Source organism: Rhizobium oryzicola (assembly GCF_030504645.1).
In the GTDB taxonomy this organism is placed as follows: Bacteria; Pseudomonadota; Alphaproteobacteria; order Rhizobiales; family Rhizobiaceae; genus Neorhizobium; species Neorhizobium oryzicola.
The window spans coordinates 1291865-1348677 of sequence record NZ_JAUKWQ010000001.1 but is presented as its reverse complement, the minus strand read 5'-3'; the positions used below and the strand labels follow the sequence as shown (position 1 = coordinate 1348677).

The window sequence follows — 56813 nt, the reverse complement described above, 5'->3', positions numbered from 1 at the left end:
GCTGACCATCATCAGCCTTCAGGTGGCAGATGCCTACCAGATCCCCTCGCTACGCGCCGCTGCCCGCAGCAGCCGAAGCGTGTTGACGGCGTGGTCGTTCGGTTTTGCCGCGATGATTTTCCAGCTCGTGCTCGTCCAACCGCATCTCGGCCTGTGGGCCTCTCTCGGCTGGTATCTGTTCGGTGGCGGTATGCTGCTGCTTGTCCGGCAGTTCATTGCCTTTGGTATCCGCAACTGGGCACGCGACGGCACCATGGAGCGCCGCGCGGTGATCGTCGGCGGCGGTGCGCCCGCCAAGGAACTGGTGCGCGCACTGGAAGGACAATCCGACAACGACATCCGCATTTGCGGCATCTTCGATGACCGCGGCAGCGCGCGCTCGCCAGATGTCGTGGCCGGCTACCCGAAGCTCGGCACCTTTGCCGAACTGGTCGAATTTGCACGGCTCGCCCGCATCGATATGCTCATCATCGCTTTGCCGGCGAGCGCTGAACAACGCATCCTCCAGCTCTTGAAGAAGCTTTGGGTGCTGCCGGTCGATATCCGTCTCGCCGCCCACTCCACACGGCTGCGCTTTCGCCCACGCGCCTATTCCCATGTCGGCGCCGTGCCGATGCTCGACATCTTCGACAAGCCGATCCGCGACTGGGATTCCGTGGCCAAGCGCATCTTCGATATCGTCTTCTCGGTGCTGGCACTGGCCGTCTTCTGGCCAGTGATGATTGCCGCTGCGATTGCGGTGAAGGCCACCTCGAAAGGTCCGGTGCTCTTCGTGCAGAAGCGGCACGGCTTCAACAACGAGATCATCAACGTCCTGAAATTCCGCTCGATGTATACCGAGCAGAGCGATCCCACGGCCAAGAAGGCGGTGACCAAGAACGACCCGCGCGTGACCCCTGTGGGTCGATTCCTGCGCAAATCCTCGCTGGATGAGCTGCCGCAGCTTTTCAACGTCTTGAAGGGCGATCTCTCACTGGTGGGCCCCCGCCCCCACGCAGTCCACGCGCAGACTGGCGAACGCAAATATGTCGATGTGGTCGAGAGCTATTTTGCGCGCCATCGCGTCAAACCCGGCGTCACCGGCTGGGCACAGATCAACGGCCTGCGCGGCGAGTTGGACAGCGATGAGAAGATCCGCAAACGCACGGCCTATGACCTCGACTATATAGAGAACTGGTCGCTGCTGCTCGATCTCAAAATCCTCTTCCTGACGCCGATACGCCTGCTGAACACGGAGAACGCCTATTGAGCGCCGTCGTCCAGATCGGCTCGCGACAGGTCAACACGCACCTGGCGGCGCTGCGCCTCATCGGTTCGGGGCTGGTTGCGTTCGGCGTTTTCCTCTCAGGCTTCGTCCCTGCGGAACCGGCCCCCTATGAACTGTTCATGGCAGGCCAGGTGGCAATCTGGTTTCTGCTCGGCCTGAAGATCTCGCGCAGCGTTGCTCCGATCCTGATCCTTTTTCTGCTGTTCAATACCGGCGGGCTGTTCTCGATGACGGTCATGAAGGACATCACCGGTGCGCCGATGTACTTCGCCGTCTCCACCTTTCTCGCCCTGACATCGGTCTTCTATGCCGCCATCATCGAAGACGATCAAAGGCGCTTGTCGCTGATCTTCAAGGCCTGGGCTTTTGCGGCTGTCCTCACCTCGATCCTCGGCATTCTCGGCTATTTCCACGCCTTTCCGGGCGCGCAGGTCTTCACACGCTACGACCGCGCCATGGGCGCTTTCCAGGACCCGAACGTCTTCGGCCCATACCTCGTAGCACCGACGCTTTACCTGATGTACCGGCTGTTGAGCGCGCCGCTCACCCGTGCGTGGCTCTATGCGCCGGGCATCATGATCCTCACTCTCGGGGTCTTCCTGTCCTTCTCGCGTGCTGCCTGGGGCTTGTTTGCTTTCTGCGTTTTCGCACTGATCGTCGTGATGCTGTTGAAGGAGCGCACGGCCGCCTTCCGGATGAAGATCTTCACGCTCTCCATTGCCGCACTGGTCCTGCTGATCATCGCGATCGGCGGCGCTTTGCAGTCGAAAAAGGTGGATGACCTCTTCCTGAATCGCGCCAAGCTCGTGCAATCCTATGACGGGGCGAGACTTGGCCGTTTCGAGCGACACAAGATCGGCTTCCTGATGGCGATGGAACGCCCGCTCGGGCTTGGCCCCATGGTGCTGGGCAAGATGTTCGGCGAGGACGAGCACAATATGTGGCTGAAATCGCTGACCACTTATGGATGGCTCGGCTTTGTTTGCTACCTCACCCTGCTATGGACGACGGTAGCACTGGGCTTTCGCCACCTGCTACGGGAAAGGCCATGGCAGCCCTACCTCATGATCGCGTGGATCGTCCTCATCGGCCATGCCGGCATCGGCAACGTCATCGACCTCGATCACTGGCGGCACATGTATTTGCTCTACGGCATTCTGTGGGGCTGTTTCGCCCTCGAGCAGCGCTACCAGATGAAACTGCGCCGGACCCAAGTGCTCCCCTCTTGATATCGCGGCAGCTTGTTCCAGATCATTCTGCATGATTACGACAGAACAACTGCGTGCCGCCCGGGCCGCCCTGAACCTCTCCATTGATGATGTCGCAACACGCTGCGGCGTCGCGGCCGATGTCATTGTTTCCGCCGAACAAGGACCATCCGGCACAGGTGGCAGCACAATCGAAAGGCTGCGAGCCTTTTACGAGTCGCTCGGCGTCACCTTTCTGGCAGCCGGACAGGATGGCTCAGGCCTTGGCGCCGGCATCCGCTTGCGAACGAGCAGCCATGACGAGGGGCTGAGACCACAGGACCTGACGTCGGAAGACGTCGACTGACGGATTTGCACTTAAAGGATTGCTTACCACCCCTCAATAGGCACGGTGGATTATGTGCGCATATCCTCATATTCTCTGAAGCAGAGGAGAATCATCGGGAGGACAATCTCACACGGGGTTGCAAGCGCGCGGCGACTGATCGCCGTTGCATGCCGCACAGTTGGGAGGCTTTGCGGGATATTACGATCACAGAACATGAGTGGCGAAGGCTTATGAGATTGCTCTCATGGGCACGATAAAATTTGCTCTTAATAAACTATATCAAAGCAGGATTTCCTGGGAACCATAAGGCGGGCACAGCATTCATCTGCGGATAAGCCAACGGGGACATTGATGAGCGAATATCTTGATGCACAGCAGCTGGAAGAAGCAAAAATCAGGAAAGTGTGGAGCGTTTCGGATTTTGTCCGCCGCTATCGACTGGATCCGATTGAGGAAAATCGCCTGACGAAACTGCTGGGACCCTTTGCCTCCGAGCAGGAACTGCTCATGAACGCACGACGTTCTCCGCAATTCCGCTAGCTTGTTCACCCCCCTCCACTTTTGGGCTTGCGCCTTGCACGGCAAGTCAGTATGGAGGGAACGCTTCTTACGAAGCAGGTCGGGGCGTAGCGCAGCCCGGTAGCGCACTTGACTGGGGGTCAAGGGGTCGCTGGTTCAAGTCCAGTCGCCCCGACCATTTATCCCCTTGAAGTCTCAGTCAAAAATCGAAAACCCCAAAATTTGCGGCAAGCCGAGCGGCATAAGTGGCGCCGCTGTACGTCCGTTTTCACATTTGACATTTCCTACGGATTGCGGAGCCTGCCAATCTTCGTACGCCGAGCCTCCAGGCTCTCAATCCGAACGCTGATCGGCTTTTGCGCCCAGTGCTCTTGTTGTTTTACGCAGGCACTATAGTTCTGTAATCCCAGCCTCCAAACTCCGTGGGTACAGAAGCAGCAGGTGCTTATTGCGATGCTATTGCAACTGGATGGAACAGGCCGGATCAGGCACGTCACGCTCAGAGGTTCCGACATACTTTTCCGACAGCACTGAAAGTGTAGTGCCAGTATCGCCGGAGGCGTCTGGCTCAATCCGGATCCATTGGTTGTTTAAGGCGATCGGCTCGGCACATCCGCGCACCTTGGTTGGCTTGCAGTTGAGAAAATTCGATCACACAATCAAAAACACAGCGCATCAATATAAAATTAGATATTTCCAGTCTTATATTAAGCAACTCAGGCGATATTCAATCTATAGTTTCATTATAAAATCCATGCAATCTGAAGTTACGCACAGAACAGGCGATATTGCCAAATTGTAATACTTCGCAAAGATTCACATGCAAAATATGGCCTGCCAATAATTAGATCTTTATTCGATTTTTATTTGCATACTAGAAACCTGTGAACGCTAACATTTGCACAGATCAATTATCACGCAGGAATGTTGGGGTTTATATGAGACACATTCATATTGCCGGTAAAGTAGTCTGTATCATGGCCATGTTCGGGCTCTTCAGCCTGTGTGTTGCCATCTATTCCGGATATCAGATCAAGAGTATTGACGGCGGCTATCGCGGCTTGCTCGCAAGAGAAGCCGATGCCGCGATCTTCCTTTCGCGCTCCACACGCTTCATCCAGGGCGCGCGCGCCGCAATCGGCGATCTTCTGATGGCCGTCGATCCGCAGGTCAATGATGCTGCCAAAAGGGAACTCGATGACGCTCGAAAGCAGTTCTCTTCTTATATGGATCTTGCTATTGCGGCGCTGCCGGAACGCAGCGATGTACCGCAGTTGAAGGCGACCGCCTTGCAATCGATCGACACGACGTGCCGGCCAAGCATCGATGCAGGCTATGCGGCAAATGATGCCCCTGCGATCCTCGCAGCTCAGCAGATGTACCTGAAGGACTGCAAGCCAGCGCTTGATTCGATTGCCCCTCGTCTTTCCAAACTTGTTCAGGAGATGAATGAGGCCAACAAAAATCGTCAGGGCGTTCTGGCAGCGGTGTCACACACCACTGTTCTGATGACGGTTGGTGCCGTGATTATTGGCTCCATCCTCGTTACCCTGTTCGGCTTTGCTCTGACGAAAAGCTGGATTGTCGCTCCGATCCGCAAGCTATCAGCCACGATGGGACACATTGCCGACGGCAAGCTCGAAATCTCCGTCGAGGGAGCCGATCGCCGCGATGAAGTGGGCACGATGGCCAAGGCCGTCGAGGTATTCAAAAACAACGGACTGAGGGCACGTGCCCTGGAGGAAGAAGCCGAGAGCAACCGCAGCATGACGGAGGCAGAGCGAGCCCGCGTCGCAGCGGTCGATTCCAAGCGTGCAGCGGATATGGCTGAAGCGACATCCGGACTGGCAGAAGGTCTGAAGCAACTTGCCGATGGCAATCTCGGCGTTCAGTTGACGCGCCCCTTCGCCTCCGACTTCGAAGGCTTGCGAAACGACTTCAACCTGGCTGTCGCTCAGTTGCGGGATACCTTGTCATCCGTCGCCGAGGCCACCCGAATGATCGATGGCGGTTCGCGCGAACTTTCCTCTAGCGCAAACGATCTTTCCAAGCGCACGGAACAGCAGGCCGCAGCACTGGAAGAAACTGCTGCTGCCCTGGACGAGATTACAGTCAACGTCACCAATGCTGCCAAGCGGACGGAGGAGGCGAGAGCTGTTGCTATCGAAGCGAACCAGTCTGCGCAGAAGTCGGAAACCGTTGTTGCCAGTGCCGTCAATGCCATGGAACGGATCGAAGCTTCCTCCAGCCAGATCTCCAACATCATCGGCGTCATCGACGAGATCGCCTTCCAGACAAACCTTCTCGCCCTGAACGCCGGCGTCGAAGCCGCACGCGCTGGCGAAGCCGGCAAGGGCTTTGCCGTTGTTGCCCAGGAAGTGCGCGAGCTTGCCCAGCGCTCAGCCCAGGCAGCCAAGGAAATCAAGGATCTCATCCGGGCATCGGCCGACGAGGTGGAAAGCGGCGTGAAGCTGGTGACCGCCACCGGTGAGGCTCTCAAGATGATTGGCGGCTATGTGATCGCCATCAATGGCCAGCTGGATGCGATCGCCACTTCGGCCCGCGAACAGTCGGTCGGCCTCTCCGAGGTCAACACGGCTGTCAACCAGATGGACCAGACGACCCAGCAGAACGCCGCCATGGTGGAAGAAGCAACCGCCGCCAGCACAACACTCGCCGGTGAAGCAGACAAGCTTCGCCAGCTGGTGGGGCGTTTCCAGTTGAACACATCGCAAGGCAGCAGCAGCTTTGCCGGTGCGTCGGCTTCGATGCCCGGCCAAGCGACGATGCTCTCTGCTCCCCCCTCACCTGCCCGCAAGCTTGTGAACAAAGTGGCGCAGGCAATGAGCGGCGGCAGCCGTGGGGGACGCGACAACTGGGAAGAGTTTTAAGATCCAGTTCATTGTCGCGCTAAAACAGGGGCCGGTGGAGCGATCTGCCGGCCTTTTCTCGTGAGGTTGGAACACAAACACCGATCGATGGTTCCGCGTTCATCAGCCTTCGGAGAAGACAGGTCATGGCAGATACCGTGAATCACGAGGACAAATCCGATAATCCCGACGAGGTTCCTGCCGGCATGCCCGCCTCAGGCGAAAATGCCTGCCGTCACTGCGGCGGTAGCGGCAAGATCGGCACGGACCCATGCCCGGAATGCAACGGAACCGGCATCGTTGTGACCCCGATCGGCGGTGCGGGATAACCGCGCTCGACTATCGCACCTGATCGAGCAGACGCTTGCATTCCAAGAGATCAAAAAGCGCCTCCTGCAGAAGCGCGCGGTCTTCCTTGCCGACCGAGCTTTTGCCGATCGAAATCTCAGGCGTGTCGTCATCCGACCCGCCGCCGAAACCAAAGAAGCGACCGCTGGGCTTTGCCTTGGGCCGCCCGACGATCTGATCCTCGTCAGATACTCCGACCTTCGGTTCCAATGTTTTTTCGCTGTTGGCAGCGACAATCGCTTCCATGGTCGCCACGTCGCCAGATGCGACAGCTGACACGAATCGGTTGCCGTTGGTTTTCAGAAGCTTCTGAACGCCCTTGATTGTATAGCCATGATCGTAAAGCAGATGCCGGATGCCCTTCAGCAGGTCCACGTCCTCGGGGCGATAGTATCGGCGGCCGCCGCCACGCTTCATCGGCTTGATCTGCGGAAAACGGGTTTCCCAGAAGCGCAGGACGTGCTGGGGAAGATCGAGATCGTCAGCGACTTCGCTGATCGTGCGGAATGCATCCGGGCTTTTCTCCACGGCACCTCTCCCTCGAAACGGCTGCGGCAACAGGCAGAATCAATGCGATTCCGCCTGTACGATTTCAGCCGTTTGCGCGGCTCTATTCAAGTGACTTGAGAAAGCGTGAACAGGAGAAACCTGTCAGGCTGCAGGGCTTGCCGGCTTTTGCTTGGCCTTGCGCAGCAGATGCGATTTGAGGATGCGCTGCTTCAGCACGTTGGACGCCTTGAAGGTCATGACCTTGCGGGGAGAGATCGGAACCTCCTCGCCGGTCTTCGGATTGCGACCTATGCGCTCATTCTTGGCACGCACCTGAAATGTGGCAAATGAGGAGAGCTTGACCGTTTCACCGCGAACAATCGCGTTGCAGATCTCGTCGATCACGGTTTCCACCAACTCAGCCGATTCCGTTCTCGAAAGCCCGACTTTGCGGAAAACCGATTCCGCCAAATCTGCACGTGTCACCGTCTTGCCGCCCATGACCCCGTCCGTCTTAAGTTATATTTATCAATGCTGTCGAACACTAAGTCCCTTGCCGTTCAGGGTCAAGCGCCTCGCGGCACCTGATTACCAGCGCAAGAGAACCGCGCCCCAGGTGAAGCCGCCGCCCATGGCTTCCAGCATCACCAGATCGCCCTGCTTGATGCGTCCGTCACCCGCTGCAACCGAGAGTGCAAGCGGGATCGAAGCAGCAGACGTATTGCCGTGCAAATCCACCGTCACCACAACTTTATCGATGTTGATGCCGAGTTTCTTGGCGGATCCGTCGATGATGCGGCGGTTGGCCTGATGCGGCACCAGCCAATCGAGATCATCCGCCGTGGTTCCCGTGGCCTCGAACGCAGCCTCGATGACGTCGGTGATCATGCCGACGGCATGCTTGAAAACTTCACGGCCTTCCATGCGCAGATGGCCGACAGTGCCCGTCGAGGAAGGTCCGCCGTCCACGTAGAGCTTGTCCTTGTGCGCGCCGTCCGAACGCAGATGCGACGTCAGCACGCCACGATCCGCGACGGTGCCCTCGCCTTCCGCTGCTTCCAGAACCAGCGCGCCGGCGCCGTCACCGAACAGCACGCAGGTTGTGCGGTCGGTCCAGTCCAGAATGCGGGAGAAGGTTTCCGCGCCGATCACCAGCGCACGTTTGGCCAGACCCGCACGCAGATGGGCGTCAGCCGTTGCCATGGCATAGACAAAGCCGGTGCAGACCGCCTGCACGTCGAAAGCATAACCATGTGTCATGCCGAGGCGGTGCTGGATGTTCACCGCCGTCGCCGGGAAGGTATTGTCGGGCGTCGAGGTCGCAACGATGACGAGGTCGATGTCGGCGGGCGTCAGACCGGCGCGCTCCAGAGCAGCGCGCGCTGCCTGCTCACCCAGCGAAGCGGTTGTTTCCCCCTCGCCTGCGATATAGCGCTGACGGATGCCGGTGCGCTGCACGATCCACTCGTCAGAGGTCTCGACAAGGCTTTCCATTTCCTTGTTCGTGACCACCCGCTTGGGCAGCGCCGCCCCGAAACCGCGTACTACTGAACGGATCATTCTGTTTCCAAACCCTGTGCTCACGCCGCTTCTTCTGGGCCTGCAGGTGGCAGGCGGCGTGCGTGGTATGCTTTCAAATCCTGCTCGATCTTCTCGTTCAGCGCATTGCGCACCATGTCGTAGCCAACATCGATGGCTGCCGCATAGCCCTCGGCATCCGTGCCGCCATGGCTCTTGATGACGATGCCGTTCAGACCGAGGAACACGCCGCCATTGACCTTGCGCGGGTCCATCTTCTCCCGCAGCATGTCAAAGGCGCCCTTGGCAAAGAGATAGCCGATCTTGGCCATCAACGTGCGCGACATGGCAGAGCGAAGAAGTTCGGCCATCTGCTTGGCCGTGCCTTCGGCAGTCTTCAGCGCGATATTGCCGGTGAAGCCTTCGGTCACCACGACATCAACGACGCCGCGCCCGATATCATCACCCTCGACGAAGCCGTGATAGGAAATCGTCGGCAGGTTCGATTCGCGGATCAGCCGCCCGGCCTCGCGCACCTCTTCCTGCCCCTTCACCTCTTCAACGCCAACGTTCAGAAGGCCGACCGTCGGACGGTCGATCTCGAACAACGAGCGGGCCATGGCACCGCCCATCAGCGCAAAATCCATCAGCTGCTGCGCATCGGCTCCGATGGTGGCACCGATATCGAGAACAATGCTTTCGCCTCGCAGCGTCGGCCAGATGCCGGCAATGGCAGGCCGCTCGATATTGGCCATGGTGCGCAGACAGAATTTCGCCATCGCCATCAGCGCACCGGTATTACCAGCGGAAACGGCGACATCGGCCTCATTCGTCTTCACCGCCTCAATGGCGCGCCACATGCTGGAGACGTATCGGCCGCGGCGGAGCGCGGCACTCGGCTTTTCATCCATTCCGACCGCCACTTCGCAGTCGTGAAAAACCGATTTTGCCTGAAGCTTCGGGTATTTCGCCAGCAGCGGCTCACACACGCTCTTCTGGCCGAACAGTAGAAAAGTTACGTCCGGGTGCCGCTCGAGAGCGAGTGCTGCGCCAGGAATGACGACGGCGGGACCGAAATCGCCACCCATGGCATCGAGAGAAATCCTGATCACGCGTTCCTGGTCCTTCTGTCCCGCACTCGGCGAAATCGCGGCCAAAATACTGGTTCTGCCGCCGCATACAATGCATTACTGACCAATTGCAAATTCTATTCCTTGCTTTTCCAGTCCTTCAGGACGGCAAAGGGGTTGGGCTTACCTTTTTCCGGCGTATCATCCGTTTCGATATGATCGGCAAATTCGACGCCAGCCTTGCGAGGATAGGGATCGATAGACAAGGCCGCAAACTCAGCCACTACGGCACCCGCATCAACGCTGTCGCCGGTGAATGTTTCGGGCAGATCAGGACCGTCCGGATCAAGAACCATTTCGGCGGTTTCGCCCTGCATGGAAAGCCGCGCCAACTTCGACCCTTCAGGCACGAAGATCTGCTCGAAGCTTTCTTCGATCTCCGATTCGATCGGATCGAGCGTGACCACGCAGGCCTGCACGATCTTTGCCTTCAGAGTGCCCTTCAGGCGGATACCATCCTTCTTCCAGCGGGCGATCTGCATATCGGACACCAGCGATTCGACGGAAACAACCTTCCAGAGCTCAGCAAGCCCTGCCCGCTCCCTCTCGTCTGCCTCCACATGCACGGTGACGGCGTTGGCCGAAACATGACCAACCTTGACCATATAGGAAAATGGCGGCTTCTCGCCGCGTTCATCAATCGTCTTCACTGGGTCCTCGCTTCGCCGGGGTGCGGCATCTGCAGGGTGCCGCGCGCGATGTCGTCTTCCGGCACCTCAGCCAATGCGGCCTCGGCTTCGATCATCCAGCGCGCCAGGCCCGTCATATCGGGGGCCTCCGTCGCGCCGGGGTGAATATTTCGTTGGAGCGCCTCGGCCAGCATTGCGTTGTCGGCCGTATCCAGCGCCTTGCCATAGGATTCGACGCGGCCATAAAACATGCCGGCCAATTTCTTCATGCGCTTCGGCACACTCTGATCGCCGACGCCCAGTTCGCGGATGGAATGATCGACATCCTCGAAAAAAGCATCGATGATTTCCTGCGCAAGCTCCTGGCCGCTGACACCGGATCTTGCCGTGCGGCGGAAAAACAGGATCATGACGGCCGAGATCATTTCGAACCGCCCCATCACCGTATCCGGCACGCCAAGATCGCTATAGAAAAACGGAACACGAGCAGCCGAGGTCAGCGCAGCATACTGCCGTTCGACAATCACCCTGTTTCGATTTTTCTTTCCGAATAGTCCGAAGATCATGAATGAGCGCACATCTAGGGTCAAAGCGCGCCAATCCGGACGCCACCTTGTTGCATGGAAACGAAAGCTGGTTTACCGAAGCAGGCACGAATTGCAATGCCGTTCCGGCGTCGAGGGTAAAAGCCCGAAGACAAATGCGGGAATTGACATGTTGCACCGGCAAGTATTCGCGGAATAGCCACAATGCTATCGCAGCAGGGGCAAAGCCGGGTGGCGGGATGGAACACATGAGGACAGGGTGTTGAAAACGCGCGTGTTTGGGTCTGAATTGAATTTGGCTTCAAAGGCTGCAGTCGCGCTGGTCGTGGGTTGCCTTGGTTTGACAGGCTGCACCAGCATGGGGCAGACGATCTATAACGGCTATGTCCTCGACAAGGACTCCCTCGACCTCATTCCGGAAGGATCGAGCCGCGAGCAGGTTCTGCTCAGCATGGGCACGCCTTCGACCACGGCCACTTTCGATGGCGAAGTCTTCTACTACATTTCGCAGAAGCGCCAGCGCCCCGTTGCGTTCATGAAGCCCAAGCTGGTCGAGCAGACGATCGTTGCGGTCTACTTCAACAAAGAAGGCGTTGTCACGCGGCGTGCGCAGTACACCCTCCAGGATGGCAAGGTGTTTGACATGGTCACCCGCACGACGCCGACAGGCGGCCGCGACCTGACCTTCCTGCAGCAGCTCCTTTCCGGTGGCACCGGCGCCAATAGCGGTGGTGCGGCAACCATGCGCAGCATGCTGGGCGGCAACGGCAACAAGGGCTTCTAAGCCCTTAACAACGACCGAGCTTGCCAGAACGAATCAGCCCGCGACGCCATCAGGCATCGCGGGCTTTGTTTTGTGCTCAATGTGCCAGGATCGCCAGCAACAGCAGGGCCACGATATTGGTGATCTTGATCGCCGGGTTGACGGCCGGACCCGCCGTATCCTTGTAAGGATCACCCACCGTATCGCCGGTGACGGACGCCTTGTGGGCGTCGGAACCCTTGAAGTGCTTCTGGCCGTCCTTGTCGACAAAGCCATCCTCGAAGCTCTTCTTGGCATTGTCCCAGGCGCCGCCCCCTGAGGTCATGGAGATCGCCACGAACAACCCGTTGACGATGACGCCGAGCAGAGAGGCACCAAGCGCCGCAAAGGCGGAAGCCTTGGAGCCGGAAATGAGCAGAACGCCGAAATAGACAACGATCGGCGCCAGTACCGGCAGAAGCGAAGGCACGATCATCTCGCGGATGGCTGCCTTGGTCAGGATATCGACGGCGCGGCCATAATCCGGCTTTTCCGAACCCTGCATAATGCCCGGACGATTGCGAAACTGAGCGCGTACCTCTTCAACGATCGAACCGGCTGCACGTCCGACCGCGGTCATGGCCATGCCGCCGAAGAGGTACGGAATGAGGCCGCCGAAGATCAGGCCCGCCACCACGTAAGGATTGGCGAGGCTGAAGGAGATTTCGCCGATATTGGTGAAGTAAGGATACTTCTGCCCGTTGGCTGCAAAGTAGGTGAGGTCATTGGCATAGGCGGCGAACAGCACCAGTGCACCCAGGCCTGCCGAACCGATGGCGTAGCCCTTGGTGACCGCCTTGGTGGTATTGCCCACCGCATCCAGCGCGTCAGTGGATTTGCGCACCTCCGGCGGCAGGCCTGACATTTCCGCAATGCCGCCAGCATTATCGGTGACCGGGCCGAAAGCATCAAGCGCCACGATCATGCCGGCGAGACCCAGCATGGCGGTGACCGCAATGCCGGTGCCGTAAAGGCCGCCGAGCTGGTAGGTGGTAATGATGCCGCCGACGATGACGATCGCCGGCAGAGCCGTGGATTCCAGCGACACAGCCAGACCCTGGATGACGTTGGTGCCATGCCCGGTAACGGAAGCCTGGGCGATGGAATTGACCGGCCGCTTGTTGGTGCCGGTGTAGTATTCGGTGATGACGACGATCAGCGCCGTCACCACAAGGCCAAGGATGCCGCAGAAGAACAGCTTGGCCCCGGTGATCGTCAGTCCGTTGACCGTCCCGATTGAGCCCCAGCCGATGGTGAGCGAAGTGGCAAGACCAAGTCCGATGATCGAGAGAACACCGGTCGCGATCAAGCCCTTGTAGAGTGCGCCCATGATCGAACCATTCGTCCCGAGTTTGACGAAGAAGGTGCCGACGATGGAGGTGATGATGCAGGCCCCGCAGATGGCCAGAGGATAGACCATGATGCTGGCAAGCTGCGGCGCGGCGGCGAAAAAGATGGCGCCAAGCACCATCGTCGCAACAACCGACACTGCATAGGTTTCAAAGAGGTCGGCCGCCATGCCGGCGCAGTCACCGACATTGTCGCCGACATTGTCGGCAATCGTTGCCGGGTTGCGCGGGTCATCCTCCGGGATACCGGCTTCCACCTTGCCGACGAGGTCGCCACCGACGTCGGCACCCTTGGTGAAGATGCCGCCGCCGAGACGGGCGAAAATGGAGATCAGCGACGCTCCGAAGCCGAGTGCCACCAGCGCGTCGATCACCTCGCGGGAACCGGCGCCATGGCCAAGGCCATAGACGAGAATCGCGTAATAGATGGAGACACCAAGCAGAGCGAGACCCGCCACCAGCATGCCGGTGATGGCACCGGATTTGAAAGCGATATCAAGGCCAGCAGCAAGGCTTTGCGATGAGGCCTGGGCGGTGCGCACATTGGCGCGCACGGAGACATGCATGCCGATGAAGCCCGCGGCACCGGAGAGAACCGCCCCGGTGACGAAACCAATGGCGGCGAGCCCCGAAAGCAGCAGCCATGTTCCCACCGTGACAACGGCGCCGACGATCGCAATCGTCATGTATTGGCGCGTGAGATAAGCCTGCGCGCCTTCCCGGATATATCCGGCGATTTCCTGCATACGCTGATTGCCTTGGTCTGCAGCAAGCACCGCTCGCGTGGCCCATGCGGCATACACGACCGATAACAGGCCGCAGACGATCACACCCAGTATCACTGTCATATGATGGTTCCTCTCCCAAACTGCCGCGCAATCATTGCATCGGCTGACGCGACGGGATTCCCCTCCCAAGGAATATGAGCCATCGCGCAACCGGGAGATTGCGGTCAGCATAACATGGCGTCAAGGGTATCTCTGGGGAAGCTGATGTCTTTAGCAAGAGCTCATGCCTGCGGCGAGTTGTGCCGCAGGGAGTCTGACCGGAAAAGAAATCCTCATCCGGTCAGATGAAGCACGACTTGGACAATCATGCTTCACGGCAAAGGGGCTGGAGCGCCTAACTTCATCACCGCCCGCGCCTTGGAAAGACGCTCCAGCCTCGCCCGATCAACTGCGGCTACTGGAAAAGAATGGCCACGTTGATCGATGAAAGAGCGATTGCCGCTTGGGCATTGCCCGTTTCGTAAGGATCACGTGCATAAAGCGTCTTGCCATCCTCTGAGCAGCCGTAGACGACATAGTAGTGGACGTCGTTTCCCACCACGAAGACACGGTTATTTGCGATCTCTTCGAGGACCTTTTCCGGCGTCAGATTCTGTACGAAGTGGCCTCCTGTTGCATCTTGGTTGAAGCTGTTCCATTCGCGGCGCACCAGCTGGACGATGTGGCTCTTGTCATTGCCACCACCATTTTCCAGCAGTTTATTCTCTTCATCGAAAGAGAGTGCTTGGACCCATTTAAGCTGCAGGTCTAGATCCGCCTGCGCTCGCGCCTCGGTGGCGCTGCGGGCAATGTCGTATTGGCTCAGCGAAGGCTTTTTGTAGTAAGCCCTGATCATCACCTCGGCTGCGGCAAAGCACCAACTTGATGTCTCCTGGAGGACAAGTTTCGGAGGACTTTTCACGCTTTTCATAGAGTTGTTCCTTTGGTTGCGGGCGGAAGATGAACAGGCACAATGATGATCGTGCCTGTCCGCTCTCATCCTGAACGGGACGCGCTCAGGATAATTGCAACTCCAGGTAAATTTCTTTTGCAGGCAAAATTATGACGTTTACACACATCGAATTGCCATCAAAGATTGCATTCGATTGTATGGGACGATGACGGGTGAGGCTTCAAGCCCTCTCGGGACCGAGAATCAGGCCGTCGCCACCTTTCGATTGCGCAGGATCAGCAGTGCAATCAGGGCGAGGCAGAGGATCGCGACCGGCCAGATGAAGAGATTCATGAAGGACCAGCCGTAACTGGTGAACACCTTGCCAGAGGAAAAGGACGAGAGCGCTACAAGCCCGAACAGGCAGATATCGTGGAAGCCCTGCACCTTGTCCGCCTCGTGCGGGCGATAGGTCGAGGCGACAATCGAGGTGGAGCCGATGAAGCCGAAATTCCAGCCAATGCCGAGCAGCACGAGCGCGCCCCAGAAATTCCAGAGCTCGATCCCCATATGCGCCACCACGGCGCAGGCCATCAGCGTGACGAGCCCCATGGCCACCACGCGTTCCGCGCCGAACCGGGCGATCATCGAACCGGTGATGAAGCTTGGCCCGAACATGGCCAGCACGTGCCACTGGATGCCGAGCGTCGCAAGTTCAGTCGGGAAACCGCAGCCGATTACCATGGCAAGCGGCGCACCGGTCATCACGAAGGTCATCAGCGCGTAGGTACCGATGCCGCAGATCATGCCCGTGGCGAAGCGCTGCGTTGCGACAATCTGACGCAGGGGTCGAGCGGGCTCAGCCTGGGCGGAGTGGGCGGTTTGTGCCGGCAAGCGCAGAAAGGTCAGGATAGCAAGTGCCGTGATGGCCAGAGGCAGCAATGCCAGAAAAGTTCCGGCAAAGGTGACGGGCGCTAGCAGATCCTTGGCCCAGATGGCCAACTGCGGCCCGATGATGGCTGAAACAATGCCCGCACCCAGGATCCAGGAAATCGCCTTTGGCTTGTAGAAAGACGGCGAGGCGTCTGCCGCCGCAAAACGGATCTTCTGCGTGAAGCCACCGCCGGTGCCGATCAGCATCAGGGCCAGCGCGAACAGCCAGAAGCTGCCGCGAAACAGTGCGATGGCGGCAAGGAGCCCACCCGTCGCGCAGATGACGGCGCCGGTCATGAAGGCGCCCTGGCGGCCAAGCTTGCGGGAGGCAATGGCGATGCCGACAGCGCCGAGAGCGGTACCGATATTGAAACCCGTGACGGGAAGCGTGGCGAGGGATTTATCGGAACCAAGCAACTGATAGCCCGCCAGCGAACCGACGGAGATGCTTAAAGGCGCCGCAGCGCCCAGAAAGGCCTGGGCCGCCGCCAGCAGAAACACGTTGCGCTTTGCGGACTGGAGATGTCCTTGAATGCTCTCGTCCGCAATCGCGCTCATCTGTTCCGCCCGTTACTTCTTCTGTTCGCCCCGGACTTGCTTGGCAATACGGTCCAGAACGGCATTGACGATCTTCGGCTCTTCCTCTTCGAAGAAGGCCCGCGCAATCTCCACATATTCGGTCACGATAACAGCAACCGGCACATCCTTGCGCTCCAGCACTTCGAAAGTGCCGGCGCGGAGAATGGCGCGCAGGGTAGAATCGAGTCGCGACAGCGGCCAGCTTTCCTGGAGTGCTGCGCGAATGACCGGATCGATCTTGGTCTGGTCACGCACCACGCCCGAAACGATCGACCGGAACCAGGACGGATCGGCCTTGAGGTAGGTATCGCCATCCAATTCCTGGCCAAGGCGATGCTGCTCGTATTCCGCAACGACTTCCAGAACGCCGGTGCCACCGATATCCATCTGATAAAGCGCCTGTACGGCGGCAAGACGGGCGGCACCACGCTGGTTGGCCGGCTTCACCGGCTGCTGTAGATCCTTGGACATGATCAGGCGCCCAGTTTCTCGCGAAGGGCGATCATGGAAAGCGCTGCGCGGGCTGCAAAGCCGCCCTTGTCCTTCTCGCTCTTTTTCACGCGCGCCCAGGCTTGCTCGTCATTCTCGACGGTCATGATGCCGTTGCCGATAGCAAGCGATTCCGACACCGCCAGATCCATGATGGCGCGTGAGGATTCGTTGGCGACGATATCGAAGTGATAGGTCTCACCGCGAATGACCATGCCAAGCGCCACGAAGCCGTCATAGTTCACGCCACCCTGCTCTGCCGCATCGAGCGCCATGGCGATCGCCGGCGGAATCTCGAGAGCGCCCGGAACAGTGATGACGTCATAGGTCGCGCCCGCTTCCTCCAGGGCCGAGGTCGCGCCGTCGAGCAGCGCATCGGACATGTCATCATAGAAACGTGCTTCAACGATGAGGAGGTGGGGCTTCGAAGAATCGGTCATGGGTCGTCCTGACGGCAATAGTGCGCGTGAGCTGTTGGGAATCTGCGCGGTCAAACCACGACGCGGGCGGCTTGGCAAGTGATTTTACGGACAAGCCGCCGGGATGGAGCGAAACTCTCCCTTGCGTGGAGTGCATGATGCCACTTTAGGGCCTCGTGATCTATGGAGGCAAACAGAGGAATCTGTCGAAGATTTAAGGAAATATGACAGGCTGTTGAGTTGGAAGTGATCGATAACAGAGCGACCCTATTCCTGTCCCTCGGGGCGTAAACCTTGATGGACATTTCCATGGAGGAGAAAACCATGAACCGCTTTGTCACATCATCCCTTGGCGCGATCTTCCTGACGGCTGCCCTGGCGGGCACCAGCCACGCGGCAATGCCGTCTTCATCAATGTCGCCGGTCGATCGAGCGCTTGCGGCCGATCACAATCCACGCTTCGTCATTGAGACGCTGGATGAAATCGAGAAGCACGACATGAAATCAGACTATCTCGGCTCTCTTTCACCATCGAGCCCCGAGGCGCGGGGATTGCAGACGGCAATCGCCGAGAACAAGGTTCTGCGCAAGGAGCTGCTTTCGCAGGACGTGGATCTCAAGAACCTGATCTACGCGGATGAAGCCGATGACGGTAGCTTCATCCTGTATATGCGTTAAAGCGGCCGCCATAATCGAGGCGCCCGGCGAGGAAGCCGGGCGCTTTTTACGCCGGTCTGCTCACCGGAAATTCGGCCAGACGCGCCGCATAGCGTGCCATGGTGTCAACCTCGAAGTTCACGAAATCGCCCGCCTTGCGCTCGCCCCAGGTGGTGACTTCAAGCGTATGGCGGATGAGCAGCACATCGAAATCCGTACCGTTGACCGCATTGACCGTCAGCGAGGTACCATCCAGACCGACGGAGCCCTTGGGCGCCACGAAACGAGCAAGCTCTTCCAGCGCGCGCAGACGGATGCGCACCGCTTCGCCTTCCGACTCGATGGAGAGAATTTCCGCCTTGCCATCGACATGGCCGGAAACGATATGGCCGCCCAGCTCGTCGCCAATCTTCAGCGCGCGCTCCAGATTGATGCGGGTGCCGACCTGCCAGCCGGAAATCGTCGTTAGGCGCAGCGCCTCTTCCCAGGCTTCCACCTCAAACCAGCGCTGGTTGGAGCTTTCGTCCGGCAGCCGCGTGACGGTGAGGCACACGCCGGAATGGGCGATGGAGGCGCCAATCGCGATCGTCTTCGGATCATAGGCCGTCTCGACGCGCAGGCGAATGCCTTCATCCAGCGGCGTGAGTTCTGCAACCGAGCCAACATCCGTGACAATACCGGTAAACATCAGAAGGGCCTTTCATAAACGAAGCAGCGGTCCGGGCCGAAATTGGCGGTTTCCACCAATGAGAATTCTTGTGGCATATCGGCGCGCGTGATGGGTGATTCAAGACCACGCTTGCCGATCACCACATCGCTCTCGAACAGCGTGATGCGATCGACCAGCCCGGCTTCCAGGAACGCGTTCGCCACCTTGGCCCCGCCTTCCACCATGAGGTTGGAGATGCCCTTATCCGCCAACTGTGTCAGCAGGTCTGAGAGCGTTGGCGCTTCAAGGATTTCAACGCCGGCGGCGGTAAGAGCGCCGCGGCGGTTATCGAGAGCTTTCTCCCGGACAACACCCCCCTCTGCCCTGCCGGGCATCTCCCCCACACGGGGGGAGATCGGCAGAACGGCACCCGCAGCGTTTCCGAGAAATCTCGATGCCACATTCTGAGAGGTGCTGAGCGTATGTATCATCGCCTCTTGGTCTACGGTGCCATGAGGCTGAACGGTTACATCCTTGATCTCCCCCCCTTTGGGGGAGATGCCCGGCAGGGCAGAGGGGGGTGAAGGTTCACCATTATGCCCTTGCCCAGAAACAACAATCACCGGCACAGCGCCCGCACTCTTGACCAGACGGCTCTCCACCGGCAGCCGCAGGTCATGGTCGAGAACAATGCGGATAGGCGAACGTTCTTCCAGGCCCGGCAGCCGCACCGTCAATTCCGGGTCATCGGCCAGCACTGTACCGATGCCCACCAGAATGCCATCGCTTTCCGCGCGGATGCGATGCACCTGCTCGCGCGCCGCGGCGCCGGTGATCGCGACTTCCTCGCCCGGACGGCCCAGCATGCCGTCAGCGGAAACCGCAAGCTTGAGAGTCACATAGGGCCGCTTGTTGATCTGCCGCATCAGGTAACCGGAGAGCTGGCGGCGACCTTCCGGTTCCATCAATCCGGTTTCGACCACGATGCCTGCATCACGCAAGATGCCATAACCGCGGCCGCTGACCCGCGGATCGGGATCGTTGACGGCAACGACGACGCGCGCCACGCCCGCTTCCACTAGAGCATTGGCACAGGGTGGTGTCTTGCCCCAATGGGAGCAAGGCTCCAGCGTGACGTAGGCGGTGGCTCCCCTCGCCTGCTCGCCAGCCAGCGCCAGCGCCTGCGCTTCCGCGTGCGGCCGCCCGCCGGGCGCCGTCACGGCCTCAGCAATGATCTCGCCATCCTTGACGATCAGGCAGCCGACGGCGGGGTTGGTGGCGGTGAAACCGAGATTGCGGCGAGCAAGGCTCAGCGCCTCGGCCATGAACCGCCGATCATCGGCCTCGCTCATGGATCAGGACTCCGCTGTTGAGTCGCGCCCGATCTTGGCGGTGATTTCCGTGATGATCTTCTCAAAGTCTTCCGCATGGGAGAAATCGCGGTAGACCGAGGCATAGCGCACGAAAGCCACATCATCGAGGCTCTTCAGCGCCTCCAGCACCTGCAGGCCGATCTGCTCCGAGGAGATTTCGCTTTCGCCCGAGCTTTCCAGGCGTCGCACAATGCCGGAAACGGCCCGCTCGATGCGGTCGGCATCGACCGGGCGTTTGCGCAGTGCGATCTGGAAGGACCGCACCAGCTTGTTGCGATCGAAGGGAACCTTGCGACCTGTCTTCTTCACCACCATCAGCTCGCGCAGTTGCACGCGCTCGAACGTGGTGAAGCGACCTCCGCAATCCGGGCAGATGCGCCGCCGGCGGATGGAGGTGAAATCCTCCGCCGGACGCGAGTCCTTGACCTGCGTGTCTTCGGAGCCGCAATAGGGGCAGCGCATCGAACCCTGATCCTCTTCTCTTACATGTAGGGGTACATGGGGAAGCGATCGGTCAGACCGACGACCTTGTCGCGTACCGCTGCTTCCACCGCCGCATTGCCTTCATCAGAATTGGCGACCTTCAGGCCGTCGAGAACTTCGGCGATCAGGTTACCGATTTCGATGAATTCCGCTTCCTTGAAGCCGCGCGTGGTACCGGCCGGCGTGCCGAGGCGAACACCAGACGTGACGAACGGCTTTTCAGGATCGAACGGAATACCGTTCTTGTTGCAGGTGATGTAGGCGCGGCCAAGGGCTGCTTCCGCACGCTTGCCGGTCGCGTTCTTCTTGCGCAGGTCGACCAGCATCAGGTGGTTGTCGGTACCGCCAGAGACGATGTCGAGGTTATGCTTGATCAGCGTATCGGCAAGCGCCTTGGCGTTCTTGACGATCTGCGCTGCATAATCCTTGAACTCCGGCTGCAGGGCTTCGCCGAGAGCGACAGCCTTGGCGGCGATAACGTGCATCAGCGGGCCGCCCTGAAGACCAGGGAAGACTGCGGAGTTGAACTTCTTCGCCAGATCCTCTTCGTTTGTGAGGATCATGCCGCCGCGCGGGCCGCGGAGCGACTTGTGCGTGGTGGTGGTGGCCACGTGGCAGTGCGGGAACGGCGACGGGTGTACGCCACCAGCAACGAGACCAGCGATATGGGCCATATCGACCATCAGGTAGGCGCCGACCGAATCGGCGATCTCGCGGAAACGCTTCCAGTCCCAGATGCGGGAATAGGCAGTGCCGCCGGCGATGATCAGCTTCGGCTTGTGCTCTTCCGCCTTACGAGCCACTTCGTCCATGTCGAGCTGGTGGTCGTCTTCGCGGACACCGTAGGAGACGACGTTGAACCACTTGCCCGACATGTTGACCGGCGAACCGTGAGTCAAATGGCCCCCGGAGTTGAGATCAAGACCCATGAAGGTGTCGCCCGGCTGCAGCAGCGCGAGGAAGACGGCCTGGTTCATCTGCGAACCGGAGTTCGGCTGGACGTTGGCAAAGTTGACGCCGAACAGCTTCTTGGCGCGCTCGATAGCGAGCTCTTCCGCAATATCGACGAACTGGCAACCACCATAATAACGCTTACCCGGATAACCCTCGGCGTACTTGTTGGTCATGATCGAACCCTGCGCTTCGAGAACGGCGCGCGACACGATATTTTCCGAGGCAATCAGCTCGATCTCGTGGCGTTGGCGACCCAGTTCCTTCTCGATCGCGCCAAAGATTTCCGGATCGGTTTCAGCAAGCGGACGGGAGAAGAATGCATCTCGATGCGACATAAGGGGCTCCTCAAGAAATGATGCGTTGGCGTCTTAGCGGTCTGCCGGTGCAAGGGCAATATGCGGAGCGACATTTGAGCGATGTCGCAACGACGCAAGTACGATTCTCAGCCTTTACGGATCATCGGCGGGCGGATTTGCCTCACCGGAAGCCTCCAGCCGCCAAGGCTTGGTAGAGGCCGGCGACATGCATGGCCTGACCGATCTCGCCCCGCTGCATCAGCGAGACGATGTCGTCCACAGACACAAGCGTGACGGACATCCCCTCCTCCCCCGCCTCAAGATCCGGCGCACGATCCAGCACGGCATCGCGTGCGAGGAAGGTGTGGACACGGTTCGTGCTGCTGGCGGGATTGGGATAGAGCGACGATACGAGCGTCACCTCGCCATCGACGCGGTAGCCGGTTTCCTCCAGCAGTTCGCGAATAGCAGCCGTGGCAAGATCCTGATCTTCGGGATCGGCGCAGCCGCCGGGAAGCTCCGTTACCCAGCTCTGGACCGCATGGCGGTATTGCCGGACCAGAACGATCTTTCGGTCCTGCGTGACGGCAACCACATTCACCCATTCCGGATAGGACAGCACGTAATAGGGCGCGACCTCGCGGCCGGAGGGCGTCAGGCAGTCATCGGCCCGCAGATCGATCCAGCGATCTTTGATCAGTGGCTTCGACGCCAGGATCTTCCAATTTTCTTCCACGTTTGTCCCCTCGCCACCCCAATGCTCTGAAATGCAAATGGCCACCCGAAGGTGGCCATGCAGCTTTGTTTTGCTCGCAGCTTAGTTGCGCGGCAGGAAATCGTCGTCGATCGCGCCGGCATTCTGCTCGACGCCGGTCTTGGTCTGCAGCGCCAGTTCCTGGGCGCCGTCCATCTGATAGATGTCGTCGCGGAACTGCACCACGCCATCCTTGGCCGACCAGGAGCTGATGTAGACGAAGTACACAGGTACTTCCTGGGCCAGCTTGATCGGGTTGTTCTGGCGCGAAGCAATGACGCGCTCAATCTCCTGGCGCGACCACGGCGGCGTATCGCGCAGCAGCCAGGTGACGAGATCGCGCACGTTCTGGACGCGCACGCAACCGGAGGATTCAAACCGCATGAGCTTGTTGAACAGGCCCTGCTGCGGCGTGTCGTGCATGTACTCGCCGTTCTTGTTGTAGAAGTTGATCTTGGTGGATGCCATGGCGTTGATCTTGCCGGGGTCCTGACGGAACATCAGGTTCGGCGCCTTGGGCGCGTTCCAGTCCACCGTTTCCGGCGCCACTTCCTGGCCCTTGCCGTCGAACAGGCGGATGTTGTTGCGCGTGAGGTAAGTCGGGTCCTTGCGCATCAGCGGCACGATGTCCTTCTCGACAATTGAGCGGGGTGCCGTCCAGTAAGGATTGAGGATGACTTCGTAGATCTTCGAGTTGACCAGGTGGGTCTGGCGTTCGATGCGGCCAACGACGGCCGTATTGCGCAACACGACGCGCTCGTTTTCGACAGCCTCTACGGAGGCAGCCGGGATGTTCACCATCACATGGCGCACACCCAGATCGCCGGACATGGACTGTACGCGAACGAGGTTGGTCTGCAGCTGCATCAGGCGCGTCTGAGCGGGGATGTTCATCGCCTTCAGCGTGAACTCGCCCAGCACGCCGTCAACCGGCAGGCCGTGACGAGCCTGGAAGCGCTTCACCGCACCATCGACGTAAGAGTCAAAGGAATCGGACATGCCGACATTGCGCGGCAGGTCGCCGGAAATCATCAGGCGCTGACGCAGCTGCTGCACAGCCGGGCCGGACGCGCCGATGCGCATGCCATACTGTTGAACCTGAACGGTCGGCCAGCCGCCATTTGCAACGATACCCTGATACTGGGCGATCGCCTGCTGGATATAGGCCGGGGAATTGGGGCCAAGAACCGGGTTGTTCGAGATGACGTTGACAGCGGTGCGAGCGGCAGCGTTGGCATCAAACTGATCATCCCACGCGCCACGACGCGGCGCCGCGATCATATCCTGCAATGCGTCCTGCGCCAGCGCCGGAGCGGCAAGACCAGCGGCGCCCAGCGTCAGAGCCGATCTGAGAAGTTTGCGGCGGGAGATAAGGTCGCATTCGATCTTGTTCGACATCATTCGATCCAGGTAATCCATGCAAAAGCTATAATGTGCCTACATGGATATGGTTAAAAAAGCGTCGTAGGGCGCCCCAAAGCAAGATCTTGTATGTCCAAGGCCCGCGGATGGTCCCACAACCATATATGGCGGGTCCCATAGCAATATGGCCAATTCTTGTCAGCACCTTGGACACTCACGTGCGCGTGTAGAGACGTGACAATTCTGCCGCGATGCAGCATGGCAACAGTAACTCTTCTTCAACGCGCGAAAACCGGATGCGCAGGGAACGCACCCGGTTTCGATCGCGACTGGAGGGAACTTCAAAGTCAGCAGCGATGAGGGTCTGGTGGATCAGAGCCTTCACCTCTCTGAAGCTGGAGGCTTAGAGGCGGTAGAGGATCTGGTCGTTCCAGAAACGGTCGAGGCGCTGGAGCAGCTTGTTCATCTGGTTGAACTCGCCTTCGCCGATACCGCCGACCTTCTCGATGGAGCCGATGTGGCGCTCATAGAGCTTGGCGACGACTTCCGCGATTTCCTGGCCGGACTTGGTCAGGCTGATGCGGACCGAGCGACGATCGATGCGCGAACGCTGGTGATTGATGAAGCCGAGATCGACCAGCTTCTTCACGTTGTAGGATACGTTGGAGCCGAGGTAGTAACCACGCGAACGCAGTTCACCGGCAGTCAGCTCCGAATTGCCAATGTTGAACAGAAGAAGGGCCTGGACCGCGTTAACATCGTCACGACCCTGACGGTCGAACTCGTCCTTGATGACATCGAGCAGGCGGCGATGCAGACGCTCCACCAGATGGAGCGATTCCATGTAAAGGCCGCGGATGGTTTCGTCATGGCTATCGGCTGCAGCAGTTGCCTGCGGCTTGATCTTGGTATTCAACATTGTCTGCCTCACTGTTTTGTTTGGCGGTGTTTGTTTCTTCCCGCCTTGTGAGTGACACTATCGAAAGCGCATAAAATTCGACTTAAAACACACGGCTAACAGCTGCTTAACAGCGATGGCTCCGATGGCTGCCCCCTTGGCGCCACATTAGCAACCGAGAAAAACATCCTATTTCTTCAATCCGTTAGCAGGATTTCCACAGGGGAAAAACGGTCTTCAACCCTTGAGAATCAAGGTAAATCAACCCTTACCCGCTCGTCCATCTTGCGCTTTTCCTCCAGCCAAATGGCCAGCCGGAACACCACATAGAGGCTTGCGACGAAGATATGCATGATCTGCAGCAGGACGTTGTTGCCGAAAATCTCAGGCCATCCCTGAAACATCGCCAGCTGGCTGCCGGCAGCGATCACCCATAACACCGGCCCCCAGGAAACTGTGAGCCACAGGCCGAGAGAGGCAACGGGATAAACGACGGCCAGAGCCGAGGCTGCGACGCGCCATGGGAAGTTCAAAAGGTCAAAGCGACCACGCCCTTCGAAGGAGTAGCCGACGACCATGCCCCAATATTGCAGGCCGAACCAAAGGCAGCTGATCGCCACGCCTCTCAGGAAGATGACGAACAGGATATCGAGAAGACTGCGTTTCGGCGTGGCGTGTGAATCAGGTTCCATGGCGGCGGAAGATAGCGATTTTTGCGCCTCGTCGCCAGCACCAGCGCCACGCATGGCTGCATTGCGCAGTGCTGCGGCACTGTGGTCATTCGCATAGCGCGCATCAGATGCTATGTGAGCCTTAACAGAAATTGCAATCGAGGCGCCCCATGACCGACAAGACCCATCTCGTGGACGAGATCACTGGCGGAAGGCGCATGCGCCGCAATCGCAAGGCCGACTGGACGCGCCGTCTGGTGCAGGAAAATCGGTTGACCGTGGATGATCTCATCTGGCCGATCTTCATCGTGCCCGGCAGCGGCATCGTCGATCCGATCAAGGCCATGCCCGGCGTCAACCGCATGAGCGTGGACAAGGCCGTGGAAGCACTCAAGGAAGCCGCAGACCTCGGCATCCCCGCTGTCGCCCCCTTCCCTGATATCGAAATGGACAAGCGCGACCCGACAGGCTCAGAGATCCTCTCACGCGACAATCTGATCAACCAGTTTACCCGCGCAGTCAAAAAGTCCGTGCCCAATCTCGGCGTCATCACCGATGTAGCACTCGACCCCTTCACCAGCCACGGCCATGACGGTATCCTGCGCGACGGCATCATCGTCAACGACGAGACGGTGGATCAGGTGGCGCGCGCCGCCGTACTGCAGGCGGATGCGGGGGCAGACATTATCGCTCCCTCCGAAATGATGGATGGCCGCATCGGCGCCATCCGCCGTGCACTGGATGCGGCGGGCCACCAGGATGTCGGCATCATGTCCTATGCGACGAAGTTTTCATCAGGCTTCTACGGCCCCTATCGCGAAGCGATCAACACGGGTGGCCTGCTGAAGGGCGACAAGAACAGCTATTACATCAACCCGGCCAACGGCACGGAAGCCATTCGCGATGCGGCGCTTGATGTGGAAGAAGGCGCCGACATGCTGATGGTAAAGCCGGGCCTTGCCTATCTCGACATCTGTTGGCGCATGAAGGAGGCGTTTGGCCTGCCGACCTTCGCCTATCAGGTTTCCGGCGAATACACGCAGATCAAGGCAGCCGCCATGAACGGCTGGATCGATGGCGACCGCATCATGATGGAGACGCTGCTCTGCTTCAAGCGCGCCGGCTGCGACGGCATCCTGACCTATTTTGCCGTGGAAGCGGCAAGGAAGCTTCAAGGACGATAAATGACTGAAGCAACCCGGCGTGCCGCGTCTGGTTGCTCTATTGTGAAATCCCCGCCTCGCTCCCATATTGTTCCTGTCCAACAGGAGACCCGACACCATGTCGTTCGACAACAATACCGTGATTGCAGCCCCGACCGATTGGCGCGCCTATAGCGGTGTCTTGTCACGCCGCGTGTTCGCTTTCCTGATCGATTACATTATCGTGCTGCTGCTATGCATTCCCGCTGCCGTGGTGGTGTTTTTCCTCGGCGTGATCACGCTCGGCCTCGGCTTCTTTCTCTACCCTGCCCTGTTCGTGATCGTGGCACTTCTCTATTTCGGCATGTCACTCGGCGGTCGCGCTCAAGCAACGCCCGGCATGCGCGCCATGGGCATTGCGATGATGCGGGTGGATGGACGGCCCATCGATTTCCTGACGGCCGTGGTGCACATGGTGCTGTTCTGGGTGATCAACTCGTTCCTGACGCCACTCATCCTGCTGGCGGGCCTTTTCACCGATCGCTCGCGCCTGGTGCATGATCTGCTGCTCGGCACCGTTGTTATTCGCACAAGTTGAAAATTTCCCGTGCCGGAAGCGGGTCTGCGCGGTTGACGTTTTTTGAACTTGCGCCATGCTACTTTGATACAGTGCATCTGGCAGCGAAGGTCGATTTGCGAGGATGAATACACAGGCGACGCCATCTCCGCAGTTCTATCTGACGGCCCCGGCGGTGTGCCCCTATCTCCCCGGCGAAATGGAACGCAAGGTGTTTACGCACCTTGTCGGCCCGCGCGCGGCGGAGATGAACGACCTCCTGACGCAAGGCGGCTTTCGCCGCTCTCAGAACATTGCCTACCGTCCGGCCTGCGAGTCGTGCCGGGCCTGCATTTCGGTGCGCATCCTCGTCAACGAATTCAAACCGGCCCGCACCATGCGCCGCGTACTGGCCGCCAATAGCGATATCGTCGGCACCATGCACCCTGCCCAGCCTTCCACCGAGCAGTTCTCTCTCTTTCGGAGATACCTGGACGACCGGCACCAGAAGGGCGGCATGTCGGATATGTCGGCGCTCGACTACGCCATCATGGTGGAAGACACGCACGTTAACACGCGCATCATCGAATATCGCAAGCGCGTGCCCGGCGCCGGCATTGGCGACCAGCCGAAGGGCGAACTCATGGCGGTAGCCCTGTCTGACCTGATGAGTGACGGGCTGTCGATGGTCTATTCCTTCTTCAACCCCTTGCTCGACAGGCGCTCGCTCGGCACTTTCATGATCCTCGACCACATCAACCGCACGAGGACGCTCGGCCTGCCGCATGTCTATCTCGGCTACTGGGTGAAGGGGTCGGAGAAAATGCACTACAAGACCCGCTACCAGCCGCAGGAGCACCTGACTCCGCGCGGTTGGGAACGCTATGCCGAGGATGGCGGGGTATAGACCCCTCTGACGACGCGTCCTAGTTCCCCCCTCTGTCCTGCCGGACATCTCCCCCACACGGGGGGAGATCAGCAGAACGGTTGCCCGCTCGAACCTCGCGAACGTCCGAGAAAGAGGTAGCTTGTTGAAGGCTAGGAGGGGAGCGAGGCGGCGCCGCGAGCCGATCTCCCCCCTTGTGGGGGAGATGTCCGGCAGGACAGAGGGGGGCAACCCAAACCTGTCAAATGAGCGTCGTTTACCACGTAGCGCTGACAAGCCTGCTCAGGAGTGATCCTGGTCAGACATCCTTGGAAATGAGCCATAGGGGCCGTCAACTTCGCGGATTTCCCGATACCTTTTACGGATTGCCGACATAACCGTCTGGTCGTCGGTGGTGACTTCATAAAAGGTACTGTCGATCGCCTGTATCATCACCCATAGACTATCAGCACCGGGGCTATGCGCCGTAAACCGCCCCCAGATGATCTGACCAGCTCTCATTGCAGCGTCCGCCATTTGGCGCCCCGATAACACGCTGTCATTCTGAGCAACGGCTTCCAGATACTCTGCTCGATCGCCGGCTGCTTCGAACCATTCCTGCCCTGAAGCTTCATCCTTGACCGTGGAGACGACCCAGTCCGAGTCAAGCGCACGCGGAGCAATCAGCATCAGAAGATCGTAAAGACCAACCGCAAGCACATGGTTTTCGATGTCATGGATTCTCAAAGTCGCCATGACATCTCTCCTGCAACTTGATCTTACCCGCTGAACTTGCCGCTGCGCGGAAAACCCTTCGGCACGGTGCGGCCGGCGGTGGCGCGATCGGCCAGCCATTCGGCCAGCTCGTCCTTGTTCTTGGCGAATACGCGGCCGGCACTGTCTTCCCAGGTCAGGCCATCGGCAATGGCGAAGCACTTTGCATCGGAAATGCCGCCGTCCTTGTAGCGCTGCAGGCGGACACCCTTGCCGCGCGACATCTCCGGCAACTGCACCAGAGGGAAGACCAGCATCTTGCGGTTTTCGCCGACGACAGCAACGTGATCGCCACTGGCCTGCACGACAAGCTTTGCCTCGTCGGGCATGGAAACGTTCATCACCTGCTTGCCCTTGCGGGTATTGGCAACCAGTTCCGTTTCCGGCACGACAAAGCCGTTGCCGGCAGTGGAGGAGAGCAGCAGCTTGCGTGCGGGTTCGTGCACGAAGGCGGTCAGGATGTCCTGATCGTTTTCCATGTCGACCATGATACGCACCGGCTCGCCATGGCCACGCCCGCCGGGCAGCTTGTCGGCGCCCAGCGTATAGGCCTTGCCGCCAGTCGTCAGCAGCAGGATCTTGTCCGTCGTCTGTGCCGGGAAGGCAATCTTGAAGCCGTCGCCTTCCTTGAAGGTTAGGCCCGATGCATCGGCAATATGCCCCTTCAACGCACGGATCCAGCCCTTCTGGGAGATGACGACGGTGATCGGTTCCTTCTCGATCATCGCTTGCTGGATGGCCTCGATATCGGCATCCGGTGCATCCGCAAACTGGCTGAGGCGGGCAAACGGCTTGCCCCTGCCCTTGGCGAAGGTCTTGCGGACGTCCTGGATCTCGTGCTCGACGACCTTCCACTGCTTCTCGTCAGACGCGAGCAGCGCTTCGATATCGGCCTTTTCCTTGGTCAGCTCGTCGAATTCCTTGCGGATCTCGAATTCTTCCAGCTTGCGCAGATTGCGCAGCCGCATGTTCAGGATGGCTTCCACCTGAACATCGGTCAGGTCCCACTTGGCGACCATCACGGGCTTCGGCTCATCTTCCTCGCGGATGATGCGGATCACCTCATCGAGGTTGAGATAGGCGATCAACAGGCCGCCCAGAATTTCCAGGCGACGATCGATGGCCGCCAGACGGAAACGCGAGCGGCGAATGAGAACTTCGCGACGATGGCCGAGCCACTCGTTCAACACCTCGTTCAGCGCCATCACCTTGGGCACGCGGCCCTGGGAGAGAACGTTCATGTTGAGCGGGAAGCGGCTTTCCAGCTCCGTCAGGCGGAAGAGCGATTCCATCAGAAGCGTCGCATCGACTGTGCGGCTCTTCGGCACCAGCACGATGCGGATATCTTCCGCCGATTCGTCCCGGATATCTTCCAGCAGCGGCAGCTTGCGCGCCACCAGCAGTTCCGCGATCTTTTCGATCAGGCGGGACTTCTGCACCTGGAAGGGAATTTCGGTGACGATGATCTGATAGCCACCGCGGCCCAGATCCTCCGTCTCCCACTTGGCACGCACACGAAAACCACCGCGACCCGTGCGATAGGATTCGATGATGCTTTCGCGGCTCTCGATGATGACGCCGCCAGTCGGGAAATCCGGACCGGGAACGAACTCAATCAGCTTTTCCACCGGCGCATCGGGATGCTTGATCAGGTAGAGTGCGGCATCGCAAAGTTCATGCGCGTTGTGCGGCGGGATGGAGGTCGCCATGCCGACCGCGATACCGGAAGCACCGTTGGCCAGAAGGTTCGGGAAGGCGCCGGGCAGCACCACCGGCTCCTCGTCCTCCTCGTTATAGGTGGGGCGAAAATCCACCGCATCTTGGTCGATGCCTTCCAGAAGAAGGGCCGCGACTTCGGTCATGCGGGCTTCGGTGTAACGATAGGCGGCCGCGTTGTCGCCGTCGATATTGCCGAAATTTCCCTGGCCATCGACGATCGGGTAGCGCTGCGAAAAATCCTGCGCCAGGCGCACCAGCGCATCATAGACCGACTGGTCGCCATGCGGGTGGAACTTACCGATGACATCGCCAACGATACGGGCGCATTTCTTGAAAGCGGAGTTGGGCCGGATGCCCATTTCGCTCATGGCATGAATAATGCGCCGATGCACCGGCTTCAGACCGTCGCGCACATCGGGAAGCGCGCGGTGCATAATGGTCGACAGGGCGTAGGCGAGATACCGCTCTTCGAGCGCCGCCTTCAAATCTACCGGAAGAATGTTGTCGTCGCCGCCATCGGACGGAGGGTTAAGATTTTGTCCCATGGGTTTTGACTAGCGGATTGGCCGATTCCCGGCAAGGAAGGGGCTCAAGTGACCTGTGGATGATCCAAACCGCCATAATGGCCAACACGTCATTGGGATAAAAAAAGATCATGGACCTTTGACGTGCGACGCATATAAATCTCCATCATCTTGTCGCAGCAATGCGCCTTCTGGAGGACCCCATGACGCTTTTCCGTTCCACTCGCCTTCTGCTTGCAGGTGCTGCACTCGCTGCCTTGGCCACGCCTGCCTTTGCGCTTGACGGCACTGATCTGGTCAACAAGATCACCGCCGCCATGGCACTTGAACCGGGCAACATTGCTGTTGCTTCTGTGGATGTTACAGGATCGACGGTTACGCTGAAGGGCATGTCCGTTGGTGACAACAAAGGTGGCGAGCGGCTCAAGGTCGGCGATGTCAAGCTGCAGGGTGTGGTCGCACTCGACAATGGCAGCTACACCATCGAGAAGGCTGTCTTCCCCGATGTGAACGTCACGGAGGAAAAGTCGACGTTCCAGATCTCCGACATGTATCTGTCCGGGGTCATCATTCCGGCGGATACCAAGGCCGGCACCATCGATTCGCTGCTCTTCTACCAGAAGGCTCATAGCGGTCCGATCCGGGTCACGGTCGAGGGCAAAGAAGTGATGTCGGTCACGGAATCGACGGCCACCACCGAACGGGCGGAAGATGACTCCGGCCTCAACTTCGACGTTGCCGTCAACGGCGTGAAAGCAGACCTCAGCTCGGTTAACGATGCACAGGCCAAGGAAACGATCGACAGCCTCGGGCTCACACAGATCGACGGTACCATCACCATGAAGGGCAGCTGGGAAATCGAACCCGGCACCATCGACCTGGAAGAATATGCCTTCGACTTCAAGAATGTCGGCCGTCTGAACCTGGCGCTCAGCCTCTCAGGCTATACGCTTGACTTCATCAAGTCCGTGCAGGAAACGGCGCGCGCAACAGAAAACACGGCAGATCCGGAAGCGGCAAAACAGGCCGCCGGCCTTGCCATGCTTGGCCTGTTGCAGCAGTTGACCTTCAACAGCGCCGAAATAAGCTTCGAGGATCAGGGCATCACCAAGCGCGGGCTTGATTATGCCGGCAAGAAGCAGAACGTTTCCGGCAAGCAGATGGCGATGATGGTGAAGGGCATGGCGCCGCTGATGCTTGCGCAGCTGAACATGCCAAAGCTGCAAAATAGCGTTTCGGCAGCGATCAATACCTTCATCGACAATCCGCGCAGCCTGACGATTTCCGCCGAGCCTCAAAATCCGATCCCGCTGCCGATGCTGATCGGCGCCGCGCAGGCTGCACCCAACACGCTGCCCGATATGCTGGGGCTTACCGTCAGTGCCAACGAATAATCGATGACATCATGTTCGGGCGCATTCATTCGAGTGCGTCCGGACTTCGCGTACGCGCTGCCGTAGCCCTCAAATCACATAGGTCGCCGACATCTGATCGGCCGCAGTGGAGAAGGTTTGGTCCAGAAGCGGCAGAATTTCGCAAGCCGGAACCGGTTTGCTGAAGTAATAACCTTGCAGTTCGTGGCAACCATGTTCTGCCGTCCAAGCTGCCATATCGCGCGTCTCGACACCTTCCGCCACGATGGTCACTTCCATGAATTTGCACATGGCAATGACCATACGCAGGATAGGGCGATTGCGCGCGAAATCCTGGATCAGGCTTCGGTCCAGCTTGATGCAATCGACGGATACTTCGCTCAAGCGCGCGAGATTGGAATATCCCGTGCCGAAATCATCAATGGCGATCCGCACGCCCTCCGTCCGCAGCGCCTTGAGGTTTGCATGGATGACGGCGTCATCTTCAAACAGCGCCGTTTCGGTCAATTCAAGTTCAAGCGATGCGGGCGGGCACCCGTATTGCCGCAAAATCTTGCTGACGAGCCTTGGGAAATCGGGCGAACGAAGTTGACGCAGGCTGACGTTGACCGACATTTCAAGCTCTATGCCCTGTTTGCGCCATTCTGCGTTCTGGCGAAGAGCTTCCCTCAACACGTATTCCCCGATCTGGCCGATGAGCCCGGAACTTTCCGCGACCGGAATGAAGTGACCGGGGGCGACGAGACCATGCTCCGGATGCCGCCAACGTATCAAAGCCTCCACGCCAACGATCCGATTTTCCTGAACGGAGTAACGAGGCTGATAGAAGACGACGAACTGATCGCTCCGTAAAGCCTCCCGCAGATCGCTGATCATTTCCAGCTCATGCTCTCGTTGGCTGCGCAAGCCGTCGTCGTAGAAACGAAACTGATTACGGCCATTCGCCTTGACGGAATACATGGCAAGATCGGCATAGCGCATCAGTGAGTGAATGTCCCTTGCGTGATCTGGGTAAAGCGCAATGCCGATGCTTGGGGTGACATTCATGGGGCGGCATGCGCCTTCGACAGGCGCCGCCAGGCTTTTGAGAATTTGTCCGGCCAAACGCTCGATACGCTTGGGTGACTTCTTACGCGTACTGGCCAGGAAGAGGAATTCGTCACCGCCGAGGCGAACGACGGCATCGCCGGCCTCCTTGAGGCAGAGAAGACGGCGCGACACTTCCATCAGCAGTGCATCACCCTGATCGTGGCCAAGGGTGTCGTTGATGGCCTTGAACTGATCGAGGTCGATGAACAACAATGCGAGGCCACGCCCGGATCGTTCGTTGCGCTCCGCAAGGCGCTCGAACAGGGAGCGCAGCGCAAGGCGATTGGGGAGGCCGGTGAGCGGATCGTGATGCGCCTGCGAACTGGCAACGGCCTCGGCCTCCTTCAATTCGCTGACATCCGTCTCGCTGACCAGGATGGACGGTACGCCCGATACGGGATCACGACAGGCACGCGCGGTAATCTCATGCCAGCGCGAACCGTGGCTGGTCCGCACCTTGACAATATGGCTGACCTCGCCTTCCGCCTCCAGCGCCTTCAGCAGCCTGCGAAAATCACTCCGCCTCACGAAGCGGCTGGAGAAATCCACGTAGTTCTCGGCAAAACTGCCGCGCGCTGAAGGATTGGAATAAAGGGTTCGCCCGGATACGTCATGCATGGAGATCATCAACTGCGTGTGCAGAAGTGCATCGGCACTGCGGATGGTTTCCGGCTGCAGACCCAATTCCTCGCTTCCCTCACACAGCATTCCCATGCGCCCATCGGAAAGCTGAACGCCGCTGAAGCGTACCCGCATAGGCCTCGGCGTGCCCTTGGGGTAAAGCGTCCACATCTCGGTGAAAGTCGCCGCAGACGCTACGAAATCCGCCTGGTATTGGCGCAAGCGACGCTCGACCGCTGGCGACATGTCGGCAGCCATGTTGCGGGCACAGAGCTCCTCGAGCGAAGCTGCCGCCCAGATTTCCAGTGCCTTGGCATTCGCCCAGACAACGCGGCCCTGATCAATATCAAAGATCCACACGGCGAGTTGAAGCTGATCAAGGATGCCCTTGGCGCAGGTCGTCGCATTGTGAGGCGCTTCAGAGCTGATCGGCTCTCTCCTTAGGGGCAGAGGGTTCATCATCAGGGACTCGTTGGGCTGAAGGGTTTCGCCGTCGCGCATAGCGCGCTCAAGGGCGTAAAGTCTGGCGTCTGCTCGACGCGTCTCATCCAGGCGGTCACGCTTGGGAAACGGTTCATATCGATGCCAGCCTCGGCACCCACATGCACATAACCGAACAGTGCAATATCAGTGATGCCATAAGTATTGCCCAGCATGAACGCACGACCTTGCAGATGCGCGTCCAGAACCGCCAATCCTGTCCTTGCCTTTTCCCGCCAACCCTCGATCTCCTGCTCCCTGCCCTGCCCACGCTCGGGAGCGATAAAGGACAGGAAACGGGCTGGCGAGATGAACGGCTCCAGCTTCGATTGCTCGAAAAACATCCATTGAAGACTCTGCGCCTGCTCCAGTGGCGTGGCCGGCATCAGCCCCGACCCGTCCGCCAGGAACCAAAGCATGGCGTTGGACTCGCCGACCCCCTCGCCACTTTCAACCCTCAGATAGGGAACCGCTGCCGCCGGGTTGATGGCACGAAAGGCATCCGAACGCGTCTCGCCGGAGAGAATGTCGACATTGATGACTTGGAAAGCTTGCCTTAGCTGCACAAGTGCCAGAAAGGGTTTGAAACAGTTGCCAGAACCTTTGGTAACGTAAAGCGTAAACATGCCAAGCCCGTTATTTTTTCATGAGCAGGCTACTGCAGAAAGGTTTATTCTTGGTTGTCCCGGGAACAGCTAGATCGTTGTTCAAACCCCTGAAAATTGACAGCAAATCTATACTCAGCGATACCTTCTCGCTATTTCATCATATAATATTACTTTATAATAATATATATTTTCAGGTCGAAAGCTCCCCGAATACATCCAGAAGGTGTACTCGGGGAGCCGCCACTCAATCCAGAACCTGGATCACCCGACGCGTGGAAGGCTCGACAATCACGCGGCGCTCGTTGACGACCGTATAGCCATAGTCATCATATCCATCCACAGTGCGAACCTGAACATCCTGCGGCAGAACACGACCGACCAGGACGTCGCCGTTGTAGTTCACGGATGGGACGCTCTGCTGCATCACATAGGTACGGACCTGTGTCGGCATTTCATGCACGACCACTGCACCCGGCGCCGGCTGCGGTTCGGTAACGATGACGGTCGACTGTGCAAAGGCAGCCGTCGAGATGAAAAGGGCCGCCGACGCGACCGCGAGGGACTTCAGCATTATACTCTCCTTAGGTTCAATTCTGGGGAGACAATGCCCGCCTGCGGATTCGGTTCCTTCCGTCCATTCACAGCGAAATCTGCTCTGGCAGCACTCGACGTAAAAAAGCCGCCGTCGGAGCCCGACAGCGGCTTTAAATTTCGGAACAGGCTGATCGCCGATCAGTCCTTTTTCTGCGGCGGGATCACGCGCAGGGAGAGTTCCATCAGCTGCTTCGGCATGGCCGGGGCAGGCGCGTTCATCAGGAGGTCCTGTGCCTGCTGGTTCATCGGGAACAGCGTGATTTCGCGCAGGTTCTTGGCGCCGACGAGCAGCATGACGATACGGTCGATACCGAAGGCGCAGCCGCCATGCGGAGGCGCGCCATACTGGAACGCGCGGTACATGCCGCCGAAGCGTTCTTCAACATCCGCCTTCGACAGCCCGACCAATTCGAACGCCTTGACCATCAGCTCCGGCGACTGGTTACGGATGGAGCCCGAGGCGATCTCAAAGCCGTTGCAGACGGCGTCATACTGGAAGGCCTTGATGGTGAGCGGGTCGTGGCTCTCCAGCGCTTCCAGACCACCCTGCGGCATGGAGAACGGGTTGTGGGCAAAATCGATCTTCTTGTCCTCTTCGTTGTACTCGAAGAAGGGGAAATCGACGATCCAGCAAAGCTCGAAGCGGTCACGATCAACGAGGTTCAGGTCCTCACCGACGCGGGTGCGGGCTTCACCCGCAAACTTGTAGAACTTGGACGGTTCGCCCGCCACGAAGAAGCAGGCGTCGCCCGCCTCAAGGCCAAGCTGCGTGCGAACGGCTTCCGTGCGCTCTTCGCCAATGTTCTTGGCGAGCGGGCCGGAACCACCGATCTTGCCGTCTTCTTCCTTCCAGAAGATGTAGCCGAGGCCCGGCTGACCCTGGCTCTGCGCCCAGGCGTTCATGCGGTCGCAGAAAGCACGGGAGCCGCCGGTCTTGGCCGGGATCGCCCAGACCTGAACTTTCGGGTTCGACGCAATCATGTTCGCGAAGACCTTGAATCCCGAACCATCGAAATGTTCGGTGACGTTCTGCATCTCGATCGGGTTGCGCAGATCAGGCTTGTCGGAGCCGTACTTGCGGATCGCCTCGTCGTAAGGAATACGCGGCCAGTTTTGGGTCACCGGCTTGCCTTCGGCAAACTGCTCGAAGACCTTCGTCATCATCGGCTCCATCGTGCCCCAGACATCTTCCTGGGTGACGAAGCTCATTTCGACGTCGAGCTGATAGAACTCGCCCGGCAGGCGGTCGGCGCGCGGGTCTTCGTCACGGAAGCACGGCGCGATCTGGAAGTAGCGGTCGAAACCGGCGACCATCAAGAGCTGCTTGTACTGCTGCGGCGCCTGCGGCAGCGCAAAGAACTGACCGGGATGGATGCGGCTCGGAACGAGGAAGTCGCGCGCGCCTTCCGGCGAGGAGGCCGTGAGGATCGGCGTCGAATATTCGGCAAAGCCGGCACCGGTCATGCCAGCACGCATGGAGGCAATGATCTGCGTGCGCTTGACGATGTTCTTGTGCAGCGTTTCGCGACGAAGATCGAGGAAGCGGTACTTCAGGCGCACGTCTTCCGGATAGTCCGGCTCGCCGAAGACCGGCAGCGGCAGTTCCTTGGCAGCCGAGAGAACTTCGATCTCCTTGGCGTAGAGTTCGATCTCGCCGGTCGGCATGTTCTTGTTGATGGTCTCTTCCGTACGCGCCTTGACGAGGCCATCGATGCGGATGACCCATTCGCCACGAACGACTTCAGCCGTCTTGAAGGCCGGGCTATCCGGATCGGCCACGACCTGTGTGATGCCATAATGGTCGCGCAGGTCGACGAAGAGAACGCCGCCATGGTCGCGGACGCGATGGACCCAGCCGGAGAGGCGAACGGTTTCGCCCACATCCGACTTGCGAAGGGCTGCACATGTGTGGCTGCGGTAACGGTGCATTTTCAAGATCCTGGAATCACTTGTGCCGGCGCACGGCAACGAGGCCCGGCCGGCAGGGGAAAATCGGGCGGAAAAGCGCATGGCACGCCCGATTTGTCAAGGCGCGACCGTGCCAACGGCGCTATTCATCGGCACGTCAGTTCCCTTATGAGGTGAGACTGCGTCACAATTGCGCGGAAACGGATATTGCTGATTATTGTTATCAAGTTTAAACCCGAGCTCCCCAGCTACAGCTGAATATCCGGAGTATCCCGATGCCTCTTCTCTCTCGCCGCAACCTTTTGAAGGCTGGCGTCGGCGTGGGTGCCTATGGTGCCGGCATCGCGCTTGCCAGCCGCTTCGGCGTTGCATCGTCCCCTGCTCCGCTGCTGCTGGAGGCGAAGGGGACCGAGGCAATCCTGGATGGCACGCATGTCACCAAGGGCATGATGACCTATGCGAAAGCTGATGCGCCATCCGCCAACATCCCGCCGGTGTTACGCCTCCGGCGTGGGGAGCCTTTTGTGGCAAGGTTCACCAATCGGCTGGACGAACCAACCACCGTGCATTGGCATGGCTTACGGGTGCCGAACCGCATGGACGGCGTGCCCTTCCTGACCCAGCCCTATCTCTATAAGGGCGACAGCTTCGACTACGCCTTTACGCCGCCGGATGCCGGCACCTTCTGGTATCACCCCCATTGCAACACGCTGACGCAAATCGGGCGCGGCATGACCGGGCTCCTCATTGTGGAAGACCCAAAAGACCCACAGTTCGACGCGGAGATCACCATCAACCTGCGCGACTGGCGGCTTGGCAGTGATGGCCAGTTCATCGAACAGTTCAGGCCACGCGACACGGCCAAGGCCGGCACCAACGGCACCGTGCGCGGCGCTAACTGGCGGGTGGAGCCGAGCTTCGATGCGCCAACCGGCGGGCTTGTGCGTGTTCGACTGGCAGCGACCGACGTGACGCGCATCTATGCCCTGAAGCTTGATGGTGCCGAGGCACTGGTAGTCGCGCTGGACGGACATCCCGTACCGAAAATCGACCGCCTGGAGACGATTACGATCGGCCCCGGCCAACGGCTGGATCTGGCGCTCAGGATGCCGGACAGCGAGGGGAAAACGGCGCGGCTGATCGATGTGCGCCCCTCCTCCGCCAAGACGGTTGCCAATTTCCGATCGGTTGGCACATCGCTGAAGCGCACGCTGGGCGACGTGACGCCGCTCACCCCCAACCCCTGGCAGGAGCCGGACCTCAAGAGTGTCGAGCGCGTTCCGCTGATCCTGAGCGCTACCGCAGAAAACGCCCCGACCCAATCCATCTGCGGCACGCTCGGCTACACCTTCTGGGCGATCAATCGCGTCGCCTGGGATGGCGACACACCGGATCCGATGGCGCCGCTCGTCGAGATGAAGCTCGGCAAGAGCTATGTCTTCAACCTGGAAAACAACACGCCGCACGCCCACCCCATCCATCTGCATGGCATGAACTTCAAGGTCATCTCATCCAATGCGCGGGCCGTGCAGCCGCTGATCACCGATACCTATCTGGTGCTGCCGGATGAGAAGGTGCAGCTGGCGTTGGTCGCGGATAATGTTGGCGACTGGGTGCTTCATTGCCATATCATCGAGCACCAGAAGACGGGCATGACGAGCTTTGTGCGGGTGATATGAGGCGTATCCGTGCTGGCGCGCACACGATCGTGAAGAAATTGCGGCAGACACCCTCCATCGGCGCTCTTCATGTTGACAACCCCGGTCGAAAGGGAAAGGAAGGTGGATCGCTTATTTTTGCTGATGATCAGATCTGATGATTGAGACCACCGCCGCCCTTGCGGATGCCTGCCGCACCCTCGCAAAATCCGAATTCGTGACTGTCGATACGGAATTCCTGCGCGAGACGACCTTCTGGCCCGAACTGTGCCTGATCCAGATGGCGAGCCCCGACCTCGAAGTGATCGTCGACCCGCTCGCCAAGGGCCTCGACCTGAAACCCTTCTTCGAGCTGATGGCCGACACCAATGTGGTGAAGGTCTTCCACGCGGCGCGGCAGGATCTGGAAATCATCTATCATCTCGGCAAGCTTATCCCGCACCCGATCTTCGATACGCAGGTTGCGGCCATGGTCTGCGGCTTCGGCGACTCGGTTTCCTATGACCAGCTCGTGCAGCGCACCAAGAATGTGCAGATCGACAAATCCTCCCGCTTTACCGACTGGAGCCGCCGCCCGCTGACCGAAAAGCAGCTGGAATATGCGCTGGCTGATGTCACCCATCTGCGCGACGTCTATTTGAGCCTCAAGGAAAAGCTGGAACAGGAAGGCCGCGCCACCTGGGTGTCCGAGGAAATGGCGATCCTGGAATCGCCGGAAACCTATGACATGCATCCCGACGATGCCTGGCTCAGGTTGAAGTCGCGCCTGCGCAAGCCGCAGGAACTCGCCGTTCTGAAATTCGTCGCCGCCTGGCGCGAGCGGGAAGCGCGCGGCCGCAATGTGCCGCGTTCGCGCGTGCTGAAGGACGATGCGATTTACGAAATCGCCCAGCAGCAGCCGAAGGACACGGAAGCGCTGGGACGCCTGCGGACAATCCCCAAGGGCTGGGAGCGGTCGTCTTCCGGCAGCGCCATCATCGAGTCCGTCAACGCAGCGCTTGCTCTGCCGAAGACCGAGATGCCACATGCACCGAAGCATGTTCATACACCGGAAGGCGCCCAGGCCGCTGTGGAACTGTTGAAGGTGCTGCTGCGCCTCACCTCGGAAAAGCATGGCGTCGCCGCCAAGGTGATCGCCAATTCGGACGATCTCGACAAGATTGCCGTCGAGGGCGATAAGGCCGAGGTTGCCGCTCTGCATGGCTGGCGCCGCGAACTGTTCGGTGATGCGGCCCTGAAGCTGATTTCCGGCTCGGTCGCGCTGCGCTTTGTCGACAAGAAGGTGGAAGCCGTGGAGCTTGAGGGGTGAGCGCCCTTGGCCTCAGCGCCGATCTGGCCGATCGTTTTGCGGCCATTGCGCTGGGGCATGTGACTCGAGAATACCCCAACCACCTTGCGCATGGTTTTGAGGGGCCACAGGATCTTGGCACTCCTTCGCAATTGCATCCGATATTCTACGGCAGCTTCGACTGGCATTCCTGCGTGCATGGCTATTGGCTGCTGGCGGCGATCCTGAATCGATTTCCTGACGGCGAACATGCAGCAAACATCCGCACGCTGTTCGATGCACAACTGACGCCGGAGAAGGTCGCCGACGAATGCGCCTATTTTGCAAGGCCGCTTTCGCGCGGCTATGAACGGCCCTATGGCTGGGGCTGGCTGCTGAAGCTTTCGGCGGAACTGCACCAACTGGAGCATGGCCGTCGGGCCTCGATCCTGCAGCCGCTGACCGATGTGATCCGCGACCGCTTCATGGCCTTCCTGCCCATTGCCACTTATCCGGTGCGTGTTGGCACGCATTTCAACACGGCCTTTGCGCTGAGGCTCTCGGCGGATTATGCGGAGATCGCGACCGATGCGGCGCTGATGGATCTGCTGATCGAGACCGCAGACCGCTGGTACGGTGCTGATGAGAACTGCCCCGCCTGGGGCGAACCTTCCAGCGACGAATTCCTTTCCTCCACGCTGATCGAGGCAGAGTGCATGCGCCGCCTGATGCCGGCTGATCGTTTTCAGCCCTGGTTCGATCGCTTCCTGCCGGCGATTGGCGCTCAGCAGCCGGCAACGCTGTTTTGCCCCGCCACGGTGTCCGATCGCTCCGATGGCAAGATCGCCCATCTGGACGGCCTGAACCTCAGTCGCGCCTGGTGCTTCAGGTCCCTGGCCTCCGCCCTTCCCTCGAATGACCCGCATTGTGCCGTCCTGAAGGCGGCGGCAGAGGATCATCTGGCCACTGCACTGCCGCATGTGGCAGGCGATTACATGGGCGAACACTGGCTCGCGAGCTTCGCCTTGCTAGCATTGATTACCCAGTAAATTCCTGCGGCACACAATAATAGCCACACACTCGGATTTATCCGCGTAAATTCTTGCTCCATATTCATATATTATCATATTTTTTATTACGCCTCATTCCCCTATACCACTTAATCCTTATTTAAGACGTCCGATTCAAAATCTGATTACTGCTTTGCATGCTTTCACGACTTGCGGGAGGCAATTGCGTGGTCCTGAAACATGCTTTTTGAGGATGCTCGAATGACGGTACAAACATCATGAGCAATATTCGCGGATTGAATCGTAGAACTTTACTTGCAGCTGGTACACTTAGCTTTGTTACAAGCTTTACAGGACGAAGCCATGCGGCCGTTACGGCACCGCCCCGGGTTCTGCGTATTGCCTTCACCGGAGCGCTGACGTCGCAGATGGGAGAATCGGCAAAGGCGCTCGCCAAATCCTTCGCGGAGGCGAGCAAAGGCCAGGTGCGGATCGATCTCTATTCCAGCGGCGCACTCGGTGGAGAACGAGAAATCACAGAGGATCTTCAGGCCGGGACGCTTGATCTCGCGGTGGCCAGCAGTGCCGGCTTCGCAGCGCCGACGATTGCACCAAAGCTGGGTGTCTTCGACATCCCCTTCCTCTTCCGTGATCTCAACCATGCGCGCGCCACCCTTGACGGTCCAATCGGCGCGGAAGCGCTGACCGCGATGAAAGGAACGGGCGTTGTCGGCCTTGCCTGGGCGGAAAACGGCCTGAGACAGATTTCCTCGATGGACAAGCCGGTTCGGACCCCGGCGGACCTCCAGGGCGTCAAGATCCGCGTACCGCAATCGGAGGTGATGGTGGCCGGCTTCCAGGCCCTCGGCGCCGATGCGCAACCCTATTCGTTCGTGGAGCTCTATGCGGCGCTTGCGGACGGGACCTTCAAGGCACAGGAAAATCCCGTCGCCACTATTCGAGCTTCAAACTTCGACAAGGTGCAGAAGTATCTGAGTTTGACCGGCCACTGCTATTCGGCCGCGATGATCATGATCAGCGAGCGTGTTTACAAGACGTTCAGTCCCGAAGAGCAGGAACTGCTGCGGCAATGCGCCGTGAAGGCTGCGCCGCTTTCGCGTGCCTTCAACGACCAGGGGCAAAAGGCTGACATCGAGGAACTGGCGCGTCGCGGCATGACTGTCGTCACCGACGTAGACCGTGCAGCCTTCACGTCTGCCATGAGCAAGGTCCGCGACAAGTTCGAGACACTGTTCGGCAAGGACACACTCTCTGCAATCGAGCGCTACAAGGGTTGATCATGAACATGCTGCTTAGGGTCATCTCGCATCTGAGTGTGCGCGCTCGTATCGTCATCGGCTTTGGAACGCTGGTCCTGCTTCTCGCATCCATCTCCCTGCTCTACGACATGCGGCTGCGCATGGTTCGCGCAAACGTGGCGGAGTTGGTGGCGGCGGCGAATGCCTCCGAAACACTGGCGGGCTTTGAGAGGGACATCGCGGAAGTTCGTCGTACCGCAACACTCTATATCGGCTCGCCCAATGCGCCCGAGCAGGTGGCTGCTCTGAATGCACAAAAGCAAGCTGTGAAAAACATGGACAAGCTGAAGGCGGTCCTTTCCTCTCAAGCCGACGCGGTTGCTGCAAGCTTGACGGAGTTTCAGGCAGCCTTTGGGCAGCTGGTTGCCCAGAACAAGGAAAAGCAGAATGCCTATGGTGCCCTGGGCGCTGCGAATTCCCGGCTGCGCAACATCTTGACGGCGCTCGTGGATGAAGGTGCGAAACGGGACAATTTCGATGTGACCGTGCCGGTGCGCCTGTTGCAGAACGCACAGGCCTATACGAACTTTGCCTCTCGCTATGCCCTGCGTGGCGGCGGTGGGGATGCGGAGCAGGCTGCAAACGAACTAGCCTATCTGCATGCGGAACTGGCTACGTTGAAGCAGATTCCTGCCGGGGACACCTGGGCTAAAGCGACGATCGCTGCTCTCGATGCTCCGATCGGTGTCTTCGACAAGTCGCTCAAGAGCCTCCAGGAGACCACGAAAAACGGACAGGCAGCAGTCGCGGCCTTGACGAAGATCGGCGCTGCCATAGGCGACCAGGCCGTCACGCTGAACAAGCAATTCGTCGATGTTCGTACCAAGGAAGAGCAGGAGACCATGTCCATGGTCGATAGCGTGCTGCTGTCCGGGGGTATCTCCGCGGCGGTGTCGATCGCGCTTGGCCTGCTGATCGCCCTGGTCATCAGCGTCGGCATTGCGCGGCTCATCACACGCATTACCTCCACCATGGAAGTTCTCGTCACCGGCAATTTCAATGTGACGGTGCCGGAAACCGGGCGGCGGGATGAGATCGGTGCCATGGCTCGCGCTGTGGAAGTCTTCCGGCAGAACGGCATCAAGGCCCTTACGCTGGAAAGCGAAGCCGAGCAGCAGCGCAACCTGACGGACGAAGAGCGAAGCCGCAATGCGGCGCGCGAACGCCAGCGCGCCGAAGCCATGGCGCAAGCCACGAATGGTCTCGCCGCCGGTCTTGCAAAGCTCGCTGACGGCCAGCTCAATATCGAACTCACGGAACCTTTCGCGCCAGACTTCGAAAGCCTGCGCGCCAATTTCAACACGACGGTCGTCCAGCTGCGCAGCACTATCATGACCGTGACGAACGCATCGGAATCCATCAGCCACGGCACGCAGGAAATCAGCCGTGGAACGGAAGACCTGTCAAAGCGCACGGAGCGTCAGGCAGCAGCCTTGGAACAGACTGCCGCCGCATTGGAAGAGATCACGGCCAATGTAGCAGCCGCCATAAGCCGGGTTGACGACGCGACGCAGATGGCCGCCAAAGCGAACAGCAATGCCAAGGACGCCGGTACCGTGGTGTCGAACGCGATCGAGGCGATCAACAAGATCTCTTCGTCCTCGAACGAGATCTCCAATATCATTGGCGTCATCGATGAGATCGCCTTCCAGACAAACCTGCTCGCCCTGAACGCAGGCGTGGAAGCCGCCCGCGCCGGTGAAGCGGGCAAGGGCTTTGCCGTTGTGGCCCAGGAAGTGCGCGAACTTGCACAGCGTTCGGCCAAGGCAGCGCGCGAAATCAAAGGCCTGATCGAGGCGTCGCTGACAAATGTCCAGAGCGGTGTCCAACTGGTCAACGATACGGGAACGGCGCTGAACGCGATCGAGACCTGCGTCTTCGCCATCAACGACCAGATGCAGTCGATTGCAGCAGCTGCCCGCGAACAGGCCACGGGCCTCGCGGAGATCAACGTCGCAATCAACAGCCTTGATCAGGTGACGCAGCAGAATGCGGCCATGGTGGAAGAATCGAGTGCCGCCGGCGTCACGCTCTTGAACGAAGTTCATCAGCTCAAGGCGATGATTGCTAAGTTCCAGGTCGAGAACGATCATGTCGGCCGAATGGCTGAAACGGCACGCTACGCCATGCGCGCCAGCGCCTGAACGCCGGATTAAAGACTTTATCCGAATGCCGCACGACGAAACCCGTCGTACGGCATTCCTGTTATGGATGCATCTTCGCACCTTTGGTGATCTTGTCGGCGATCTTCCTGTCGGTCCTCAGCGCCAGACCGACAAACTTGGCATTTTCGGGCGAGAACTGTGCAAACACCTCGCGATTGGCGGCGTCGTGGCCGGTGGAGAACATCTCCTCCACATAGGCCGAGGTCTGCACCCCACGCTCCAGTGCGCGCCTGTGGATGGTCTGCAGACCTGCCTGATCGGTCGCCAGCACCACGATGGGCTGGATGCAGAGCGGATGGAAGACATTGCCCGCCGCATCGCGATAGGGTTCGCCCATCAATCCCGGCGTCGCGCCGACTATGCCGCTGGTTAGAAAGGCGGTAACATTCAGCTTCTGCCAGACGGCAATATCATCTCTCAGGATGATGACGAACTTGGTGTCGAAGGTGATGGGCTCAGCCATAGGAAACTCCGCAAATACAATGCCTTTCAGCCCGATAGCTCTAGATGACGGCGATAGTCTTGAAGGTTTGTGCAGACCGGGAGGGCGCTTCCTCAGCGGCCCCAGCATCCGCAATATCGAGCGGATCGAAGCCGCCTTTCGCGGCGATATGTTTTCCCCGCATCGGCACGATACCTATGGACTGGGGCTGACCCTTTCCGGTGTGCAGACCTTTGCCTATCGCGGCGAGCGCCGCTTCAGCCAGCCGGGCAACATCATCGTGCTGCATCCGGACGAGGTGCATGACGGTGCAGCGGGAACGGAAGACGGTCTGGTCTACCGGATGCTATACGTGCCGCCGGACTTGATCGCAGCAGCCTTGCCGCAAGCGAACACCCTGCCCTTTGTGAGCCGGCCGGTGATCGAGGATGCCATGCTGGCTGCCGCACTGGCGGAAGCCCTGCACAACCTCGCAAGCGAACCGGAGGATCTGCAGCTTGACGATATCCTGATGCGCATCGCCGCCGGGCTTTCCCGCCATGCGCAGGATCGAACGCCGAAATTCTTGAACGACGAGCGGGCGATTGCGATGGCAGCGGATTACCTGCGCGCCCACGCCACTGAAACTGTCTCATCCGTGACGCTGGAACGGCTGACCGGCTTTGATCGCTATACGCTGGCGCGCCAGTTTCGTCGTCGCATGGGCACCAGCCCGCATCGCTTCCAGATCATGCGCAGGCTGGAGCTTGCCCGTAAACACCTGTGCCGAGCCGAAATTTCTCTAGCCGATGCGGCCTTTGCTGCAGGCTTTGCCGATCAGGCGCACTTTACCCGCCATTTCCGCGCCGCTTACGGAATCTCCCCCGGACGCTGGCGCGCGTTGAGCAGATTATCCTGAAGCGTCACCAAATCTTCATCTGCTCGCAATGCGAGCGACATTCAGCATCCCTAATCCTGCCCCCGTTCCAATCCATCATCGGGGGATATATGATGAAAACGATCCTGCTCGCGTCCGCAGCCGTCCTGGCGCTGACCATCGGCGCCAAGGCCGAGGAAAAGGCTTTCCCGGCAAAGCTCTCGGCCCAGGCCATCCTGCCAGCAAACACCATCATTCCGGCACCGGATGATGCGCCCGACGCGCTGAAGACCGCCGCCAAGTTTACCACGCCTGACCGCAAGCGCGCAAACGGCATCGGCACCGTGCCCGGCATGGACGGCATCCACCCCACCGGCCTTTCCATGCCCTTCAACGGCCAGGCCGTGCAGGGTTTTTCCGGCATCAAGACCATGCCGGATGGGTCTTTCTGGAGCCTGTCCGACAACGGCTTCGGCTCCAAGCTGAATTCCGTCGATGCCATGCTGATGCTGCATCACCTGAAGATGGACTGGGCCAACAACAAGGTCGACCGCATCGAGACCGTGTTCCTGTCCGACCCGAACAAAGTTGTACCCTTCCCGATCGTCATGGAAGGCACTGACAAGCGCTACCTGACCGGCTCCGACTTCGACATCGAATCCATCCAGCCGGTGGCCGATGGCTACTGGATCGGCGAGGAGTTTGGCCCCTATCTGCTCAAGGTCAACCTGCGCGGTGAGCTGGTTGCCGTCTATTCGACCACGGTCGAGGGCAAAACCGTGATGTCGCCGGATCACCCGACGCTCACCCTGCCCTCCGATCCGTCTAAGCCAATGCCTGCTTTCAACCTGCGTCGCTCCAACGGCTTTGAAGGTCTGGCCATGTCTCCGGATGGCTCACGCCTCTACGCCCTGCTGGAAGGCCCGCTCTATCTCGGCGACGGCAAGTTCGAGCAGGTGGAAGGCCAGAACGCACTGCGGGTCATCGAATTCGATACGGCGGGCAAAGGCTGGACAGGCCGCAGCTGGCTCTATCCGCTCTCCGCTGGCGGCACCAATATCGGTGACTTCAACATGATCGACGGCACGACCGCGCTCGTTCTGGAGCGCGATGGCGGCGAAGGCACAGCCGACAAGGCCTGCGCTGACCCTGCCAAGCCGCAAGTGGATTGCTTTGAAAAGCCCGCCAAGCACAAGCGCGTCTACAAGATCGAAATGACCGATGCCAATGTCGGCAAGGCAGTGCGCAAGATCGGCTACATCGACCTGATGAACATTGCCGATCCGGACAAGAAAGCCAAGCAGGGCACAAAGGATGGCATCTACACCATGCCGTTCGTGACCATCGAGAATGTCGATGTGGTCGATGCCACGCATATCATCGTCGGCAACGACAACAACCTGCCCTTCTCCATCGGCCGCTTCATCGACAAGCCAGACGATAACGAATTCGTTCTGCTTGAGGTGGGTGATTTCCTGAAGGCGAAGTGAGCCGCATTACCGCAGGAACAACAGAGCGTCCGGCAGCAATGCCGGGCGCTTCCCTCAGCTATCGACGGCGGCCCTTCAAGAGCAGCCATCATCAGGCAAGACCGAGAAAGACCGCAAGAGATCGTGTGACGGAGAGCATGGCTTCATCCTCCAGGCGACCGAACGCCGGACCAAGCTTGTCGCGCTTCACCGACATGACCTTATCGACCATGACCTGAGAAGGCATTCGCAGCCCATTGGCAGGGGTTGGATGGACCATTGGCCTCAAGAGCGGCGCATCCACAAGAGTGCTTGACACCAACAGTACCGTGACGGTGCCGGTTTCTTCAAACTGGTCGGCTTGAATGATCAATGCAGGAGGGGGTTTACCAAAATCCCCCGGCATGGCGACCGTCACAAGATCCCCGCGCCTCACGCGTCGCCCTCGCCGCCCATATCTGCAAGAGCGGCATCCATGAAAGCATCGAGATCAGGATCGGAGGCATCCGCTAAAGCAACGAGACGTGCCTGACGGCGGCACTCCGCAGCAAAGCCAGGCTGGCGTGTATCGGGCACCCAGATCTGAACTGGTCGCAAGCCCGCAGCGCGCATCGCATCCCGATGCTTCTGAACCCTCTGGTTGATCGGTGCCGGCATGATGCCCTCCCTACTACGTTACATGTAACATAAGGGAAGAGACAGACATCTTCAAGCTCGCCAGCCGGTCTCAGCTGCCAGTCGCCGTCTTTCGGGGCCTGCCTCCCTTGCGACCGTTTTCTCGCGCAGCGATCGCCTTCGCCTCAGTTCGAACCTTGCCACCGCTTGAACCTAGCCGAGCAGCCATCCATGTCTTGCTGCCGAAGACGCCCTGCAGAATGGCTGGAATGTAGACATCAGCGTCTAGCTTCGGCCAATGAAGACCAAGCCCGGCTGGACTGATTTCAATCTCCGCAAGATCTTCTAGCCCAGCGTTTTCCAAACCCTCTGCAAGCTCCGCCGGAAATGCAATTTGGACGCCAGTGTTGAGTTCGATGATCACCCGGCCAGACCGGCGGTCATACCGTGCGGACACGGCATAGCCATTCGAGCGTAGCTTTTGCATGCGCTGCTCGGCTGCTTGAAGATCCTGTTCAGTAAGCTCCATGGATCGCACTCCAGTCCTCGCAAAGCTTTGTCAGCACGCTGGCAACATTCCCCGCCATACGGGTGAGTTCGGCGCGATTGCAGCCAAAACTCTCCCGCAAGATGGGCGGGCCGTCAGGGCATTGCAAAATGAACACCGCCTCGCCGACAGCGCTTTTGACATGAACATGAGCGGGTCTGTGGTCGTTCGGATAGATGACGACGCGCAGACCATCGAAGCGAAAGACGGTCGGCATGCGATCAATATACCAAAACCCAAGCGCTTAGGAAAGCTGCCTGGTTAACGGTCGTTAGAGACGCGCCGCGGGCGCCCCTTACTCAAACACAAACGCAATGCGCTTGTTCGTGAGCTTGCCGAGCTGTTGCAGGCGGCCTTCGAGACGTTCCCCAGCAAAGTCCGCGTAATCATGCGGCACGACGAATTCGAGGTCGAGATCACCTCGCTCCGCCTTGCGGAAATAGAGATGGTCAACCACGCCGGGCATTGATGCCGAGAAAAGGTAGACCACACGCAGCAGGCCGCCCAGCAGCTTGGCCAGCCCCAGCAGGCGCGGCGTTGCGATCTGCGACAGCGGGCCTGTGGCCCCATCATCATGCAGGCCTTCGAAGCGATAGTAATTGGCAAGCGCCAGATAGGCGCGGCCCGGATGGGTAATGCCCACCAGCGAGGAATGCGCAATCAGGTTCAGCGCCTGCAACCCGCGATAATCCGGGTGGGCGCGCCAGCTGATATCCGCCAACAGACAGGCGGCGCGGCGATAGCGGTTTTCTTCTTCCGTTTCCTCAATGCCGAAGGCAGGCACCATCTGGCCGGTCCAGTCGGCGAGTTCGCGCGCGTGCTCAGGCGAGCGGGCACGCAGGATGGCCAGTTGGTCGGCGGCCAGCAGAAGCGGGTCTTTCTCCTGCTCGTCCGGCGGCAGTTGCGAATAGAGGTAGCCCTCGCGCACGCCTTGCGCCGAGAAGATAACGCGCGCCGGTTTCATGGCGGCCAACACTTCCTGCATGGCAACGGCGCCGAAGGGCAGAAGCGCGCGGCGGCTTTTCGAGACAGACTGCCAGGCTGGATCTTTCGAATCCTTCGACAGAACCACCTGTTCCAGGAAGTTCTGCATCTCGTTCAGCTGCAGCTGATAGCCCTGCATCATGTGCAGCGGGTAATTCGTGATTTCCATGTGCAGCTTGGCAATATTGCGCCAAGTGCCACCCACTGCATAGAAGCTGCGCCCCGCCCCGCCCTGCAGAAACTTGGCGGACTTCACCTCCTGGCGGGCCAGTGCGCGTGCCTTGGAGAGCGAATTGCCTGACGCTTCCGACAGGCGCAGGCCGCCGAGCGGCAGGGTAATGCCCGGCGTGAAGACGCCGTTCCTGATATCGATCAGTTCGAGCGAACCGCCGCCGAGATCACCGGCAATGCCATCAACCTCCTGGAAGCCGCTGATGACGCCGAGCGCCGAATACCGCGCCTCTTCCTCACCAGACAGGACCTGCACAGGCTGGCCGAGGATCTCTTCGGCAGCGGCAATGAATTCCGGTCCGTTGGAGGCTTCGCGAGCGGCGGCAGTCGCCAGCACGAACATCTTGGTAGCGCGGGCCTGACGCGACAACGCCTTGAAGCGACGCAGCGCATGCAGCGCGCGCTCAACGGCCTCGGTGTCCATGCGGCCGCTGGAGCCCAAGCCCTTGCCGAGGCCGCAGAGCACCTTCTCGTTGAAGAGGATTGTTGGCGCACGGGACAGGTCTTCATAGATCACGACGCGAACGGAGTTCGAGCCGATGTCCACGATGGAAACAGGAGCGCTACCGGGGAGACGCCCCTGAGCTTCAGATCTTACCATTCGTCACTATTTCTTGCGACCCGAGACAATGCCCGCGATCAGTTTCGGCGCACTCGATTTCAGAGCTTCCCCACGCCCCGAAAGGCTTGGGTTGGTCATAAAATAGTGTTGCGCGTTGAAAGGTTCCTCGCCTTTGCGAACCTCCATCCGGCGCGACGTACCGTCGGGCAATATCTCGTAGCTCTGCTGGTTGTCAATCAGGTTGCCCAGCATGATCTGCGACAGAACCTGCTCATGCACAGTAGGGTTAAGCAAAGGCACCAGTGTTTCCACGCGGCGGTCGAGATTACGCGGCATCATGTCTGCGGAGCCGATATAAACCAGCGCATTTTCGGAGGGCAATCCGTACCCGTTGCCGAAGCAGAAGATGCGGCTATGCTCCAGGAAGCGCCCGACGATGGACTTGACGCGGATATTATCCGACAGACCCGGCACCTGCGGACGCAGGCAGCAGATGCCGCGCACCACGAGATCGACTTCCACGCCGGCCTGGCTGGCGCGATAAAGGGCGTCGATGATCTCAGGGTCGACCAGCGAGTTCATCTTCATCCAGATCGCCGCCGGGCGACCAGCGCGCGCATGCTCGATCTCTTCCGCGATGTGCTTGAGGATGCGCGGACGCAACGTATAGGGCGAAACCGCCAGCTTCATGCTTTCTTCCGGCTCGCCATAGCCGGTGATGAAGTTGAACACGTTCGCCATGTCGTGGGCGATCTTGGGGTTGCAGGTGAAGAAGGACAGGTCCGTATAGATCTTGGCGGTGACCGGGTGATAGTTGCCGGTGCCGAGATGGCAGTAGGTCCTGAGCTTGCCGTCCTCGCGGCGCACGACCATCGACATCTTTGCATGCGTCTTCAGTTCGATGAAGCCGAACACCACCTGCACGCCGGCGCGCTCCAGGTCTCGCGCCCAGCGGATGTTGGCCTCTTCGTCGAAGCGCGCCTTGAGTTCCACGAGCGCAGTCACGGATTTGCCCATCTCAGCGGCATCGATGAGCGCACGGACGATCGGGCTGTCATTCGAGGTGCGATAGAGCGTCTGCTTGATTGCGAGAACATCAGGGTCGCGCGCCGCCTGCAGCAGGAACTGCACGACGACGTCGAAGCTCTCATAGGGGTGGTGAACCACCATGTCCTTTTCGCGGATGGCGGCCAGGCAATCGCCGGCATGTTCGCGAACGCGCTCCGGGAAGCGGGCATTGTAGGGCTCGAAGCGCAGATCGTCGCGTGGCGCCTTGGCGATTTCAGACAAGGTGTTGAGCGCCAGCAGGCCTGGCAGAACCGCAACGCGATTATCCGGCACGCCGAGTTCCTGCACCACGAACTGGCGCAGTGAGGCCGGCATTTCCGAATCCGTTTCGATACGGATGACCTTGCCGCGGCGGCGGCGCTTCAGCGCGGTTTCGAAGAAGCGAACGAGATCTTCCGCCTCTTCTTCCACTTCGATATCGCTGTCTCTGATAATGCGGAAGGTGCCGGCGCCCTTGACCTCGTAGCCAGGGAACAGCCGGTCGATGAACATCGACACGACATCTTCCAACGTGATGTAGCGGATGGTCACGCCGTCATCCGGCAAGCGGATGAAGCGATCGAGCGTCGGCGGCAGGCGCAAGAGGCCGGTCATCGGCTCGCGACCCAGCTTGCTGTCCAACTGCAGTCCCATGGAGAAGCCGAGATTGGGAATGAAGGGGAATGGGTGGGCCGGATCGATGGAAAGCGGGGTCAGGATCGGGAACAGATTGTCCTCGAAGGAGGAGGCCAGCCATTGCCGATCCTCATCCGTGAGGGCGGCCGGACGCACGATCAGGATATCGTCCTTGGCGAGATACTGCTGCAGCACAGCCAGCGAGGCCTGCTGCTCCATCTGCAGATTGTCTATCTCCTTCAGGATGTCGTCCAGCTGTTCCGCGGGGGTCTTTCCATCAGGACTGCGGATGACAATGCTCTGGCGTACCTGACCTTCGAGACCTGCCACGCGGACCATGAAGAATTCATCAAGGTTAGCTGCAGAGATCGACAGGAAGCGCACACGCTCCAGAAGCGGGTGGGCGGTATTCAGCGTTTCCTCGAGAACCCTGCGATTGAACTGCAGCCAGGAAAATTCGCGGTTGATGAAGCGCTCAGGGCTGTTCATCAGGTCGGTCAGTTCGATGGACGACATGGATGGCGCTTCTTGTGTTTCGGTGATTTGATCCATGGCTGATCCCCCTTCGCTCATCCAAATTCGCCTATAACGTTTCGACGACGGAACTGTGACAGTCAATCGTCGTCATCTTCCTCGTCCGGCGCACCCGCAAAACTGGTCAATACCTCGGCGGCCAGCGACCGTGTGATACGTGTTCCGCGTGAGAGCGCCAGCCGGTCCAATTGGTCCACCACGCCTTGGGCTGCCGCCAGCGACCGCTCCATGCGCGCAACGATATAGCCAACCAGCTTCTCATCGATCGCCAGCTGTCGGTCGGCAAACAGCTTGACGATCACCTGCGCCAAGAGGTCCTCGTCCGGCTCGCCGATTTCCACGACCGTCACAGCCTTGAGACGCGAGCGCAGATCCGGCAATGTAACAGGCCAGGACATGGGCCACAGCCGGGCCGTCATCAGCAGGCTGGTGCGGTTTTCCCGCACGCTGTTGATGACATGGAAAAGCTCGTTGTCGTCAAAACCGTTGCGGTCCGCATCCTCGAACAGAACCGGGCCGGCAGCCGCCGCAAGCGCGGCATCCTCGCCATGTTTTGGATGGATGTCGGTCGCATGGGCGAGCGAGCGCCAGATATCGGCAAGATGCGACTTGCCTGAACCGGCAGGCCCCGTCAGCACCACAACGGGTGAAGGCCATGCGGGCCAGGCATCGATCAGCGACAGGGCAGCCGTGATAGGTTCGCCCACGAGCAGGTCCTCACGACCGGTGGCGGCAGAATGGGAAAGTTCCAGCGGCAGCTGCTCCGGGCGCTGCCACTTCGGCTTGGCGAAATTGTCTGTCATTCTTTGGTCGATGGTTCTTCCAGGGCCTTTGGCTGCACGCTCTGCCTGTCATCCCAAGGCAAAGTGGCGGAGTGGCCGAAATAGATGTCGCTTTGAAGATACCGCGTCAGGGCGAAGCGAACAAGCACGCCGATCATGGAGGCAGCCGGCACCGCCACCAGCAGCCCGACAAAGCCGAACATGGCACCGAAGGCGAGAAGCGCAAACATGAGCCATACCGGATGCAGGCCGACGCTGGAGCCGACGAGTTTCGGCTGCAGGATATTACCCTCGATGAACTGGCCCGTGAAGAAGACGCAGACGACGGCAATCACCCAGGGGTAATCCGGCCAGAACTGCATCAGCGCCACGCCGACCGAGAGAACCAACCCAACCAGCGAACCGATATAGGGAATGAAGCTGATCATGCCCGAGACGAAGCCGATCAGCAGGCCGAAATTCAGGCCGACGATGGAGAGGCCGACAGCATAATAGATGCCGAGGATGAGGCAGAGCGATCCCTGCCCACGAATGAAACCGGAGACGGCACGGTCCATCTCTCGCGCCAGCTGGCGCACAGTCGCCACCTGATCGCGCGGGATCCAGCTATCGACTTTTTCCACCATGCGGTCCCAGTCGAGCAGGATGTAGAAAGCAACAACCGGTGTGACGACAAACAGCGAGATGATGTCGACGACCGCCTTGCCAGAACTCCACAACTGGCTGAGCAGCGTGCCGAGGAAGCCAGCGCCTTCCGACATCACGCTCGAAAAGTTCTCCTTCGCCGCCTGCACCTGAGTGGCCATCCAGTGGGGCAGGAAGGAGTTTTCCGGGCTCGCGATCAGCTGCTGCAGCTGCGAGATGTAGTTCGGCAGGCTCTTGGCGAAATCGTTGAACTGACTGACGATCAGCGGGATGACCAGCATCAGCGCAAGCGCAAACATCAGGACGAAGCTGATGAGAATGACGACCGTTGCCATGAGGCGCGAGAGACCACGGCGTTCCAGCCAGTCTGCCACCGGATCGAGAAAATAAGCCAGCGCCATGCCGGCGACGAAGGGCAGAAGAATGGTGCGGAAGGCGAGCAGAAAGATGATGAAGACGACCAGCGCGCCGACCCAGAAAAGGAGATAGCGCCGGAGGCTTGCACCGCTGACATGATAGGCCATGGCTCGTCCCTTTCGACATTCGCATGTTCCTGATGGGATATGCCGGGGGCACTGCGATAGGTCAAGGCTTGCATCAGTGTGCAGGAATGTGATCTGAACAGCTTGGAAAACCGGGCTCGATGCGGTCTGCCGCTTGCATCTGGCGGCGCATCATGCCATGGCGACCGCTTCCAAGGACCATCGGAGACGGGCGATGAGTGAAGCAGGCAAGAACGGTCTCACCTATAGCGACGCAGGCGTGGATATCGACGCCGGCAATCTGATGGTGGAAAAGATCAAGCCCGCCGTGCGCTCCACCCGCCGCCCCGGCGCTGATGGCGAAATCGGCGGCTTCGGCGGTTTGTTCGATCTGAAGGCCGCAGGTTTTACGGATCCGGTTCTGGTGGCCGCCAATGACGGCGTCGGCACCAAGCTGAAGATTGCGATCGATGCCAATCGCCATGACACCGTCGGCATCGATCTCGTCGCCATGTGCGTCAACGATCTGGTCGTTCAGGGCGCCGAACCGCTTTTCTTTCTCGACTATTTCGCGACCGGCAAGCTGAACCCCGAACAGGGTGCTGCCATCGTTCTCGGCATTGCCGATGGCTGCCGTCAGGCGGGCTGCGCTTTGATCGGCGGCGAGACGGCTGAAATGCCCGGCATGTACCGCGATGGCGATTATGACCTTGCCGGCTTTGCCGTGGGTGCAGCCGAACGCGGCCAGCTGCTGCCAACGGGCGATATTGCGGAAGGCGATGTCATTCTCGGCCTCACCTCGTCTGGCGTTCACTCCAACGGCTTCTCGCTGGTGCGCAAGATCGTCTCCGTCTCGGGCCTTTCCTGGGATGATGCGGCACCCTTTGCCGAAGGCAAGACACTTGGCGAAGCGCTACTGACCCCGACACGTATTTATGTGAAGCCGCTGCTGAAGGCGATCCGCGAAACCTCCGCCATCAAGGCGCTGGCGCATATCACCGGCGGCGGTTTCCCGGATAATATTCCGCGCGTTCTGCCCGATCATCTGGCGGCTGAAATCGATCTCGACAGCATTCCCGTTCCGCCCGTCTTCTCGTGGCTCGCCAAGACCGGCGGTGTCGTGGCCAACGAAATGCTGCGCACCTTCAACTGCGGCGTCGGAATGATCGCGGTCGTCGCGGCTGAGAACGTTCAAGCCGTCACCGACGCGCTGACCGCCGAGGGCGAGATCGTCGTGCCGCTCGGCCGCATGATTACGCGTCCTGAAAATGGCGCCGGCACCGTTTACAAGGGCACGCTTGCCCTATGAGCGAGGCCCGCAAGCGCGTCGTCGTCCTCATTTCGGGCAGCGGCTCCAACATGGTGGCGCTGGCGGATGCCTGCGCCGCGAGCGATTTTCCGGCAGAGATCGTCGGCGTGATCTCGGACAAGAAGACGGCGGGCGGACTTGCCAAGGCAGAGGCCCGCGGCATCGCCACCTTCGCCTTCGAGCGGAAGGATTATGCGTCCAAGGCAGAGCATGAAGCAGCGGTTCTCGCAGCCCTTGCCAGCCTGAAGCCTGATATCGTCTGCCTTGCGGGTTATATGCGCCTGCTGACGGCTGAGTTCATCCGTCCCTATGAGGGCCGCATCCTCAATATCCACCCTTCCCTCTTGCCGCTGTTTCCGGGCCTGCACACGCACCAGCGTGCGCTGGATGCCGGCATGCGGGTTTCCGGCTGCACGGTGCATTTCGTCACCGAGGGCATGGACGAAGGTCCTGTCGTGGCGCAGTCGGTTGTTCCTGTTCTGCCGGGTGACACAGCGGATACGCTTGCCGCCCGCGTGCTGACCGTCGAACACAAGACCTATCCGCTGGCGCTAAAGCTCTTTGCGGAAGGCAAGATCCGCATGACCGGCGATGGCAAGGTGGAGCGGGACGGCGTACAGGTCAGCGCTGCCTCGCACCTGATCAGCATCTGACGCTCAAACCGCCATCGCACCCAAGCTGCGATAGATCACATAGGCCGCGACCAGGAAGATAACGCCCGCGAAGATGCGGGTCAGCGTATCCTTGCGCCCGGACAAATGCGTGCATGTCAATGTACCGACGATACCGCCCAGCACACCGCCTAAAATGAATTCTCCCGCT

Annotated in this window: 56 protein-coding genes and 1 tRNA gene (2 of these 57 running past the window's edge); 22 read left to right on the top strand and 35 right to left on the bottom strand. The window is 59.5% G+C overall.

The annotated features are described in order from the left end of the window. The 7 genes from Q2T52_RS06710 to Q2T52_RS06680 form a co-directional block, all read left to right on the top strand. Positions 1-1249 carry the 3' portion of an undecaprenyl-phosphate glucose phosphotransferase gene (locus Q2T52_RS06710; protein WP_302075872.1) on the top strand. Its footprint begins 296 nt before the window's first position, so the window shows 1249 of its 1545 coding nt (coding positions 297-1545); its start codon lies beyond the left edge, outside the window; the stop codon is at positions 1247-1249. Next, positions 1246-2496 (top strand): O-antigen ligase family protein, encoded by a 1251-nt coding sequence (locus tag Q2T52_RS06705; protein WP_302075871.1) that lies wholly within the window; start codon positions 1246-1248, stop codon positions 2494-2496. The genes Q2T52_RS06710 and Q2T52_RS06705 overlap by 4 nt, the downstream gene beginning before the upstream one ends. A gap of 31 nt (positions 2497-2527) precedes the next feature. Continuing rightward, positions 2528-2821 carry a helix-turn-helix domain-containing protein gene (locus Q2T52_RS06700; protein WP_302075870.1) on the top strand — a complete coding sequence of 98 codons (294 nt, stop codon included), beginning with the start codon at positions 2528-2530 and terminating at the stop codon, positions 2819-2821. Positions 2822-3154: 333 nt separating this feature from the next. Then, positions 3155-3343, top strand: coding sequence for a hypothetical protein (locus Q2T52_RS06695; RefSeq protein WP_302075869.1), 189 nt, complete (start codon positions 3155-3157; stop codon positions 3341-3343). 80 nt (positions 3344-3423) lie between these two features. Next, positions 3424-3500: transfer RNA gene (locus tag Q2T52_RS06690), tRNA-Pro, on the top strand. Positions 3501-4260: 760 nt separating this feature from the next. Beyond that, positions 4261-6213: a methyl-accepting chemotaxis protein gene (locus Q2T52_RS06685; protein ID WP_302075868.1), complete on the top strand. Its 1953-nt coding sequence runs from the start codon at positions 4261-4263 to the stop codon at positions 6211-6213. Between the two features lie 125 nt (positions 6214-6338). Then, complete coding sequence (locus tag Q2T52_RS06680; RefSeq protein WP_302075867.1) at positions 6339-6521, top strand: hypothetical protein; 183 nt, start codon at positions 6339-6341, stop codon at positions 6519-6521. Between the two features lie 10 nt (positions 6522-6531). On the opposite strand, the gene Q2T52_RS06675 is transcribed toward Q2T52_RS06680, so the two are convergent. The 6 genes from Q2T52_RS06675 to Q2T52_RS06650 all read right to left on the bottom strand — a co-directional run bounded on the left by Q2T52_RS06675 (position 6532) and on the right by Q2T52_RS06650 (position 10872). After that, a complete protein-coding gene (locus Q2T52_RS06675) occupies positions 6532-7068 on the bottom strand; it encodes a MerR family transcriptional regulator (protein WP_302075866.1) in 537 nt (178 codons plus the stop codon). 123 nt (positions 7069-7191) lie between these two features. Beyond that, a complete protein-coding gene (locus Q2T52_RS06670) occupies positions 7192-7530 on the bottom strand; it encodes an integration host factor subunit alpha (protein ID WP_302075865.1) in 339 nt (112 codons plus the stop codon). Between the two features lie 87 nt (positions 7531-7617). Further along, on the bottom strand, positions 7618-8589 hold the full coding sequence (locus Q2T52_RS06665) for a beta-ketoacyl-ACP synthase III (protein ID WP_302075864.1): 972 nt from the start codon (positions 8587-8589) through the stop codon (positions 7618-7620). 20 nt (positions 8590-8609) lie between these two features. After that, positions 8610-9659 (bottom strand): phosphate acyltransferase PlsX, encoded by a 1050-nt coding sequence (gene plsX, locus Q2T52_RS06660; protein ID WP_302075863.1) that lies wholly within the window; start codon positions 9657-9659, stop codon positions 8610-8612. 95 nt (positions 9660-9754) lie between these two features. Then, positions 9755-10282, bottom strand: a complete 528-nt coding sequence (locus Q2T52_RS06655; RefSeq protein WP_302076059.1) for a YceD family protein — start codon at positions 10280-10282, stop codon at positions 9755-9757. Positions 10283-10323: 41 nt separating this feature from the next. Continuing rightward, positions 10324-10872 (bottom strand): ubiquinol-cytochrome C chaperone family protein, encoded by a 549-nt coding sequence (locus tag Q2T52_RS06650; protein WP_302075862.1) that lies wholly within the window; start codon positions 10870-10872, stop codon positions 10324-10326. Between the two features lie 241 nt (positions 10873-11113). On the opposite strand from Q2T52_RS06650, the gene Q2T52_RS06645 reads away from it, so the two are divergent. Then, positions 11114-11635 (top strand): outer membrane protein assembly factor BamE, encoded by a 522-nt coding sequence (locus Q2T52_RS06645; RefSeq protein WP_302075861.1) that lies wholly within the window; start codon positions 11114-11116, stop codon positions 11633-11635. Positions 11636-11711: 76 nt separating this feature from the next. On the opposite strand, the gene Q2T52_RS06640 is transcribed toward Q2T52_RS06645, so the two are convergent. The 5 genes from Q2T52_RS06640 to ribH all read right to left on the bottom strand — a co-directional run bounded on the left by Q2T52_RS06640 (position 11712) and on the right by ribH (position 17102). Further along, a complete protein-coding gene (locus Q2T52_RS06640) occupies positions 11712-13850 on the bottom strand; it encodes a sodium-translocating pyrophosphatase (protein WP_302075860.1) in 2139 nt (712 codons plus the stop codon). A gap of 334 nt (positions 13851-14184) precedes the next feature. Then, a complete protein-coding gene (locus Q2T52_RS06635) occupies positions 14185-14700 on the bottom strand; it encodes a papain-like cysteine protease family protein (protein WP_302075859.1) in 516 nt (171 codons plus the stop codon). A gap of 225 nt (positions 14701-14925) precedes the next feature. Beyond that, complete coding sequence (locus Q2T52_RS06630) at positions 14926-16152, bottom strand: MFS transporter (protein ID WP_302075858.1); 1227 nt, start codon at positions 16150-16152, stop codon at positions 14926-14928. Between the two features lie 12 nt (positions 16153-16164). Continuing rightward, complete coding sequence (nusB, locus tag Q2T52_RS06625) at positions 16165-16644, bottom strand: transcription antitermination factor NusB (RefSeq protein WP_436799493.1); 480 nt, start codon at positions 16642-16644, stop codon at positions 16165-16167. Between the two features lie 2 nt (positions 16645-16646). After that, the gene (gene ribH, locus Q2T52_RS06620) at positions 16647-17102 is read right to left on the bottom strand and encodes a 6,7-dimethyl-8-ribityllumazine synthase (protein ID WP_302075857.1); all 456 of its coding nucleotides are present in this window, start codon (positions 17100-17102) and stop codon (positions 16647-16649) included. A gap of 303 nt (positions 17103-17405) precedes the next feature. Here ribH and Q2T52_RS06615 point away from each other — a divergent pair, with 303 nt between their 5' ends. Then, positions 17406-17759 carry a hypothetical protein gene (locus Q2T52_RS06615; protein ID WP_302075856.1) on the top strand — a complete coding sequence of 118 codons (354 nt, stop codon included), beginning with the start codon at positions 17406-17408 and terminating at the stop codon, positions 17757-17759. A gap of 46 nt (positions 17760-17805) precedes the next feature. On the opposite strand, the gene Q2T52_RS06610 is transcribed toward Q2T52_RS06615, so the two are convergent. From Q2T52_RS06610 to Q2T52_RS06575, 8 genes are all read right to left on the bottom strand, one after another. Further along, positions 17806-18426, bottom strand: coding sequence for a riboflavin synthase (locus Q2T52_RS06610; RefSeq protein WP_302075855.1), 621 nt, complete (start codon positions 18424-18426; stop codon positions 17806-17808). Next, positions 18426-19739 (bottom strand): bifunctional diaminohydroxyphosphoribosylaminopyrimidine deaminase/5-amino-6-(5-phosphoribosylamino)uracil reductase RibD, encoded by a 1314-nt coding sequence (ribD, locus tag Q2T52_RS06605; RefSeq protein ID WP_302075854.1) that lies wholly within the window; start codon positions 19737-19739, stop codon positions 18426-18428. The genes Q2T52_RS06610 and ribD overlap by 1 nt, the downstream gene beginning before the upstream one ends. Positions 19740-19742: 3 nt before the next feature. Next, the gene (gene nrdR / locus Q2T52_RS06600; protein ID WP_302075853.1) at positions 19743-20222 is read right to left on the bottom strand and encodes a transcriptional regulator NrdR; all 480 of its coding nucleotides are present in this window, start codon (positions 20220-20222) and stop codon (positions 19743-19745) included. Between the two features lie 20 nt (positions 20223-20242). Continuing rightward, positions 20243-21532, bottom strand: a complete 1290-nt coding sequence (gene glyA / locus Q2T52_RS06595; protein ID WP_302075852.1) for a serine hydroxymethyltransferase — start codon at positions 21530-21532, stop codon at positions 20243-20245. 142 nt (positions 21533-21674) lie between these two features. Continuing rightward, positions 21675-22229 carry an NUDIX hydrolase gene (locus tag Q2T52_RS06590; RefSeq protein WP_302075851.1) on the bottom strand — a complete coding sequence of 185 codons (555 nt, stop codon included), beginning with the start codon at positions 22227-22229 and terminating at the stop codon, positions 21675-21677. A gap of 81 nt (positions 22230-22310) precedes the next feature. Next, positions 22311-23645, bottom strand: a complete 1335-nt coding sequence (locus tag Q2T52_RS06585) for a L,D-transpeptidase family protein (RefSeq protein ID WP_302075850.1) — start codon at positions 23643-23645, stop codon at positions 22311-22313. Positions 23646-24012: 367 nt separating this feature from the next. Continuing rightward, entirely contained in the window at positions 24013-24525 is a 513-nt protein-coding gene (ldtR, locus tag Q2T52_RS06580) for a transcriptional regulator LdtR (protein WP_302076057.1), read from the bottom strand. A 233-nt stretch (positions 24526-24758) separates the two neighbouring features. Beyond that, positions 24759-25199 (bottom strand): DUF6163 family protein, encoded by a 441-nt coding sequence (locus Q2T52_RS06575; protein ID WP_302076056.1) that lies wholly within the window; start codon positions 25197-25199, stop codon positions 24759-24761. A 149-nt stretch (positions 25200-25348) separates the two neighbouring features. Between Q2T52_RS06575 and hemB the strand changes: the two genes are divergently transcribed. From hemB to Q2T52_RS06560, 3 genes are all read left to right on the top strand, one after another. Then, positions 25349-26362, top strand: a complete 1014-nt coding sequence (gene hemB / locus Q2T52_RS06570) for a porphobilinogen synthase (RefSeq protein WP_302075849.1) — start codon at positions 25349-25351, stop codon at positions 26360-26362. A 97-nt stretch (positions 26363-26459) separates the two neighbouring features. Further along, a complete protein-coding gene (locus tag Q2T52_RS06565) occupies positions 26460-26918 on the top strand; it encodes an RDD family protein (protein WP_302075848.1) in 459 nt (152 codons plus the stop codon). 103 nt (positions 26919-27021) lie between these two features. Beyond that, complete coding sequence (locus Q2T52_RS06560; protein WP_302075847.1) at positions 27022-27783, top strand: arginyltransferase; 762 nt, start codon at positions 27022-27024, stop codon at positions 27781-27783. Between the two features lie 261 nt (positions 27784-28044). Here Q2T52_RS06560 and Q2T52_RS06555 read toward each other — a convergent pair whose 3' ends face one another. Together Q2T52_RS06555 and parC are read right to left on the bottom strand one after the other, a co-directional pair. After that, positions 28045-28497, bottom strand: a complete 453-nt coding sequence (locus Q2T52_RS06555) for a hypothetical protein (protein WP_302075846.1) — start codon at positions 28495-28497, stop codon at positions 28045-28047. A 23-nt stretch (positions 28498-28520) separates the two neighbouring features. Then, entirely contained in the window at positions 28521-30779 is a 2259-nt protein-coding gene (gene parC / locus Q2T52_RS06550) for a DNA topoisomerase IV subunit A (protein ID WP_302075845.1), read from the bottom strand. Positions 30780-30961: 182 nt separating this feature from the next. On the opposite strand from parC, the gene Q2T52_RS06545 reads away from it, so the two are divergent. After that, complete coding sequence (locus tag Q2T52_RS06545) at positions 30962-32152, top strand: aq_1923 C-terminal domain (protein ID WP_302075844.1); 1191 nt, start codon at positions 30962-30964, stop codon at positions 32150-32152. 69 nt (positions 32153-32221) lie between these two features. Here the strand turns inward: Q2T52_RS06545 and Q2T52_RS06540 are convergent, their stop codons facing one another. The 4 genes from Q2T52_RS06540 to aspS all read right to left on the bottom strand — a co-directional run bounded on the left by Q2T52_RS06540 (position 32222) and on the right by aspS (position 37452). Beyond that, positions 32222-34303, bottom strand: a complete 2082-nt coding sequence (locus Q2T52_RS06540; RefSeq protein ID WP_302075843.1) for a putative bifunctional diguanylate cyclase/phosphodiesterase — start codon at positions 34301-34303, stop codon at positions 32222-32224. Next, a complete protein-coding gene (locus tag Q2T52_RS06535; protein ID WP_302075842.1) occupies positions 34303-34947 on the bottom strand; it encodes a glutathione S-transferase family protein in 645 nt (214 codons plus the stop codon). Before Q2T52_RS06535 ends, Q2T52_RS06540 begins: the two co-directional genes overlap by 1 nt. A 226-nt stretch (positions 34948-35173) precedes the next feature. Further along, positions 35174-35500, bottom strand: coding sequence for a DUF1236 domain-containing protein (locus Q2T52_RS06530; RefSeq protein ID WP_302075841.1), 327 nt, complete (start codon positions 35498-35500; stop codon positions 35174-35176). A gap of 161 nt (positions 35501-35661) precedes the next feature. Then, complete coding sequence (gene aspS, locus Q2T52_RS06525; RefSeq protein ID WP_302075840.1) at positions 35662-37452, bottom strand: aspartate--tRNA ligase; 1791 nt, start codon at positions 37450-37452, stop codon at positions 35662-35664. 254 nt (positions 37453-37706) lie between these two features. Here aspS and Q2T52_RS06520 point away from each other — a divergent pair, with 254 nt between their 5' ends. From Q2T52_RS06520 to Q2T52_RS06500, 5 genes are all read left to right on the top strand, one after another. Continuing rightward, positions 37707-39110 carry a multicopper oxidase family protein gene (locus tag Q2T52_RS06520; RefSeq protein WP_302075839.1) on the top strand — a complete coding sequence of 468 codons (1404 nt, stop codon included), beginning with the start codon at positions 37707-37709 and terminating at the stop codon, positions 39108-39110. A 136-nt stretch (positions 39111-39246) separates the two neighbouring features. Beyond that, complete coding sequence (gene rnd, locus Q2T52_RS06515) at positions 39247-40398, top strand: ribonuclease D (RefSeq protein WP_302075838.1); 1152 nt, start codon at positions 39247-39249, stop codon at positions 40396-40398. Further along, positions 40395-41405 carry a DUF2891 domain-containing protein gene (locus Q2T52_RS06510; RefSeq protein ID WP_302075837.1) on the top strand — a complete coding sequence of 337 codons (1011 nt, stop codon included), beginning with the start codon at positions 40395-40397 and terminating at the stop codon, positions 41403-41405. The genes rnd and Q2T52_RS06510 overlap by 4 nt, the downstream gene beginning before the upstream one ends. A 239-nt stretch (positions 41406-41644) precedes the next feature. After that, positions 41645-42664, top strand: a complete 1020-nt coding sequence (locus Q2T52_RS06505) for a DctP family TRAP transporter solute-binding subunit (protein WP_302075836.1) — start codon at positions 41645-41647, stop codon at positions 42662-42664. 2 nt (positions 42665-42666) lie between these two features. After that, entirely contained in the window at positions 42667-44829 is a 2163-nt protein-coding gene (locus Q2T52_RS06500) for a methyl-accepting chemotaxis protein (protein ID WP_302075835.1), read from the top strand. 61 nt (positions 44830-44890) lie between these two features. On the opposite strand, the gene Q2T52_RS06495 is transcribed toward Q2T52_RS06500, so the two are convergent. Beyond that, positions 44891-45313: a DUF2000 family protein gene (locus tag Q2T52_RS06495; RefSeq protein WP_302075834.1), complete on the bottom strand. Its 423-nt coding sequence runs from the start codon at positions 45311-45313 to the stop codon at positions 44891-44893. A 19-nt stretch (positions 45314-45332) separates the two neighbouring features. On the opposite strand from Q2T52_RS06495, the gene Q2T52_RS06490 reads away from it, so the two are divergent. Then, positions 45333-46190, top strand: coding sequence for an AraC family transcriptional regulator (locus Q2T52_RS06490; protein ID WP_302075833.1), 858 nt, complete (start codon positions 45333-45335; stop codon positions 46188-46190). 92 nt (positions 46191-46282) lie between these two features. Then, a complete protein-coding gene (locus Q2T52_RS06485; protein ID WP_302075832.1) occupies positions 46283-47638 on the top strand; it encodes an esterase-like activity of phytase family protein in 1356 nt (451 codons plus the stop codon). Between the two features lie 91 nt (positions 47639-47729). Here the strand turns inward: Q2T52_RS06485 and Q2T52_RS06480 are convergent, their stop codons facing one another. From Q2T52_RS06480 to Q2T52_RS06445, 8 genes are all read right to left on the bottom strand, one after another. After that, the gene (locus Q2T52_RS06480) at positions 47730-48053 is read right to left on the bottom strand and encodes a type II toxin-antitoxin system PemK/MazF family toxin (RefSeq protein ID WP_302075831.1); all 324 of its coding nucleotides are present in this window, start codon (positions 48051-48053) and stop codon (positions 47730-47732) included. Next, positions 48050-48274, bottom strand: a complete 225-nt coding sequence (locus Q2T52_RS06475; protein ID WP_302075830.1) for an antitoxin MazE family protein — start codon at positions 48272-48274, stop codon at positions 48050-48052. The genes Q2T52_RS06480 and Q2T52_RS06475 overlap by 4 nt, the downstream gene beginning before the upstream one ends. Positions 48275-48344: 70 nt before the next feature. Further along, positions 48345-48761: a DUF2442 domain-containing protein gene (locus Q2T52_RS06470; RefSeq protein ID WP_302075829.1), complete on the bottom strand. Its 417-nt coding sequence runs from the start codon at positions 48759-48761 to the stop codon at positions 48345-48347. Then, positions 48748-48996 (bottom strand): DUF4160 domain-containing protein, encoded by a 249-nt coding sequence (locus Q2T52_RS06465; protein ID WP_302075828.1) that lies wholly within the window; start codon positions 48994-48996, stop codon positions 48748-48750. The genes Q2T52_RS06470 and Q2T52_RS06465 overlap by 14 nt, the downstream gene beginning before the upstream one ends. A gap of 78 nt (positions 48997-49074) precedes the next feature. Continuing rightward, the gene (gene ppx / locus Q2T52_RS06460; protein ID WP_302075827.1) at positions 49075-50595 is read right to left on the bottom strand and encodes an exopolyphosphatase; all 1521 of its coding nucleotides are present in this window, start codon (positions 50593-50595) and stop codon (positions 49075-49077) included. Between the two features lie 6 nt (positions 50596-50601). Next, positions 50602-52791, bottom strand: a complete 2190-nt coding sequence (locus Q2T52_RS06455) for an RNA degradosome polyphosphate kinase (protein WP_302075826.1) — start codon at positions 52789-52791, stop codon at positions 50602-50604. A gap of 62 nt (positions 52792-52853) precedes the next feature. Next, entirely contained in the window at positions 52854-53576 is a 723-nt protein-coding gene (hdaA, locus tag Q2T52_RS06450; RefSeq protein WP_302075825.1) for a DnaA regulatory inactivator HdaA, read from the bottom strand. After that, on the bottom strand, positions 53573-54724 hold the full coding sequence (locus Q2T52_RS06445) for an AI-2E family transporter (protein WP_302075824.1): 1152 nt from the start codon (positions 54722-54724) through the stop codon (positions 53573-53575). Before Q2T52_RS06445 ends, hdaA begins: the two co-directional genes overlap by 4 nt. 193 nt (positions 54725-54917) lie before the next feature. On the opposite strand from Q2T52_RS06445, the gene purM reads away from it, so the two are divergent. Together purM and purN are read left to right on the top strand one after the other, a co-directional pair. Then, positions 54918-55991, top strand: coding sequence for a phosphoribosylformylglycinamidine cyclo-ligase (gene purM / locus Q2T52_RS06440; protein WP_302075823.1), 1074 nt, complete (start codon positions 54918-54920; stop codon positions 55989-55991). Beyond that, complete coding sequence (gene purN / locus Q2T52_RS06435) at positions 55988-56644, top strand: phosphoribosylglycinamide formyltransferase (protein WP_302075822.1); 657 nt, start codon at positions 55988-55990, stop codon at positions 56642-56644. Before purM ends, purN begins: the two co-directional genes overlap by 4 nt. 3 nt (positions 56645-56647) lie before the next feature. Here purN and Q2T52_RS06430 read toward each other — a convergent pair whose 3' ends face one another. Beyond that, positions 56648-56813, bottom strand: partial view of a sulfite exporter TauE/SafE family protein gene (locus Q2T52_RS06430; RefSeq protein ID WP_302075821.1) — the 3' end only. Its footprint extends 614 nt past the window's final position; only the last 166 of its 780 coding nucleotides appear in the window; the start codon falls outside the window, past its right edge; the stop codon is at positions 56648-56650.

Bases quoted from the DNA above. Each gene is read 5' to 3' on its own strand.
- Q2T52_RS06700 (WP_302075870.1), top strand. From the start codon at position 2,528: ATGATTACGACAGAACAACTGCGTGCCGCCCGGGCCGCCCTGAACCTC.
- Q2T52_RS06695 (WP_302075869.1), top strand. From the start codon at position 3,155: ATGAGCGAATATCTTGATGCACAGCAGCTGGAAGAAGCAAAAATCAGG.
- Q2T52_RS06685 (WP_302075868.1), top strand. From the start codon at position 4,261: ATGAGACACATTCATATTGCCGGTAAAGTAGTCTGTATCATGGCCATG.
- Q2T52_RS06680 (WP_302075867.1), top strand. From the start codon at position 6,339: ATGGCAGATACCGTGAATCACGAGGACAAATCCGATAATCCCGACGAG.
- Q2T52_RS06670 (WP_302075865.1), bottom strand. From the start codon at position 7,530: ATGGGCGGCAAGACGGTGACACGTGCAGATTTGGCGGAATCGGTTTTC.
- Q2T52_RS06665 (WP_302075864.1), bottom strand. From the start codon at position 8,589: ATGATCCGTTCAGTAGTACGCGGTTTCGGGGCGGCGCTGCCCAAGCGG.
- Q2T52_RS06655 (WP_302076059.1), bottom strand. From the start codon at position 10,282: ATGGTCAAGGTTGGTCATGTTTCGGCCAACGCCGTCACCGTGCATGTG.
- Q2T52_RS06650 (WP_302075862.1), bottom strand. From the start codon at position 10,872: ATGATCTTCGGACTATTCGGAAAGAAAAATCGAAACAGGGTGATTGTC.
- Q2T52_RS06640 (WP_302075860.1), bottom strand. From the start codon at position 13,850: ATGACAGTGATACTGGGTGTGATCGTCTGCGGCCTGTTATCGGTCGTG.
- Q2T52_RS06635 (WP_302075859.1), bottom strand. From the start codon at position 14,700: ATGAAAAGCGTGAAAAGTCCTCCGAAACTTGTCCTCCAGGAGACATCA.
- Q2T52_RS06630 (WP_302075858.1), bottom strand. From the start codon at position 16,152: ATGAGCGCGATTGCGGACGAGAGCATTCAAGGACATCTCCAGTCCGCA.
- nusB (WP_436799493.1), bottom strand. From the start codon at position 16,644: ATGTCCAAGGATCTACAGCAGCCGGTGAAGCCGGCCAACCAGCGTGGT.
- ribH (WP_302075857.1), bottom strand. From the start codon at position 17,102: ATGACCGATTCTTCGAAGCCCCACCTCCTCATCGTTGAAGCACGTTTC.
- Q2T52_RS06615 (WP_302075856.1), top strand. From the start codon at position 17,406: ATGAACCGCTTTGTCACATCATCCCTTGGCGCGATCTTCCTGACGGCT.
- Q2T52_RS06610 (WP_302075855.1), bottom strand. From the start codon at position 18,426: ATGTTTACCGGTATTGTCACGGATGTTGGCTCGGTTGCAGAACTCACG.
- ribD (WP_302075854.1), bottom strand. From the start codon at position 19,739: ATGAGCGAGGCCGATGATCGGCGGTTCATGGCCGAGGCGCTGAGCCTT.
- nrdR (WP_302075853.1), bottom strand. From the start codon at position 20,222: ATGCGCTGCCCCTATTGCGGCTCCGAAGACACGCAGGTCAAGGACTCG.
- glyA (WP_302075852.1), bottom strand. From the start codon at position 21,532: ATGTCGCATCGAGATGCATTCTTCTCCCGTCCGCTTGCTGAAACCGAT.
- Q2T52_RS06585 (WP_302075850.1), bottom strand. From the start codon at position 23,645: ATGTCGAACAAGATCGAATGCGACCTTATCTCCCGCCGCAAACTTCTC.
- Q2T52_RS06575 (WP_302076056.1), bottom strand. From the start codon at position 25,199: ATGGAACCTGATTCACACGCCACGCCGAAACGCAGTCTTCTCGATATC.
- hemB (WP_302075849.1), top strand. From the start codon at position 25,349: ATGACCGACAAGACCCATCTCGTGGACGAGATCACTGGCGGAAGGCGC.
- Q2T52_RS06565 (WP_302075848.1), top strand. From the start codon at position 26,460: ATGTCGTTCGACAACAATACCGTGATTGCAGCCCCGACCGATTGGCGC.
- Q2T52_RS06560 (WP_302075847.1), top strand. From the start codon at position 27,022: ATGAATACACAGGCGACGCCATCTCCGCAGTTCTATCTGACGGCCCCG.
- Q2T52_RS06555 (WP_302075846.1), bottom strand. From the start codon at position 28,497: ATGGCGACTTTGAGAATCCATGACATCGAAAACCATGTGCTTGCGGTT.
- parC (WP_302075845.1), bottom strand. From the start codon at position 30,779: ATGGGACAAAATCTTAACCCTCCGTCCGATGGCGGCGACGACAACATT.
- Q2T52_RS06545 (WP_302075844.1), top strand. From the start codon at position 30,962: ATGACGCTTTTCCGTTCCACTCGCCTTCTGCTTGCAGGTGCTGCACTC.
- Q2T52_RS06540 (WP_302075843.1), bottom strand. From the start codon at position 34,303: ATGATGAACCCTCTGCCCCTAAGGAGAGAGCCGATCAGCTCTGAAGCG.
- Q2T52_RS06535 (WP_302075842.1), bottom strand. From the start codon at position 34,947: ATGTTTACGCTTTACGTTACCAAAGGTTCTGGCAACTGTTTCAAACCC.
- Q2T52_RS06530 (WP_302075841.1), bottom strand. From the start codon at position 35,500: ATGCTGAAGTCCCTCGCGGTCGCGTCGGCGGCCCTTTTCATCTCGACG.
- aspS (WP_302075840.1), bottom strand. From the start codon at position 37,452: ATGCACCGTTACCGCAGCCACACATGTGCAGCCCTTCGCAAGTCGGAT.
- Q2T52_RS06520 (WP_302075839.1), top strand. From the start codon at position 37,707: ATGCCTCTTCTCTCTCGCCGCAACCTTTTGAAGGCTGGCGTCGGCGTG.
- rnd (WP_302075838.1), top strand. From the start codon at position 39,247: ATGATTGAGACCACCGCCGCCCTTGCGGATGCCTGCCGCACCCTCGCA.
- Q2T52_RS06505 (WP_302075836.1), top strand. From the start codon at position 41,645: ATGAGCAATATTCGCGGATTGAATCGTAGAACTTTACTTGCAGCTGGT.
- Q2T52_RS06500 (WP_302075835.1), top strand. From the start codon at position 42,667: ATGAACATGCTGCTTAGGGTCATCTCGCATCTGAGTGTGCGCGCTCGT.
- Q2T52_RS06495 (WP_302075834.1), bottom strand. From the start codon at position 45,313: ATGGCTGAGCCCATCACCTTCGACACCAAGTTCGTCATCATCCTGAGA.
- Q2T52_RS06490 (WP_302075833.1), top strand. From the start codon at position 45,333: ATGCCTTTCAGCCCGATAGCTCTAGATGACGGCGATAGTCTTGAAGGT.
- Q2T52_RS06485 (WP_302075832.1), top strand. From the start codon at position 46,283: ATGAAAACGATCCTGCTCGCGTCCGCAGCCGTCCTGGCGCTGACCATC.
- Q2T52_RS06475 (WP_302075830.1), bottom strand. From the start codon at position 48,274: ATGCCGGCACCGATCAACCAGAGGGTTCAGAAGCATCGGGATGCGATG.
- Q2T52_RS06470 (WP_302075829.1), bottom strand. From the start codon at position 48,761: ATGGAGCTTACTGAACAGGATCTTCAAGCAGCCGAGCAGCGCATGCAA.
- Q2T52_RS06465 (WP_302075828.1), bottom strand. From the start codon at position 48,996: ATGCCGACCGTCTTTCGCTTCGATGGTCTGCGCGTCGTCATCTATCCG.
- ppx (WP_302075827.1), bottom strand. From the start codon at position 50,595: ATGGTAAGATCTGAAGCTCAGGGGCGTCTCCCCGGTAGCGCTCCTGTT.
- Q2T52_RS06455 (WP_302075826.1), bottom strand. From the start codon at position 52,791: ATGGATCAAATCACCGAAACACAAGAAGCGCCATCCATGTCGTCCATC.
- hdaA (WP_302075825.1), bottom strand. From the start codon at position 53,576: ATGACAGACAATTTCGCCAAGCCGAAGTGGCAGCGCCCGGAGCAGCTG.
- Q2T52_RS06445 (WP_302075824.1), bottom strand. From the start codon at position 54,724: ATGGCCTATCATGTCAGCGGTGCAAGCCTCCGGCGCTATCTCCTTTTC.
- purM (WP_302075823.1), top strand. From the start codon at position 54,918: ATGAGTGAAGCAGGCAAGAACGGTCTCACCTATAGCGACGCAGGCGTG.
- purN (WP_302075822.1), top strand. From the start codon at position 55,988: ATGAGCGAGGCCCGCAAGCGCGTCGTCGTCCTCATTTCGGGCAGCGGC.